Origin of the sequence: Brotonthovivens ammoniilytica (assembly GCF_025566885.1) — a bacterium.
Classification (GTDB): Bacteria; Bacillota; Clostridia; order Lachnospirales; family Lachnospiraceae; genus Brotonthovivens; species Brotonthovivens ammoniilytica.
Genome location: NZ_JAOQJQ010000006.1, coordinates 113,529 through 167,114 on the forward strand (window position 1 = coordinate 113,529; position 53,586 = coordinate 167,114).

Genomic DNA, 53,586 nt, shown 5'->3' on the forward strand with positions numbered 1-53,586 from the left:
GCGCTTTAAAGTTAATATCATATTCCTGGCCGGCCTTTTTATGACCGGTGATAATATGAACCGATGAACAGTAATCCCGGTGGGTTACTGGAATACCGTTATAGGCGGGCACTGCAATGGAGGAAGTCACACCGGGAACTACTTCAAAGGGAATCTGATGCTCCTTTAAAAGCTCCAGCTCTTCACCGCCTCTTCCAAATAAAAACGGGTCTCCTCCTTTTAAACGCACTACCCGATATCCTTTTTGGGCCTCTTTCAGTAAAATCCGGTTAATCTGATCCTGGGGAACCAGATGATGTCCGGCCCGCTTTCCAACGTTAATGGTTTTCACGCCCTTTGGCACCATGGCCAGCACGCCGTCTCCCACCAGGCTGTCATAAACTACCACTTCCGCCTGCTCCAGTATTTTTTTCCCTTTTAATGTAAATAATCCAATATCTCCGGGGCCTGCACCTACAAGCCATACTTTCCCACTTTTCATCCGTCTACTTCCTTCTTTAATTCTGCCGCCAGCATCCGTCCCAGGTCTTCGGCATTAGCCCGCTTCCCTTCTGCTGATTTTTTTCTGTAAATCTGTTTCTCTTCACTATAATAAAGTCCCGTCAGATGCACACTCTCACCTTCTGCCCTTGCAAAAGCCGCCACCGGGGAAGAACATCCGCCGTTCAGATAGGCAACAAAGGCCCGCTCAGCCAAAGCCTCCACCGCAGCATCTGCATCCTGGTAGTCTTTCAGATAAGAATAGTCTTCTCCGCATCTGCCCTGAACCGCAAGGATTCCCTGACCGGCCGCAGGCAGTATTTCCTCCGGTGAAAAGTATCTTGAAATACGTGATTCTAATCCCAGTCGTTTTAATCCCGCAGCCGCCAGAATTGTTGCGCCATATAACCCGTCATCCAGCTTTTTTAAACGCGTCTGCACATTTCCCCTGATACTCTCAAAAGATGCCTTTGGATAAAGTTCTTTTAGCTGAAGAATTCTTCTGAAACTGGAACATCCAATAGGTTTGGAAAAATCAATTTCGGTTTTTCCCGCTGGCAGTATCAGCGCATCCCTGGGATCTTCCCGTTTTGAGAAGGCTATTATAGGAAGCTCCTCTGAAATCTCCATGGGCATATCTTTCAGAGAATGCACCGACAAATCACTTCTTCTCTCCATCAGTGCCCTATCTAGTTCTTTTACAAACAGTCCCTTTCCTCCCACTTTATCAAGTGTCCGGTCCAGAATCATATCCCCGGTTGTCTTCATTGTCAGCAGTGAGATTTCCGTTTCCGGAAGATTTTTTTTAAGATATGACCGCACCATTTCACTTTGAATCACTGCCAGTCTGCTCTCCCGGCTTCCGATAACAATTTTTTTCATAACTTTTCTATCCTTTCCCGCAGCTGCCGGGCCCGGCCATGGCTGCTTCCCCCGGCATTCACACCTATTACGTCAGCTCCCCGTTTCACGATTCCCGGGAAATAAAAATCACACTGAATTTTATCTGATGCATTATTAACAATAGCTCCCTCATCGTGTCCGTCCTGACAGATCTTTGCATTCAATTCCCGATTATCTGTAGCGGCCAGCACCATATACATCCCTTTACAGCAGTCCGGCTCATAGGGTTTACATAATATATTTATTTGTGACCTGCCAGAAAGCTCCCGGACAGTTTCTGAAATCTCCGGCGCCACCACTGTTATATCCGCCCCAAACTGAGCCAGCACAGCAATTCTCCGGGCGGCTATGTTTCCGGCCCCTGCCACCAGTATTTTTTTCTTCCACAAATCTATAAATAACGGAAAATAGCCGGTTTCCTCCGGTCTTTCATTACTCGTCATATACTTCTTCCAGTCCTTCCAGACAGTCCAGAAACTCTTCCTTATCCAGCGAATCCCTGAGACCGAAAATCAACTTCATAATCACCTTGCCAGCCGCTGTATCAATGCTGTTCTTCAGCGCTTTTTTTTGTTCCTCTTCCAGCGGAAGCCTCCCCAGAACTTTGTGAATCCGAAGATACAAATCTTCCACGGCGCTGGCTTTCACCTCCTGAATCCTTGGAATCATATCTCTTCCCTGAAGCCAGGAGTAAAACTCTTCCATTTCTTTATCCAGAATCCTTCGGGCCTCATTTACAGACTGCCGGACTTTATCACTCATATCGTTAAGCTTAAAATCATCAATATCATACAGCCGTACCCACTCTAGTCCCCCAGCTTTCGGATCAATATCCCGGGGCACCGCCAGATCAATAAGAATCAGCTTTTTTCCTTTGGGCCTTATCTCCACCTGCTCTAACAATTCTCTGGTAAGCGTAAAATTTGGACTGGCTGTGGCACTGACCACCAGATCACATTCCGGCAGAAACTCCATCCGTTCTCCGTAATTAATTCTAGAACACCCCAGAGGAATATTCACCATTCCGCTGCGGTACTGTCTTACAGTTACCGTTACGTCTGCTCCGGTCTGCTGCAAAGACTGGGCTGCCAGCTTTCCCATTTCGCCATTTCCAATCACCATACAGGTGGAACGGTCAAAGAGAAATCCCCGCTTTTTCAGCATCAAAATCGCCTGGTCCATAGCAGTCTCATTGGCTCTGGAAAAAACTACTTTGGTTTTCACTTCCTTGGCCGCCGTGACAGCCTTCCGAAATAATACTTCCAGTACTCCATCTGTTGTAAAATTCTCTCTGGCCCAGGACAGAGCGTCCTTCACCTGAGAAATAATCTGATCTTCCGCCAGAATCTGGGATTTCAGCCCGCAGGTCAGCCAGAACAAATGCTCGGCAGCTTCGTGTCCCTGCCGGTATATAAATGCAGATTCATACGCTTCTTTCTCAACCTGTTTCTGCCGGCAGAGCAGCTCCAGCAGATCTTCGTCAAAGGTCTCCTCTGTGCTGAGCCACAGTTCCATCCGGTTGCAGGTGGATATAATAATACAGCCCATAATCCCCGGCTGTTCCTTTAAATTCAGCATCATTTCTGCACTGCTTTTCTTCGTAAATGAGAACAATGCTCTGGTATCAACATCCGCCGTTGTATGGTCAATACCAATCATCTGAATACCCATTTTTTCTCCTCCGTTATTTCCGTTTCTCGCTAAGGAATATCATACCGGAGTTTCTTTATTTGTACAACCTATTTCCTTTGGCTGTTCTTTTAGGAAAACACCTCCAAAGCTCTTGAAAATAAGAGAATTTTTCTCAATTGTGATTTTTTTTATCTTTTTGGCGAATTTTATAGAATTTGCGGGAAAAAAATTGACGCTTCAAAACTCTGCCGTTAGAATGTATATCATTGAATGAATACGATTCCTGCGTTTTTTTTACCCCAGGAGAAAGGAAAAATTATGACACTCAGACAAAAAAGAATCGTTATGACTGCCACAGCCCTGGCCTTTATTTTTGGAATTGCGCCGGCAGCCAGCGCTATGCACATTATGGAAGGATATCTTCCTGCTAAATTCTGCATTTTATGGGGAATTATCTGTATCCCATTTCTAATTGCCGGCTTTTTTTCTATAAGAAAAACGCTGACCGAGAACCGCAGGACGCTGACCCTGCTTGCAATGGCCGGAGCTTTCGTATTTGTAATTTCATCCCTTAAGATTCCGTCGGTGACGGGAAGCTGTTCTCACATGACCGGAACCGGACTTGGAGCAATTTTATTCGGCCCTTCTGCAGTCAGCATTCTTGGCATTATCGTACTGCTCTTCCAGGCAATTCTGCTGGCACACGGCGGACTTACTACACTGGGAGCAAATACATTTTCCATGGCAATTGCAGGCCCCTTCCTTTCTTACGGAATTTTTATCCTCTGTCAGAAATGTAAAGTAAACCGCAGACTGTCCGTTTTTTTGGCGGCCTGTCTTGGTGATTTATTTACATACTGCATTACCGCCTTCCAGCTGGCAGCGGCATATCCGTCAGAAAGCGGCGGCATAGGCGCATCTGCGGTGAAATTTCTGGGGGTTTTCGCCCCTACCCAGATTCCCCTGGCAATTATTGAAGGACTGATTACACTGCTGATTATCATGGCCCTTGAAAACTATGCAAAGCCTGAACTAAAAGCTCTCGGTTATTTAAAGGAGGCGAAATAATGAATAAATCCAAGCACAATAAAACACTTGCTATTGTCCTTATTATTGCAATTATTCTCATCGCCCTGATTCCTCTTTTCGCATTAAAAGGAGCTGAATTTGGCGGTTCTGATGACGCCGGCAGCCAGATGGTAAACGAAATCACCGGCGAGGAATATGAACCCTGGTTTACCCCGGTGCTGGAACAGGCCTTAAACGGAGAGCTTCCAGGAGAGGTGGAAAGTCTCTTTTTCTGCGTACAAACCGGCATCGGCGTTGGCATTGCCGCCTTTGTTATGGGACGCCTGGTAGAGCGCAAAAAATGGATGAAAGAAGACCAGGAAGAAAAAGCTGACTCTGATCCTAAGTCAAAGCAGCTTCCGCCTGCAAAACAACCGTAAATATATCATGGGGGACGGGCTTATAATGTCCGCCCCCCCGTAAATGTAAATAAGGAGAAGTCATTTTGCTTCTGATTGATAAATTATGTTACTATTCCAAACTCAGATATATCAACGCCGGTGAAAAGTTTCTTTATTCCATCATTACCATCGCCGCCTGTATCATCAGCCGTTCTCTGATTATCGCACTGCTGGTATTTACCGTAAATACAGTTTTAACAGTGGCCATTGCCGGTATTTCAAAAAAACGGTACCGAAATCTGATGCTGATTCCGGTTGCTTTTCTCATCTTAAGTACACTGGCAGTTATTGTAAACCTTTCCCGTACACCAATGGATGCCTTTGCCATCCCTGTGGGAAATTTTTATATTACAGGAAGCTTCTCTTCTGTTTTCTTCGGCATACAGCTGATGGCAACTGCCCTGGCCGCAGTATCCAGTCTCTACTTTTTATCACTGAATACTCCCATGCCGGATATCCTGATGGTGCTTTCAAAGCTTCACTGTCCGGCTATGATCAGTGAACTGATGCTTCTGATCTACCGTTTTATTTTTGTATTGCTAGAAGCCGCGGTAAGCATTATGATATCCCAGAAATCCAGGCTGGGATACAAAGACTATAAAACCTCGCTGAAATCTTTTGGCTCCATGATCTCTGTTCTTTTTATCAGAGCCATGAAAAGATCCAACGCTTTGTATGACGCCATGGAATCCCGCTGCTACGACGGCGCCATCCATGTCCTGAATGAAACTTCTAAACCAAATAAGAAAGAAATCACAGCAATTGTTTTCTTCACTGCAGTTCTTGCTGTGCTCACCATATTAAAAAAATCGGAACTGATCTGGTAGCTTTTCAGACTTTCAAATCAGTCTCCCTAAGAAAGGTTATATATGAACGATATTATTTTAAAAGCCGACAATCTTTATTTTTCTTATGATGATGAACAAAGCCACTCTCTAAACGGACTATCACTGGAAATCAAAAAAGGAAAAAAAATTGCCTTTATGGGAGCCAACGGTTCCGGTAAATCTACATTTTTCCTCTGCTGCAACGGAATCCATAAGCCTTCCCGGGGAACTCTTTATTTTAATGGAAAACCTGTAGATTATTCCCGGCAGGGACTTTTGGATTTAAGAAGCAAAGTAGGAATCGTATTTCAGGATCCCGATCATCAGTTATTCTCTGCCAGCGTCTATCAGGAAATTTCCTTTGGTATTTTAAATCTGGGGGTTTCTGCTGAAGAAGCCCAAGAGGAGGTAGAACAGGTCATTGAACAGTTGGAGATTACCCCATTTCGGCACAAGCCAACTCACGCATTAAGCGGGGGACAAAAAAAGCAGGTGTCCATCGCAGACATTCTGGTGATGCATCCGGATATCATTATTCTAGATGAACCTGCCGCTGCCTTAGACCCCAGACATACATCTATGGTCAATCACATTGTAAACCAGATGACCAGCCAGGGCATTACCGTAATGATGGCAACCCATGACGTTAATTATGCCATGGAGTGGGCTGATGAAATTGTTTTGTTAAAAGACGGAAAGCTTCTGATGCAGGGCTCCCCGGAAGACGTGTTTTCCAATAAATCCGCCCTGGCATCCACCAATCTTGAACAGCCCGCCTGCCTGCAGCTGTTTGACAGCCTGAGCAGTAAGGGTATCCTGAAAATGTCTCTGCCGGTTCCAAAAAATCTGTCTCAGCTAGAACACTACATTCAGCAGCTTTCTGCACCTGCTTTTGTCAGCTCCAGACCTCAGAGCAGGCAACCCCGGCAGGCAATTCTTGTTGTAAGCTTTGGGACCAGCTACCATGAAACCCGTAAAAAAACCATTGATGCCATCGAACAGGCTATCGGTTCAGCCTTCCCTGAGCACCGCATTTACCGGGCATGGACAAGCAAAATGATTATGAAAAAGCTCCTGAAACGGGACGGTATTAAAATTTTTAATGTAAAAGAGGCAATGGCCCAAATGGCAGCTGATGGTATCACAGATGTCATTATTCAGCCAACCCACGTTATTAACGGTATTGAAAATGAACTTATGATTGAGGACGCTCTCTCCTGTAAGGATAATTTCCACTCCATCCGTTTTGGACCCCCGCTGCTCACCAGCAGCGAAGACAACGATGCCCTGATTTCTATTATCCACAATGCTTTTTCAGACCTGGCAGACGACGAAGCACTTGTTTTAATGGGACACGGCACCACTCATTATGCAAACTCTATTTATGCTGCTATGGACTATACATTCAAGGATAAAGGATATCCTAATATTTTTCTGGGAACAGTGGAAGCATATCCTTCCATGGAAACACTGCTGCGTATGGTAAAGGAGCAGCATCCGAAAAAAATAATTCTGACTCCATTTATGATTGTTGCCGGCGATCATGCAGCCAATGATATGGCCGGTGATGACCCGGATTCCTGGAAATGCCAGTTTATACAGGCAGGCTTTGAAGTGGAATGTGTACTGAAAGGACTTGGTGAATATCCGGAAATCCACAATCTTTTTATCCGCCACATTAAACAGGCCATGCAGCAGGAGCCAACCCCATAAATTCAAGTCTCGCTCTCGCGAGGCTTGGTGCGGGATTGGGGTCAGCTTTGCTGACAATATTCTATTCCAAATTGCTGCACATCTGATATATCTGCTCTGATTACAAAAAACCGCAGATCTGCTTCTTAGCAGATGCCTGCGGCTTTTTTGTCGTTTCATTTCTTATTTTCATTTGTGATACTGTCCATTCAAGTCCCGCTCTTACAGACAGAAACGTTTTAGTTCCTTGCTGAGCCCGGAAATTGTAAACTGATGAGCTTCATTTAAAATATAGATGCCAAGATCTTTGGCCCGTTCTCTCACAAAGCTGAAATTCTGAAGATGTTTTTTCCCATAGTCCGTTAAAACCAGAATCTTTCTTGCATAGCCGAATCCATAATGATTGGCCACCACATATAATTTGTACAGCTCATCTACAGACACTGCCCCATTTTTACAGGAAACAAAATAAGGAACCAGATGGTGCATCATAATCACATCAATTTCATTGACGGTATTGGTCTGATTGTCATCCAGATGGGGATTTCCGTCCCAGTCCAGATATACGCTGGCCTTAAGATCCTGAAAATACTTTGTTCCCTCTTCCTCATCCTCCATTTCTTTTGCCGCAAGATATACTGCCAGCTCCAAAACCGTGCCGGATTTTGTAAGACACTTATGGATATCTGCATTTTTATACGAAAATATATATTGATCCTTTGCGGCCTGAAAGTCTAAAATATATCCTCCCTGCCGCAGCCTTCCAAACAGTTCCGTCTCAAAGCATTCCCCGTTTAATTTACTTTCATCTTCCTTTGAAAGACAAATTTTCAAAGATTGCTCCTCACACTGTCCATATTTCTGAATAATTTCAAGATTAGAAATCAACGTATTCCAGCCTGTGCAGTCCTGTCTGCACAGGTTCCAAAGCTGATGTACATCACGAACAAACTCCGGTGTCCATGAAATTTCCTCAGCGCTGCTTTTGGCAATCCCTGAAGAAAGAATGGTTCCTCCATAAATCTTTACCAGCTCCGGCACAGTCAGTTTCGGCAGCACGCCGTCCCAGGCATGATTCTCCACTTCATCCATATCTACGTAATTTCCGCTGTTTAAATTAATGCGGTGCAGCTGCACCCGTTCCTTAAACCGCTCATAAACCATACCAAGAGCCACCATCACGGATTCCTCTCCACCGGTCAGGTTAAATTCACACTGTTCATTCTGATCCAGAATTTCACAGAGAATATCAACCATGGACAGCAGATTATTGGGATTCAATGTACGGCTCTCCACCTGGGTTTTCATACCTCTGTCCGATAGCACCTCCCGGCAGTTATCGGCAAACTTTTTCATCTTTTTCCCTTTAGAGCCCAGGAAGATCACTTTTTCAGGACGCAGGTACAAAATCCCGGCTATATTTTCTAACGCTCTCTCATCATAAAATTCTACCAAAGTCATAATTATCTGCTCTTTTGTTCTACCCTTCATTATAAATTTCGAACATGGTATTATAGGTGTCATCGTCTTTCATCTGCTCTTCCAGAGCCAGATCCGAAAAATCTACCAGCAGATTATGAAAATGTTTCTGCTTATCTCTTTTTGGCGCATAATCCCAGTTCTGTAGATAATGATAACGCATCCAGCGCAGATGTTCAATCTCACGCATTTTGTTTTTTTCTTCATCCGAAAGATTTCTGTAAATTTCTTTCAGAAAATCGCCCTTTTTCACTCCTTTTGGATACGTATAGCCCTCCATCAGAATCTGTTCCTTCACACACATATGATCCGCCTGTGCAACGTTGGAATACTTGGTAAAATAGTTCATGCTGTTCCAGTCCTGTAAAAAATGAGGACATGAAATACATGCATTTAAAGTTTTCTGACAGCTTCCTGCTTCCTTTTCCCGGCATCCTCCATATTCGGCCGGAGCATTTCTGATATAAGTAGCGTGGCACATTTTAGCCCGTATCAGAGTACTTTCCCCAAGAATCATTTCCGGTTCACACATCTGCTCATCCGTGCCATATGGAACAATCTGCATTTTTTCAATATCCCACAATGTTTTCAAAATCTGCTCATTAAATACCTTTATATATATTTTATTCATTATGAAATATTTGTGCAGTTCATTTAAAATCAGCAGATTGCGCTCTTCCTCATCATAGGCCAGTATAATCCGGTCCGCCGCCTGAATCAAAGCTTCATCTTCATACCAGAGCTCTTCATGAAAGATAACAGAATCTCTTCCCTCCACCCGGTTTTCTTTATCATTTCCCACATTAACAAAGCGAGATAATTTATGATGAAGATGCTGATATTCTTTGCTGTTCCCAAAAATATGGTACTGCAGATCGGATGTAATATCTCTGACATTCATCAGCAGTCCCTGATTTAAAATTTCCTGTCCGTAATTTCCAAATCCAATAATAACAATTATTTTTTCATCTTTTTGAAGCAGATTTTCCTTCCAGTATGCACGGCCGCAGTTTTCCGCCAGATTACAGATCTGAAGCCCTTGTTCTTTATAGGAGCCCCGGGCAATACGCTCCGTACACAAATATAATATTTTATCAGGATTCCCAAACAGATCTTTTTCATGAACATGAAGATACTGAAACATTTCATAATCCGTATCAAAAATCAGAATCTGCCTGGGTGCCCGAAAAGAAAGAGGACTTTCAGAAACTACCGCATGTTTTCCGATTTTCTGTCCCACCACCGGAATATATCGGCTGTCCCCGTGAATGGCTGCCGCATCTTTTTTGCGGACCTTTCTGCGGACCTGCATATTTTTAAACACCGCAGACAGCACCGTAAACAAAACTGCCACTGTCATACAGGGCGCCGCCCACCTTGCAATATTAATCAATAGATTTACATCTTCTTTATCTACATTCAGCTGCAATCCATACAGACACAAAGCATCATAAAAACCACTGATCACGCTTCCCCCATATAATAATGAAAAACCAATTCCTCCAATTACAAAAGGCGAAGCAATGATTCCAAACTTTACTGTTTGACGCAGTCTGCGTTTCCTTTTTTCTGTCATAGCATCACACTTCAGATCTTCCATCTGATCCTTTCCATTTGTCCGGTTCCTTTAAAATAATCCGCTGGTCAATCACTCTTGCCTTCATATATTCCCCGAAGATTTCCCCGTCTATAATATCAATCAGCGCCCCATAGACACCGCTGTATGCCCTGCACTCTCTGCACTCCATAACATGCCTCTTGCATTCTGCCTCTTTTTCTGTTAAAAGTTCACCCGCCAGTTCCTTTCTGGCCAGCTCTTCCAGCATTGTTTTTTCCGGATGTTCCATCATCATGCTCTGTCTCCTTTTTTTCTGCTCTTTACTTTATTTGCCGCAGCTTTAAAATCCGCATACTCCATCAGAATCTCTGTCATAGTCGGATCCTTTAGAATGCTGGAAGCTATTTTATCAATAATTGCTTTGTTCACACGAATACACCACTGGCTTGCAGCTTTTGTATGAAATTCTTCTGTAATTACAATATCAGAAACAGGAATTACTTCTTCGTCTTCACAAACATAAGCCTTGTTCAGATTTTTCAGATACCGCTCTCCCCATTCATACTGATGCTCTCTGTCACTGCTGTTAAACTCTTCTTTAAACTCCTCTGACAGCTGGCCCACATTATGATCCTTCATATACTGAAACGCCCAGTCCACAGCATTGTTTTTATTCTCATCGCCAATAATATGAGACAAAATCTTAGCGTATCCAAGACAGAGCAGCATATAAGGCTCCCGTTTAAAATCAAAAAATTCCATCATATACATATGAATCACCTGGCTGATAATCTGAAACTGTTCCTTCTTCCAAAAATAATCAAATGGATTCCCCTGGGGATCAGATACTGTCTTTAAAGGCTGGCCCCCCTCTTCCATGCCCTCCAGGGACTGAGAATGCACCAGTTCCTCAGCCTTTTTCGTCCCATAACGGACAGCAAGACGCCGGTATATTCCCACACAATATCTTAAAACATCCTCAGGGGCAATGCGCTCGTCAGACTGCCAGAAACCCTCTGAAAGTTTTCTGCACACTGTCACACAGCCCTCCGCCATAATTTCCTGTTCCAGCTCCGTATCATAAATATTATAATCTTTCAGCTGTGACTTAACTGCCGCCCCTGCATAGCGCTCAATCAGTTCCAGCAGCAGTCCGCAGGCATCCATATCGTTTTTCTGCATCAGCGGATATAATTCTGCCGCCTTTTTTGAATCCTGTTCCCAACTCATACCTTATACTCCTTTATCCTGAACTCACTTTTGTGGTATGTCTCTATATGATATCAAAGTCCAAATATCTTCATATTGTCCTGGACTTTTTTCAAAAGCTGATCCGGCATTTCCGATATATGCTCCAGCAGAAACTGTACATACATCCCATATTCCTGCCATTTTCCCCCCTGCCGCAAAAGCTCTGCACTTTCCGAAAAATACTCCTCCGTCCAAAGACAGGACGGCACTGCTTTTAAAAATTCCTCCCAGACAGAACAGATACGTAAAACTGCTGTTTCTTCATCAAGCAGTCCCATATGAAGCAGCCGCACGCTGTTCCACACTTTATGAAAGACCCTAAGCCGATCTTTCTGCCCGGCCGCTTTCTTCCTGTACAGTCCGCACAGATAATCCCAGCCATAAGCAGGCTTTCGGCCTCCGGCAGTCTTCCGGAGCAGACAATAACGCCGGCGCACCGCAAGCAGCACCTCTTCGTCAACTTCATTCAGGACAGTATAGCACTTTCCTGCCAGTTCCATCCCCTGTTCAAGAATCCTTCTGTGGTTCAGCCGGGCTGCCAGCCCTAATAGCTCCAGGAAACATTCCTGCCAGTCAAATGCATCTGCCGGTGATTCCAGCTGTTTTTCTATCTTTTTTATGCAGCTGTAAACTTTTTGTTCATCCATTCTGCTCATAATTCATCAATATCCCTATCAGCTTCTCCATCTGATTCACAGATTTTTCCATCAGATCTTCTTCCCCGGAAGTCTTAAGATCTTTCTGGGCCTTTTTTGGTTTCTGACTATCACTGTAAAACAGCGGGCCCCGCTGTCCCTGTCTTAACTGACGGATTAAATGATCAAGAGAAAACAGCGCAGTCTCTTCTCTGTCTGTTACCGGAAGCGCCGGAGCCTCACAGAAGGGAAATTTATATTCTGAAATATCAGCCATCTGTGTCAGTATCGGATAATTTCTTCCTGCTAAGATCAGAGCCTCCCCCTTTTTTTTGCTTAAATGAAGCAGCTGAGAAGGGGAAATTAAAGGCCGGACACTGCCGTTTATGGTATATACATTACCGCACAGATTGCTGATTTCTGTTAAATGCTCAAACTCTTTGGAATTTAGATAAATCCAGTTCTCACAGTTGCTTGTAATGGTTCTGGCATTTTCACCATACAGCTTATTCAGCTGATACATACTCTGAATTACAAGAAAGAACCGGATATTTCTGCTTCTTGCCGCCGTTATCATAGCCTCCATATCCGGAATGGCGGGAATATTAGCAAATTCATCAAGAACAAAATTCAAGCGTCTTAAAAGTCCCATGGCCGGCTGTTTCTGCGCCTCTATAATCATCGTCTCATAACACTGCTTAATAAACAGTGTAGCCAGAAAATGAAAGGTGTTTTTTTCATCCGGAATCATAATGTAGACAGCCGTCTTTTCTCTGCTAATATCCTGAATCCGAAAATCACTGTCAGCCATCATGGAAATCAGATTTTTCTGCAATATAAAAATGCGCACCATAGCATGAAGAGAACTCATGATGCTGTCCTTTGTTTTTTCGGATGAAATCAGTACTCCCTCCAGATTCATACCGGCTACAGAGTCTGGATTGATAGAATCAAACAATTCATACAACCGGTTTTCCTCAATGGGTTTTCCATATTCCCCGCACAGTTTTACAAAGCTTCCCATATTAATCTCTTCCGGCCGTCCCGTCTCAAACAGGATCAAAAGCAGTGCCAGCGCCAGAGAAGATGCCTGCAAAATCCAGTAAATATCGACGGTTTTGCGCATGGAATCTGCACAGATGCTGTTTATAAGATCATTCAGCATTCCAACAGCCTCATCCTTTTTTCCGTCACAATACAGTTCATATGGCAGCTTTAACGGATTCCATCTGTCAGAATGCAGAAAATCCCGAAAATTAACAGCTACTACCCGAAATCCGTTTGCCTGGGCAGTCCCGGCAGTCTGCTGATACAGCTCTCCCTTTGGGTCCGTCACTACAAAAGACTCTCCGGCACTGGCCATCAAATGAATCATGGGCATCACAAACAAACGGCTTTTTTTAGAGCCTGTAGCGCCTAAAAGCAGCGTATGATTATCCTGGTGGTCTACATATGCTGTTCTGCCGTCGCTAAGCAGCGGAATACCGGCAGCCTCATAAGGTGTTTTTTCTATCTGGATTCTGACCGTATCCGCCATAATTTCCTCCGGCTCCGCCCACCGGCTCTCCTGATAAGGCATATGATAACGGTCATATCGGTAAGTATCTTTAATCTCTTTCATTCTGTTTCCTCCCCCCGCTGGCAAACAGGTTTCATATAATGACAAATAAAGGAGTCACCGCTGCCGGATTCCTGAAGCATTTCAGCCGTGATCTGTTTTTCTTCCAGGATCTTGCTGCTGTACAAATCATAAATCATTTCCTGGGCCATAAGGTTTATGGTATTATAACCGTCAAAATAGGGATTTGATTTCATTACTTCAATGGCATCTGTCAGTATTTTTCCCGCTTCTTTGCTGATGGAAATCCCATAAGACATACAGCGCCTTTCCAGATGCTGATACAAAACGCCGGTCTTTGGCAGAGCAATATGAATGGTTTTATACCTTAAATAATATGCAATCTGTCTGCATGCACGTTCTTCCGCTTTCACATCTGCATCCGCAATCAGCACAATCAGCCAGTCTTTTGTATTCTCAGACAAAAATTCCAGAAAGCGGTTCATATGGGGCTCTTTCATATGGGAAAGCCAGGGAGTAATATGTACAGCTAAAATCCCCCGGTAGTACTGGCGGTATCCGGCCTCATAAGAAAGACATTCAATCAAGCGTGTCAGCTCGCTAAAAGGCCCAGAAGGTTCACAATACCCCAGTTCAAATTCAATTACCTTTTTATTGCCGGAAAAATCCATAATCTGCCGTGCTTCCAGATACTGTGCAAGCAGACGCAGAACATATGATTTTCCTGTTCCGGCTCCAGAAATCCAGAAATAATCAGGAAGCAATATTTCCTGTTCCAGTGGAAAATGTCCAATATTATCCGCCAGCACTTCCCACTTTCTGACCTCCTGCTTTAACTCCTCCATTCCATTCAATTCCATAATCTGCTGATAATAGCGGTCCTTCTGTTCCATCCCCGTTCTCCTTTGTGTTCATCCCTCTATCTATTTATTATAGCAAAGTAAAACAGGCAGGCAACAGTTTCCTGTTGTTCCCGCCTGTTTTCTTTTTCCTGTTTTTATTGTTTTTTGTCTTTTCAAGTCTCGCCCCGGTCACTGCCCGCGTCCATCCTTCTTCCATACAGATATTCTTTTGTCATATGCGCCAGATAAGCGTATGCCACCAGAAGGAGCATCATAACCATCTCAACAAAGATAATATAGACAGGAAACCGTTGGTTGAAAATCCATAAAATCAGATGCAGCACGGCAAATGCCAGTCCCATCATCACACACTTCAGACCGTAATTGCGCATTTCCATCCTGCTGGCTTTCTGATAAGAATCATTCAAAAGCAACGCACAATTTCCTCCCATCAGTGCAAGCCCCAGACCGTAAAATAATAATCCGTGGGGATAACAAAACGTTGCAAAAACCGCAGCCACCATGATTACCGCAAAAATCACTTTACAAAGGGATTCCTTTCTGCCCCGGTAAAACTGTACGACTTTTTGATATACATTATAAATATAAAGCATACAGGCTTCCGTCATCAGCAAAGGTACAAACGTAAAGATTCCACCGTAAACATTTATTTCCTGCCATATATTCTGCCATGGATTCCAGGCAAAATGTATCATACCGTCCACTGCCGCTGCCAGCAGTGCAAACACAATATAAATAACTGTATAATATTTTGACTTCTGTACTTTTCTGCAGTGATTTCTCTTTTCTTCTATGTAGTTCTTTTTATTGGTGTCCAGATATTCCGCCATATAAATATCCAGTGCACTCTTAACATTTCTGTCCATATTAGAGTGACTGTAATTTAAAAAGGCCTGGGCCACAAAATCATGAGCAATCTCATATTCCTGATCGGAACGCTCAATATTTCTCCGGATCAGCTGCAGCTCCTCCATCTTTTCAATCATACGATTCACGGCTTTATGTCCATCTTTTGAAAACTGGTTTTCAAACAGTCCAAACTCAAGATCACGGCGTTTCATTACAACATGATTCAGCCGTGCCTGACTAAGCAGATATAAAATTCTGGATGCATTGAAATAGTCACCAGCCGCTGTAAGCTGTACATCAAAGTAATGATTTAACAGCTCGTAATCCTCCATTGCAAACACTTCCTTTAAAGCATCCTCGGACTGTTCTTTGACTTTTTTTTCATACTCTGCCATATGATACGAAATCTGCTGCTGAATCAACGGTTCCTGACGGTGCTTTTCATAGAAATCTCTTCCTGCCGCTCCAAATAAAAGCTCACATTTATTCTGAAGAACCGTGGCATTTTCTTCCGTTCCGTTACAGCGGACTTTCACTTCATTCTGATTTTCACAGTAATAAATGGTATTTCCCACCGGATCTAAAGCTGTATGCTCAGACCGCGTCCCCGGGTGCTCTAAGTGTACATGATAATTCTCTTTTATAAGCTCCTGCTGCCAGGTTACCGTCCGGCTAAACTGCGACGTGTTTAACACATGATAATTTTTCCTGTCATCTCTGATCATACTGGTAAGGCCGTTCAAAATGCCGGTCTGATCTTTGGAATCGTTATCTCTGGCGCCCTGTTTCATATTGTTAATATCAAACTCTTTCATAAAATCTGCCAGATACTCTTCTCTCATGGACAGAATCATGGCCATATTCTTTTTACTAAGAGAGGAAAGCAGCTCACGGACTTCCTCTTTTCTTGATTCCTCCAGGAAGAAAAAGCGTTCAAACTGATCAAATATAAAAACTAGTTTCTGTTTTCCCGCCTGCGCCAGCAGCTCCTGATCTAAATTGTTTCCAAAGCGCTGGGTCAGCGCAGTCTTCAGATTTGTATAGTTACCGGAAAAATCATAGATCTGATATCTGTCTTTATATTCCCGCTTAAAAAAGGAAAGTATTGTTGATTTGCCGCATCCGCTTTTACCGGTAAGGCAGATTGCCTGCTTTACACTGTTCTGCTGGAAAATCAGTGTTTCAAGCATCTGGTTTAAGTAACGCACTTCTTCTTCCCTGGAAAGAATATCTGTACTGTTTAACGATTCCTTTCCGGACAGATCATATAATCCCAGAAACTCAAAACCTTCCTGCCGCAGATACGGAACCACCCTGCTGTTATCTGAGGTGCTTTTAAACAGAGCCAGCCCCAGGGCTGCCGCTATCACAAGAATATCCAGAACAATTTTTACCGGCAGCGGGAAAGACTGTATTGGAATCTGTATCACCGCATCTATCATTACAGCGCAGACAAGAGCCGCCAGTATATAAAACGTACGGTTTTTCAGACCGTAAATATTATAGCCGGTTTTCTTTTTGATCTGAACATTTTTCATTTCTGTCCGTTTCATTCTCATCTTCCGCCTTTCTTATATCAATGTATCTTTACACCGTCTTAAATCATCTGCCGCTTCACTGATTCCATATTTCAAGGCCCGTTCATAACAGCTGATGGCATTTCTAAGATCCCGCATCCCAAACTCATACCGGCGGCCAAGGGCATACATTGCCATGGGCAGCGCCTGATCTCCGTATGCCACCTGGGAATAAAGATTCATAGCCTGCTGTGGATCCCGCGCTTCAATCATACTGGCGTAATTGTAAATTGCTGCCGGATATCCTGCGTCAGCGGCTTCCCGATACAATTCCTCCGCCCGCAAAAGGTCCTGATCTGTCCCCAGTCCGTTTCTTAACATCCAGGCCTGTGCATTTACAGCCGGAAGATATTTCTGCTCTGCCGCCTGTTCATAATATGTATACGCCTGCTCAAGCCGGCGCTTTTCTTCGCTTTCATTGCCAAGCTTATACAGCGCCGGTGCATACCCTTTACCGGCTGCCTCTTCATAGTACCGGAGGGCCTGCGCTTTTAACTCCAGTTTAAAATCTGCGGCGGATAAACCCCCTTCTGTTGAAAATCCGTATTCTCTCACCAGTGTTAAATCCAGCGAACATCTCTCATAAATATCCCCCAGATTGCAGGCCGCCGCAAGACTGCCATGCTCCCAGGCCGCCTTATAATACTCAAAAGCCCTTTTCATATTGGGTACCAGCGTCACCGACCCTTTTTCATACATAATGCCCAGTTCATTCATAGCTTTTGCAGAGCCCTTTTTGGCACTTGCTTTTAATTCTTCAATCTTTTTTTCTTCCCTGTCCGCATTTTTATCCGGCGTACATTTTAACCGCTGTTTTGCAATTTTTTCTACAACGGCATCGAAATATTCCATATTCGCGGAAACTCCGTTTTTATTCACAAGAGGCTTTAAGGATTCCGGCAGATGATCCGGGAACTCAAAATTCCGCATCATAATAGGCACTATATTTTTGCCGCATAAAAGTGCATGCTCAATTTCCCGTCGCACCCAGTCATCTTCATCATTCAGACACCGGTCAAGACCGCCTGGGGGAAGCACCAGCAAAACATCTTCACATTCTGAGATTACCTCAAGAAGTTTTTCGTTGAAGTCTCCGGAACGAAGAGACTCCACATCATAAAATACACGGTAGCCCATACGGACAAACCGCTCATGCAGCAATGCTGCCAAACTCTCACCGCCATCCCTGCGGTAGCTGATAAATATCTGATACTGCATATGTTGTCCTTTCTGCTGCAGAGAGCTAAACCAGGTCTCCTCCCAGACTGCCTGCCATCACCGAGGATAACTTCCTGCCCTCCCACAACGCCATAGATAGTTTCATATACGCAGCTATCGGTGAAATCTCCGGCAGTACGCAAATTCCCAGGCCGCTAAGAGGTTTGACACTCTCATACGTGTCCCCTGCTCTGGCTCCTGTCAGATAAACCGGTATCCCTTTTTTCCCTGCTTCTTCTGCAAAGTTCCGGAGCTGACAGGATTTTGTATTTATGGTTCCTGAATGATAGCTGCCAAGAAGAACAGCTTTTATATTTTCATTAATTGCAGGATAAACCATTCCCACATAAGGCCAAATCCATAAAACCCCGGACAACTCATCCTTCCATTTCCAGTCAAGGCAAGGTATTTCGTCTTCCTTTTCCCAATATCCCGGATTCTTAATAAAGCGCTCCGTTTTGGCTTTGGTACTTAAAAGCCCGCCAGCTTCAAACCGGCAGTTTTCAAATCTGCCATAGGGAACCTTACCGATACTGTAGAGTGCATCTTCATAGGGCTCATGGGGTAAAAGCCTGGTTCCTCTGTGAATTGCAGGCTCCTTGCCTTCATTTTTATAAGATACAAATACGCCCCTTCCTGCCTGACTGCGAATAAACTGTACCCCATAGTAAAAATTCTGCAGTCCATTGGCTTTTGGGTTTTCCAGAATATAATTGCTGGACACAAGCACAACAGGAACGGATGCATTTCCCAGCGCATATCCAAGGGCGCTGGCCGTATATTGCAGTGTATCTGTTCCATGAGTTACAATAATCCCGTCATATCCTTTTTGGATTCCCCTGCGGATGCAGGCAAGCAGTTCCCGGATATGGCGGCCATCCAGATTTTCACTGAGTGTCCGGTAAGGCTCTGCTGTTTCAAACCGGGTTTCATCCCCGGACATTTTGCGGTACAGCTCTAACAGCTTGTATGGTTTTGTTTCATCCGGTGAAAAATATCCGTCCGCTGCGGCGGAGCTTCCAATGGTTCCTCCGGTAAATATAACTAAAATTTTCATAAATGCCTCCGAATACATTTTTTCTTAGGATTTATCCAAAACACTGCTAAATATACATTATTTTCACAGGACGGAAACGAAAAATCAGTTCCGGTCTTTGCTGAGCATATACAAAAGCGCATTGCAGATACACGCCGCAATGTTACTGCCGCCTTTCCTGCCTTTTGCAATAATATACGGCACATCAGTCTCCATAATCAGTTCCTTGGACTGTACTACATTTACAAAACCAACCGGAACACCGATAATCAGCCGGGGCCGGATTTTTTCTTCCTGAATCAATTCGTACAGACGTACTAAAGCAGTAGGCGCATTTCCAACGGCAAATATCAGTTCTTTATCAAGTGCCGCAGCCTTTTCCATGCAGACGGCCGCCCTTGTAATTCCACGGCTTTTTGCCTCCTGGGCCACGTCCTCATCAGACATAAAGTTATAAACTTCACCGCCAAATTTTGCCAGCACTTTTTTATTAATACCGGATTTTGCCATCTGAGTATCCGTTACAATGCAGGCACCGTTTTGAATAGCCTTAAGAGCCAGCTGCACCGCTTCCGGGGAAAAACAAAGGGAGTCCGCATATTCAAAATCCGCACTTGTATGAATACACCGCTTGATAATCAGCTCCTGAGACGGAGCAAAGGTGCGCTCTCCCAGCTCTTCTGTAATAATCTCAAAGCTCCTCTTTTCAATGTCCTGTGGTTTAATATTTTCCAATTCTACTTTCATTTTACAATCCTGTTCCGAAAACGGCAGATAAGGTCCGCTTTCTGTAGTATGCTTTAATTTATAACTTTTCCTCACACTTTTTCAAACTTTTTTTGCCTGCAGCTTTTTATTTCTAAAATGCAGACCAATTCTTTAGATTCCCTGTTCTAAAATCTCATATATTTTTTCCATATCAAGATGCTTCCGGAGCTCTTCTGCCAGTATATTATACTGAGATTCCTTAAATTCTCCAAAATCAATCCCTGTAATCTGCGCCGTATCAATTCCTTTTTTCTTTCCCAGAGCCTGGACAATCTTTTTCGCTGCGCCATCTTTATCAAATACGCCATGGACATAAGTCCCGTATACATTTCCCAGGGCAGCCCCATCTGTTTTTTCTCCATAACCAGAATGATGATTTACAGCTTCCGCATAATTTTCCAGGGAAACTGCAGCTTTCGTCTGCTTTTTGGGCATACTGCTTCCCATATGGATTTCATATCCTTCCAGAGGTGTTCCGGAAAGATCAGCAAGGTCTCCCGGAAGATCTAAAAATGCCCCCCTAACCCTTGTTCTTGTTTTTTCCTGTTCAAATACGGTATCCATGGGCAAAAGTCCAAGTCCCTTCATACTTCCCTTTGCTTCTATGCCATGGGGGTCACTAAGTGTCTCCCCCAGCATCTGATATCCTCCGCATACGCCAAAGATCACTTTTCCCAGAGCAGCCTGCTTTAAAATTGCCGCCTCCATACCGCTTTCCCGAAGCCATTTCAGGTCATCCATGGTATTTTTTGTACCAGGCAGAAAGATCAGGTCCGGATTTTTCAAATCCGATACATGCTGTACATAGCGCAAAGATACACCGGGCATACTTTCGAATGGATTAAAATCTGTGAAATTCGAAATTCTTGGCAACCGTATCACAGCAAGATCAATCTGGCCCACCTCCTGATTTCTGTCAAAACGCTGGGTCAGGCTGTCTTCATCTTCTACTTCAATATTCATATACGGCGCCACCCCTACAACCGGAATTTTACTTCTTTCTTCCAGCATATGGATACCAGGATCCAGGATAGTTTTATCTCCCCGGAACTTATTTATAATAAGCCCCTTAACCATCCTGCGCTCGTCTTCTTCCAAAAGTGTCGTTGTCCCGATCAGCTGTGCAAACACACCGCCTCTGTCAATATCTCCCACCAGCAGTACCGGTGCATTGGCCATTTTGGCCATTCCCATGTTTACAATATCTTCCTGTTTTAAATTGATTTCTGCAGGACTGCCGGCTCCTTCTATTACAATAATATCATACTCTTCATCCAGCCTGCTATAAGCCTTCATAATTTCCGGAACAAGGCTTTTCTTTTTTGCAAAATATTCTCTGGCGCTCATATTTCCTATCACTTCACCATTGACAATTACCTGGGAGCCGGTATCATTGGTAGGCTTTAACAAAATCGGATTCATTAGAACGGAAGGCTTAATCTTGCAGCATTCCGCCTGCATCACCTGAGCTCTTCCCATCTCAAGCCCTTCTTCTGTAATAAAAGAATTTAAGGCCATATTCTGGGACTTAAAAGGCGCAACCTTATAGCCGTCCTGCCAGAATATTCTGCATAATCCCGCCGCCAGCAGGCTTTTTCCTGCATTTGACATTGTTCCCTGTATCATAATCGCTTTTGCCATGTTTCCCCCATTTCCCGAAAGAGCTTATCTGCATCTCTTCGCTTTTGTACGTGCATCTGCACACATTCTGCACCCGTACCGATTTATATTATTATTTTAAATACCACAATCCGCCGCTTCCTTCAGCACCTGTCTCATGCAGGAAACCAGTTTCTCATTTTCCCTGTGTGTCCGCACAGCAATCCTGTAATACCCTCCGGAAAGCCCCGGATAATTACTGCAGTCACGAAGCATAATTTTCTGCTCCAGCATACGCCTTCCAAGTCCTTTCGGCCCCCGGAAAAACAGATAATTTGCTCTGGAATCATAAACACGCAGTCCAAGTTTACATAATTCTCCTTTTAAATAGTTCCTCTCTGTTTGTACAAGCTTTCTGGCCAGATTTACATAATTTTCTTCCATTAAGGCCGCCACACCAGCCTCCTGAGCCGGAATCGAAATATTCCAGGGCTGCATCACAGAGTGCATATCCCAAAGAAACTGCTGATTGCTGCAAAGTCCGTATCCAAGCCTCAGCCCTGCCATGGCATACCGTTTTGTAAAGGCTTTTAAGATAAACAAGTTCTCAAACTCCGTAAGATGCGCCTTTTTTTCAGCCTTTTTCGGACACTCCAAAAAGTCCACAAAGCATTCATCCAGTACCAGAAAAACTCCACATTTTCTGCAGGCTTTTAAAATCTCATCCAGCAGCACCAGATCTATTAAAACTCCGGTTGGATTGTTTGGATTACATAAAAAAAGAATATCCTGTTCTGGGGTAATCTGTTCCAGAATTTTTTCGGTAACAGCAAACCCTTCTTCTTCTTTTAAATAAAAATATTCGATCTGGCATCCTGTGCTTTTTAAGGCCTGCTCATACTCTGCAAACGTGGGCACTGCCAGCAGCGCCTTTTTTGGCTTCTTCGCCCATGCAACAGCAAAAATCAATTCCGCGGCCCCGTTCCCACAGATAATAAATTCCCTGGGAAGCTGCTCATAGACAGAAAGAGCTGTCACCAGCTCCTCTTTTTTCACATCCGGATAATGTTCTATTTTATGCAAACCTTTTTCCGCCGCCTTTATCACTGATTCAGGAGTTCCCAAAGGGTTGATATTGGCAGAAAAATCCAGAATATCCGGATAACGATAAACATCTCCACCATGTATATGTTGATTCATTTTACTTCCTCCTGATACTTTATGTAAACTTAATAAATATCCCCAGCACCAACAGACGAACAGCCGCAAACACTGCCGCACTTAAAATTGCCGTTCCGTACATCAGCTTATGGGACCGCCGGATATCCTCTGCTTCCACCGGACGGATATCGTCCCCGATGAAGGGCTTTTTATGCAGCGTTCCAAAGTACCAGGCATCTCCTGCCAGCTGAATATTCAAAGCACCAGCCATCACGGATTCCGTCTGAGCAGAATTGGGGCTTTTATGATTTCTTCTGTCTCTTTTATAAATTCTGGCAGCCCCCCGCCCATCAAATCCGGTTAAATAGGCTGATATAATCATCAACCCAGCTGCCAGCCGGGCCGGAATATAGTTGGCTGCATCATCCATTCTGGCGGCAAAGGTGCCAAAGTAGCGATACGTATCATTTTTATAGCCAATCATGGAATCCAGAGTATTTATGGCTTTATAGGCGAACCCAAACACCGCTCCGCCTATCATCATATAAAACAGTGGTGCGATAATTCCGTCCGCCGTATTTTCTGCCACAGTTTCCACCGCAGCTTTAGAAACTCCTGCTCTGTCAAGATTTTGAGTATCCCTTCCTACAATCATGGCAACTGCCCTCTGGGAAGATTGAAGGGTTCCCCTCTCCAGCTCTGTGTACACTTTCCCGCTCTCTGTTTTTAAAGACTTTGTGGCTAACAGCTGCCAGCAGAAAATAGTTTCCACTGCGAATCCCGCCCAAAAAGACAGCCGGTAAAGCAATATTAAAATCACTGCCGGAACTGCCGCAGAACATATTACCACACAAATGGCAAGCAGGATTCCCGCCGCCCGCTCTCCGGCTTTTGTGCCGGGAAAGATTTTCCGGAGCAGCTTCTCTCCCGCTGCGATGCCGTTTCCAATAATACAGACCGGATGGTAAATAAATCTTGGATCCCCCAGCAGCAAATCTATGAAAAAGCCTAATAAAACGGCTAATGTCATCCAAATCATAAGTTATTCCTTTTTTTAAATTTATCGCAGGCCAATACAAACGCCTCCGCAGTTTTAGAATTTCCGTAAAAATAAAGATGTGGAAATCCCGCCAGCAGATTCTCCGTACTGTGTATGCATTCCCATTTCCGGCTGCTCTGGGGTTTTCTGGCAGTAAACGCCTGCCCGCAGCCGTCAGAATCAAAGTAGTGGAATTCATGCGCCGGCACAGGTCCTGTCTCTTTTCCAAATACCGTACCGCCTTCCAGCGTAATATATCCAAAACGGCCAAGTTTTTTTGTCCGGTATGCCCTTGCGGGTATTACCCCTGCCATAGGCCAGGACCTTTCCTCCATATCTTCCATCTGTTCCTGCAGGTACATAAATCCGCCGCATTCCGCCATACAGGGCATTCCCTGTAAAACAGCTTCCCGGACAGAATCCCGCATAGTTTGATTTTTGCTGAGCTTTTCCGCATACAATTCCGGGTATCCTCCGTGAAACATCAGACCGTGAATATTTTCCGGAATTTTTTTATCATGCAGCGGTGAAAACCATACCAGTTCAGCTCCCATTTTTTCCAGCAGTTCCAGATTATCCTTGTAGAAAAAGCAGAATGCCTCATCTTTAGCCACTCCAATCCGGACATACCTGCATAACTTTTCTGCACGTTTTACAAACTCAGGTTTTTCTGTATACAGCTTTGGCGCCTCCCCGGCAATCTCTGAAAGTACCTCCCACTCAATAGATGTATCCAGCACATCCGCCAGACGGTACAGCTGATCTCTAAGTCCGGTAATCTCGCCAGGAAGCACAAGCCCCAGATGTCTGCTCTCTAGAACACAGTCAGAAAGCTCCGGCACGTATCCTGCCACCTTCACAGGAAGCTGTGATTCGATCAGCTCTTTCATTCTTGGATACAGCATCGGAGACATACGGTTTAAAATCACGCCCCTGATATGACTATTTTTCTTATATTCCAGAAATCCTTTGATATAGGGCACTAATGATACGCTCATTCCTTTACTGTTGACAATCAGAACTGCCGGCGTATCCGTGGCATCCGCCACCTCCCAGGCACTAGCCCTTACAGTGGTCCCTGCTACACCGTCATAATATCCCATAACACCTTCTAACACTGCCAGATCACACTCTTTACTGTTTTGCTCCAACAGCCAGCACACGACACTTTTGTCTGCAAAAAACGTATCCAGATTTCTGCTTTTTGTTCCCAGAACACGGCTGTGGAACATGGGATCTATATAATCCGGCCCGCACTTAAAAGACGCAATGGATACGCCCTTGCGTTTCAGAGCCTGCATAATCCCGCAGGTCAGCAGCGTCTTTCCACTTCCGCTGGCTCCTGCTGTCAGCAAAAAACGTCCCTTCATCTAATTCTCCTTATTTCTCAAACGCTCCTGCATCCCCGGCTGCTGAAACAATCGTCACCGGGTTTAAGCCCATCATCAGATGGTAACTGCCTGCCTTTTTTGACCGGGCCGCACTCAAAGATGTAATCTCCACATCCTGAAAGGGCAGCTCCTTGATACAGGAAAGCATTTCTCCCACTGTCTCCAGAGTAATCGCATTCATCACAATCCGGACAGAGGGATTTTTCTTTAACAACAGCTCTAAAATCTCCCTGAGATTTCCGGATGAACCGCCAATAAATGCATGTGTTGGAGGTTCCAGATCTATAAGAGCTTCCGGCGCTGTTCCTTCAATAACTTCGAGATTATCTGTCCGAAATTTCCGCTTATTCTGGCGGATCAGTTCCACCCCTTCCGGATTCTTTTCAATGGCGTATACTTTTCCACAAACCGCCTGCATCGCCATCTCCACGGCAACAGAACCTGTTCCTGCTCCCACATCATATACAACGGAACGGGCGGTAAGGCGCAGTCTTGAAAGAGAAACACTCCGGACCTCTTCTTTGGTCATGGGAACACTGCCCCGCAAAAACTCATCATCTGAAATTCCATGAGTTACTACATGCTCTCTTTCTTTCTGCGCTTCTAACAGCATCACGCACAGGCCGTCTGTGTGGATATCCGCAAGCTCCCTTGCCGAACCCCGGATAATCTTTTCATTTTCATAAGAAAGATTTTCTCCCACCGATACCTGTGTGTCTCCCATTCCATACTCTGTGAGTTTTCTGCAGATCTGGCCGCAGATTTTTTCACTTCCTGCCAGTGCAAAAATGCGGGGATGCTCTTTTAATAAGCCAATGATATTACAGCTTCTTCCATGAAGACTTACCGGCAGAATATCTTCCCAGGTTGTTTTCAGCCTTCCGGCAAAATAAATCATAGAAGAAATCCCGCAGATTACTTCCGTATCCCCGTCAATCAGCTGAAGAAGCTTTTTGGCCCCGCTGTAAAATCCGGTATCTCCTGAGAGCAGTACAGCTACACGCTGATATGACGGATGCTTTACAATATAATCCCGTATCTCTTCCGGTTTATAGGAAACAAATTTGTCCTGTCCCTCTGTTCCAAATCCATCCAGCATTCTTGCGGCACCGATCAGCAATTCCGCACTGCTGACTGCATCTTTCGCTTCTTTTGTCATAGTCGCCTCTGCGCCCATTCCAATGCCCACCAGCGTTACTTTTGTCCCCTTCGCATCCGGCTGTTCCTTTACAGCCAGGCCGAATTTTTCTCCCAGAATGTGCAGACACTCAGACAAAGAGATTCCTTCTGTCTGTGGGGGCCTTCCGATTACAACCAGACCACAGCCGCACTCTTCCGCTGCTTTTACCTTTTCTGCAAATCCGCCGCTGCTTCCGGATTCTTTTGTTACCATCCATCGTGCCTTAATCTGATGCAGCATCGCCTTGTTTAAATCTTTTGAAAATGGCCCCTGCATACAGATCAGATGCTGCCCCTCAAATCCCAGGGCTGCACATTCGGCTGCCACTGCTGGAAGAGACAAAACTCTGGCAAAAATGCGCTCTTTATATCCCGGCAGACCGGTAAATAAATGCAGCTCTTTGCTGCCGGTAGTCACCAGTACATTTCCCTGCGTCCCCCCAAGGAATTCAACGGCTGATGCTGTATCCTTCACAAAAACCGTCTGGTTTTCTGCCCCCAGACCGGATACATCCGCGCTGTCCCTGAGTACTCTAAGATATTGTTTCCCGGATTGTTCACATGCTTTTCTGATATTGTCCGTCACAGCCTGAGCATAAGGGTGAGTGGCATCTATTACAATACCGTCTTTGGAAAGCTGCTCCATCTGTACCGCCATCTCCTCCGATGTCAGACGCTCTGCGGACACATGGCAGCAGGGACCTTTGGGAAGCAGACTGCCGCCGTATTCTGTTGCCGCAAATACCCGGCACATAATTCCGGCCTCATTCAAATACTCCGCTGCCATCCGCCCTTCCCTGGTGCCTGCAAAAATAAATACCTTATACATTCCGATATCCTCTTGGGGTTACCATTTTGCCCTCCAGCTCCCTTGTCTGGGAATTACCGATAAATACTGTGGTAAACATATCAACCGCTGTGTCCCTCAGTTCTTCCAAAGACATAACCCGGCAGCTTTCCCCGTCTCTTCCAATATTGGAGACGATACCGCAGACTGTCTTGCCGCTTTTATAAGTCAGCATAAGATCACAGGCTTTTTTTAAATAGTCCGCTCTTTTTTTACTGGATGGATTATACAGTACAATGGAAAAATCCCCTTTCGCTGCCATCAGAAGCCTCTGTTCAATTTTCTCCCATGGTGTTAAAAGATCACTGAGGCTGATCAGGCAGAAATCATGGATTAACGGTGCTCCTAAAACTGCGGCACCGCCGGTTGCGGCGGTGACCCCCGGAATAATTTCGAGCTCAACTTCTGGATAGCGAACCCCGATTTCATACATCAGTCCGGCCATTCCATAGACTCCGGCATCACCGCTGCAGATCATTGATACCGTTTTCCCTTTTTGTGCCTCCTCAAAAGCCATAACACATCGGTCTGCTTCTTTTGTCATAGGCGTTGTCAAAAACTCTTTTTCCAAAAAATGTTCCCGGACCAGATCTACATATACCGTATATCCGATAATTACATCACTCTGTTCTAATGCATGGATGGCACGAAGTGTCATCTGCTCATATTCTCCGGGTCCGATTCCTATTACATATAATTTATTCAAAGCTTATCCTCCAGTCTCTGACGGCACAGGCAGCTGTGACGCCGCATTTTCCCTGTTTTTTCATAATTAATCTTCCATTGCCCGCTCCCAGCACCGCGCTGCGCTCACAGACATTATCCACTCCGGTAACAGATTCTACAAAAGGAGAGGACTGAAAATCCCCCGATACGCCTTTTAATTCATCAGCGCTGTAACACCAAAAGGGAATCTGCTGCCTGCAGGTAAACTCTGCCAGCCCCGGCTCTTCTTTTTTCAGATCAATGGAAACCGCTGCACAAACAGACTCTTTAAATATCCCCCAGGTATTTAACCACTCTTCAATCATCTCTTCGATGGCGTAAAGAGTGGTACCTTTCCTGCAGCCGATCCCAAGAATCGTCTGCTTTGGTACCAGGTACAGCGTGGCATCCGGCAGTTCTCTGCGCTTTTGAACACCCAGGTGAATCCACAAAGATTCTTTTTTTGCGTATTCAGCAGCTGCCTGTTCGTCCCATTTTAAATAATTCAGACCCCGGGGAAATTTTATCCCTTCCAAATGCCGCTGTGCTTCTTCGTCTGCTGTCACAAAAATGTCTTCGTCTCTCAGCAGTCTGGCCGATACCTCTTTCGCCAGGCTCATATCCGAGATCCAAAGATGATTCTGTTTTGCGAACACATCTACTGCAAACCGCTCTTTTACATCCGTTGCAGTTGTAATTACCGGAACAGCTCCCAGATTTTTTGCCAGCTCCCAAGCTGCCTCATTGGCTCCTCCCAGATGTCCGGATAATAAAGAGATTACAAACTGTTTTCCTTCGTCCACTACCAGCACCGCCGGATCATACCGCTTGCTTTTTACAAATGGAGCAATGGCCCGCACCGCAATTCCGCAGGCTCCTGTAAACACAATCAGCTCCGAGGTTTCAAAAGCCTGCTCTGTCCAATCTGCCAGCGTACCATTTAAAATCTGCACAGAGGCATCTTCACAGTCTGTCATATAACGGCTCTTCACAGAAAGAACAGCTTCATATCCCTTCTCTTCTAAGCTGTTTACCACATCTTTTGCTACGGCCAGCCCTCCTGGCGTAAAACAAATTACAGAAGCTTTCACAGGCTTATCCCTCCTTTATATGACATCCGGCCTTCCCCGGCCGATTTACTCAGATGCTTCCCGAAACTCTGTGGTAAATCCGGGATCATACAGTTTTGAACGGTCATAACGGGTATGGGCCACCACATCACCGATAATCATCAGCGCAGTCTTTGTAATATTGTGCTCCGCCGCTGTTTTTGCCAGTGTATCCACGGTACACACAAAGGTTTTCTCATCCTCCCAGGTTGCTTTATAAACAATGGCTGCTGGCGTATCCGGCTGATATCCGCCTTCTATCAGACGTCTGCTTAGCTCCTCCAGCATACCGGTACTTAAAAATACAACCATAGTAGCCTGATGAGCGGCAAAGCTCTCAATACTTTCCTTCGCCGGTACAGGGGTTCTTCCGGCCATTCTTGTAATGATAACACTCTGAGATACGTCAGGCAGCGTATACTCCAGATTCAGAGCCGATGCCGCTCCGCAAAAAGAGCTCACCCCCGGACAGTAATCGTATGCAATCTGTTTTTCATCCAGTACATCCATCTGTTCCCGGATAGCTCCGTAAAGACTTGGATCCCCGGTGTGAAGGCGAACTGTCATCTTCTGATTCTGTTCCGCAGTTATCATTACCTCCAGCACTTCTTCCAGCGTCATTTTCGCGCTGTTATAAATTTCTGCTCCCGGCTTTGCGTACTCAAGCAGCTGCGGATTTACTAATGAACCTGCATAGATAATAATATCTGCTTCCTCCAGATATTTTTTTCCTCTGACTGTAATCAGGTCCGGCGCCCCGGAACCTGCTCCCACAAAATGTATCATGATTTCTCCTTTACAATAATCAATGAATAATAGCCTGCATCCTCTGGAATCGCATCCGCACCGTAATAAACCTTTTCTCCCGGCATCCCGCAGTTTTCAATCATCACCACTTGTGCATCCTGCTGCTGCAGCACTTTTTTTACCTGCTCTATCTTTTTTCCGGCTTTCATCAAAACCTTAGTTCCCGGAAGTTTAAGGGCCTCCTCTATCTGATAAGAAGCCGGTATCACATGAAGCTGCTGCGCTTTTTCCACAAGGCCGATATTTAACCGGGCCGCAGCCGCGCAAAAGGATGTAATCCCGCTGATAATTTCTGTTTCATATCCTGCCGCCTGCACCTTTTTATGGATATACAGATAGGTAGAATATACCGACGGGTCCCCAAGAGTTAAAAACACCACCTGTTTTCCTTCATCCAAAAACGCTCTGACAGCATTTGCTCCCCTCTCATGATTTTCCTCCAGCTTTACCGGATCCTTTGTCATGGGCATACTTACCGGCAGCAGCACTTTACCGGCCAGCTCCGGATAAATCTGCTCTACAATCTGATATGCCACGGAATCTTTTGGTTCCTCTCCCGGAACAGCTACTACATCACTGTCTCTGACCGCCTCAAGGGCTTTGATGGTCAGCAGCTTTGGGTCCCCTGGTCCTACACCGATTCCTGTTAATTTTCCTCTCATTTTCTGTGTTCCTTTCGCTGTTGTTCTATACACTGTAATAACTCCAGCACATTTTTTGTATCTGCAAGCCGTCCCTCCACATTGGAGAAAATAATGGCTGCGGTCTTTATATCTCCTCTGGTTCTGTGGTCCATATAAAATTGAATCTTTTCCGCCGTGATTTCCATTGTCTCTTTTAGACACCCGGCTGCCTTTAAGATCTGCACAGCTTCTTCTGTGGTAACCGAATCCAGAATATTCTGTATCACTTTCCCTTGGGCCCCTGCCCGGAAAGCCTGGGCTGCCAGCAGCTCTGCCCGGCAGTCTGCATTTCGGGAATGTGTATTCATAATACCGCCGGATACTTTTACAAATTTCCCAATATGGGCGATAAATAAAATTCCCTGTATTCCCAGCTCCGCCGCCATATCCAGCGTTTCTCCCAGATAATTGCTGCACTTCATGGAAAAAGTCAGATCAATATCCATCTCCTGCTGTGAAAACACCTGTCCGTAATTTCCCGGTGTGATGACAAGATACTGAGCACCTGCCTCTGCCAGCATCTTCATCTCCAGCCGGATACTGGCAATGAGAGCATCCTCGCTCATAGGAACTACAATCCCGCTTGTCCCCAGAATGGAAATCCCTCCGGTAATGCCAAGCCTCGGATTAAACGTCCGTTTCGCAATCTGTTCTCCCTCTGGCACAGAAATTATAATATTCAACCCCTTTTGATAATTATATTCCCGGCAGATCTGCCGGACTTCATTTAAAATCATCTTTCCCGGCACCGGATTGATAGCCGCTTCCCCGATTTTTTGCGAAAGCCCCGCCTTTGTTACTCTGCCAACTCCAATCCCGCCGTCTAACGAAATACCTTCCGATTCTTCCGTCAGTGAGACCTGTGCATAAATAAGGATTCCATCCGTAACATCCGGATCATCCCCGCCATCTTTTCTTACTGCGCAGCTGACTCTCCCGGGCCTTTGCTGAATATCCTCAATCAATAGTCTCAGCAAAATTCCCTTGGGGGTCTGTATCGCCGCCTCTTCCACTGTCTCCCCGGAAAGCAGCATCTTTGCCGCCGCCTTGGCAGCAGCTGCTGCACAGGTACCGGTAGTATACCCATACCGGAGTTTTTTTCCGTCTTTTAAAATGAAATACTCTTCAATTCCGGTCTTATGCTTCATATATAAATCCCCCAAAAAAAACCGCTGTCTTCCGACAACGGTTTTCTTTTCCCGATTATATGACACTTCGGTTGCCGCAAAATGTCAACAAAATGTAACACGGTATCTGACTTTTACAGTAACGGACTTGTATGGGAATTTCACCCATTTCCCTGCTTTTACACTCTGTTTTTCATTATAATTTAATTGCAATTTGGTGTCAACGAAGCTGGTTTCTTATTACAAAAAAGCCAAAAAAAGTACCAAAAATGCAAAATATTGGCGCAGCCGCCTAATTTATTGTGTCAGTTCTTCCATAACCTGCTTTACTGTTGTAATCTTGGCTGCCTGAAAGGCATCTGCCCCGCAGAAAATCAAGCCTTCCTCCAGCTCCCCTTTCACGGCATGAATCAGCGCTTCTGTAATACAGTAAGGCGCTTTTGCCGGATTACAGGCTCCCATACAGCGATAGCATCTCTGTACGGGGCGAAGCCCTTTTTTAACCTGGTCCAGAAAATGATTGAAAATTGCACGTCCCGGCATCCCTACCGGGCTTTTAATAATACAGATATCCTCTTTCTGACAGTTTATGTATGCTTCTTTATATAACGGATGTGCATCGCACTCCTTAGTAGTCACAAATTTTGTAGCTGCCTGAATGGCATCTGCCCCAAGCTCCAGATGATGCTTTAAATCAGAAGCAGTATTCACGCCTCCCCCCACAATCACCGGGATATATATCTGATTAGCCTCTCCAAGCTCTCTTATATACTGTATAATTCTGCACTCTTCTGCTTCAAATTCTTCATCGCTGATATCCTCAAGCTGCTCCGGCAGAAATCCCAGATGGCCTCCTGCTTTAGGCCCCTCGATCACCACTGCATCCGGCAGCCTCTGGTAACGCTTCTGCCACATCTTTATCAATACCTGGGCTGATCTTAAAGAAGATACTACAGGGATAATCGCCACATCAAAATCCTTCACATATTCCGGAAGCTTTACCGGCAGTCCCGCTCCCGAAACAATAAAGTCCACGCCGCATTCCGCTGCCTTTCTAACCTGTGCTTCATACTCCTTTGTAACAGTCATAATATTAATGCCGATTACTCCTGTGGGAGCAATTTTTCTTGCAGTCTGAATCTCTTTTTCAATAGCTCTTAAGTTCGCAGCTTCCGCATTTGTATAAAAATCCGGTTCCCGAAATCCTATCTGGGCAGCTGATATGGTCCCCGCACCACCTTCTTTTGCCACATTCCCTGCAAGGGTTCCAAGAGATACTCCAATCCCCATCCCTCCTTGTACTACAGGATATTTTAAAGACTTCTTCCCAATCACTACTTCTTTATATTGACTCATTCACCGTTTCTCCTCATTACGAAAGGCTGCCCTTATGGATGGACAGCCTTTCCAAATCTATAAGTGTTTTTATGAATAGATTATACGAAAGAAGATTTTCTATGTCAATAAATACTATACTTTATCCTGATACTCATATTCAAAAGCCGCCTGATCAGAACCAAAGGCGAAAAGCGTCCTGTCCTCCTCCTGAAACCGGTAAAATGCATGACAGGATGCGCTTTCATGAATCACCCGTGTCATGGCGCCGCCCTTTGGCGCATACAGCGGATGCGACTTTTTCTCCACAAGTCTCGCCGTCAGTGTGTATTTCCCCTGGCGGATTACTATGGTTCCCCAGCCGATTTTCTCCACTTTTGCTCCCAGATACGTTGCCAGCCGATACTCCATTCCCCGCCAGTGAATCACACTGATAATTCCTGTAAATCCAAAAGGCCCCATAGGAATCTTTGCAACAGACAGCATTAGTGAGCCTTCCCGGAAGGTACACTGTGTCCAGGCATATTCTTTTGGAAAAGACCGGCCGCAGTCTCCTTCAATATAACCGCTGCCATTTTCAAACTGATAACTTTTCCCGTTTATTTTAAGCTTTCCATTTACCACATGATTCATACTGCGCACACGGTGTCTGCACTCCATAAAGGGCACCATACAAAAAGGCCCCATAATATCATAGCGAATAGGAGAAAGCTCTCCAAACCGGAGTCTGCCTACAGCATCCAGTTCCTCCGTATGAATATTCAGCCGGATTCCCTTTTCCAGAAAAAGATTATCACCAATTGCCATGGGAAGATCTGTTCTGCTTCCCCGAAGCTCCCGCTCAAAAAAAGGAACATTCCATGCGCCGTCATCTGTTATCAGCTGTATAGAACAGCTTCGCTTTCCATTTGTTATATGAAAGGCCGGTATTACTGCAATGGTATCCTGTCCTGCCTGACACTTAAAATACCATCCGCTGAAATAATTATTCATGTGCAATTCCCTCCTGTGCCGGATTTGATATTAAATTCCCCTGATAGTCAAACCTAGAACCATGACACGGACAATCCCAGCTTTTTTCATCGGGATTCCACTCCAGCTGACATCCCATATGAGGACACCGGATATCCACCGCGTAAACATTTCCTTCTTTGTCTTTGTATACACCGGCCTTTTCTCCGTCCAGCTCTACAATTCCTCCGTGGTCTGCCTCAAGCTCTTTTACAGTCTCATCCGGAATCTGAAAAATCCTTCTTACCAGTCCTTTCACAGCCTGTCCGCCTTCACCGGCCATTTCCGGAATATTTTCCATGGAAAAACGGCCCGGATCAAAAACTTCTGCATAGGGATTCTCCTTTCCAAGTATCAAATCCCTTAAAAGCAGTGCAGATACCATAGAATGTGTCATCCCCCATTTTCCAAACCCGGTGGCTACATACCAGTCCGGTTTCCCTGCCGCATACTGACCGATATAGGGAACATGATCCCCTGTCATACAATCCTGGGCAGACCAGCAGGCCGCCTCCCTGCTTTCAGGAAACCATTCCTTTGCCCTCATCTTCAAAGCATGATACCGGCCGCCCTCTGTATTTTCTCCGGTCCGGTGGTTTTCACCTCCCACAAATAACAGTTGTTTATAATTACGAAAAGAATATGGATGTTCTCCCTGGCCAATGGCCATCCCGTTTATATGGCCCGCCTGTTCAAGCGCAATAACATAAGAACGCTCCTGATGCATTTTTGCAAAATACATTCCAGGAAAATTTATAAATGGAAAGTGGCATGCGAATATAATCTGGTCAGCTCTCACAGAGCCCTCATCCGTTTTAACTACATGATCTTCTACCTCTTTTGCCATGGAGTTTTCATAAATGGTAAGAGACTCTGAAATCTCCTTTATAAATTTCAGAGGATGAAACTGTGCCTGATGTGAAAATCGCACTGCCGCCTGAAATGGCACCGGAAGTTTCAAATCTGTTATCAGCTGAGCTGGAAGCCCCAGATTCTCTGCCGCCAAAGCCTCCTGCTCCATATCTTTCCTGCTTTCAGAATATATATAGGCATCCTGTTCTTCAAAATCACAGCTTATCTTCTGCTCCTCAATGAGACGTTTGTACTCAGCAACAGCCTCTTCATTTGCCTGCCCGTATAATCTGGCCCGTTCCTCTCCCAGACTGTCTGTCAGTTCCCGGTAAATCATGCCGTGCAAAGATGTAATTTTCGCAGTTGTGTTTCTGGTCTGTCCGCTGGCAATACGGGCTGCTTCCAGTACAACAACCTTTTTCCCTGCTTTTTGAAGATAATAAGCCGTAAGAATCCCGGCCATCCCCGCGCCAATTACCGCTATTTCTGTTTGTATATCTCTCTTTAATGACTCCCTCTTACTGATACTGCAAGTCTTAGACCATACTGATTCCATTGTTTTCCTCCATCAACTTTTTTTACATATTCTGCCCGTAATCTGTGTTAATATCCCGGCAAACAGGAATAATATACACATCAGCCATTAAAACAGAGAGGAATTTTCACATGCCGAATCATTTAAAAACTGAAACATCGCCTTATCTGCAACAGCATGCAGACAATCCTGTTCACTGGTTTCCCTGGTGTGAGGAAGCATTTGATAAGGCCAGAGCAGAAGATAAGCCTATTTTTCTAAGTATCGGATATTCTACCTGCCACTGGTGCCACGTTATGGCCCGGGAATCTTTTGAGGATTCCGAGACAGCAGAGCTCTTAAACCGGTACTTTATCTCCATAAAAGTTGACCGTGAAGAGCGGCCGGATATTGACGCCGTCTACATGGCCGCCTGCCAGGCTTTTACCGGCTCCGGCGGATGGCCTCTGACTATTTTTATGACGCCGGACCAGAAACCTTTTTATGCCGGCACCTATTTTCCGAAATTTTCCCGCTATGGAAATGCCGGTCTTTTAGAACTGCTTCCCCATATTGCAAAAATGTGGGAAAAACAGCGCGGCAGGCTTCTTGCAGCCGGTGAACATATGACCTTGCTGCTGCAGGAAACTGCATACTCAAACGGAACCCTTCCCGATGAATATCTGATTTTAAAGGGCGTTTCCATGTTAAAGAGTACCTTTGATCCCCAATGGGGAGGATTTGGCAGGGCCCCGAAATTCCCCGCACCCCATAATCTTATGTTTTTGATGCATTATGCCGTGCTTACAGGAGATGATGATGCCATGCACTGTGCCGTCCATACCCTGGAAAATATGTTTCAGGGCGGAATTTTTGATCATATTGGAGGTGGATTTTCCCGGTATTCTACTGACGATACCTGGCTGATTCCTCACTTTGAAAAAATGCTTTATGACAATGCCCTTCTGATAGATGCATATACCACTGCCTATCATCAAACCGGCAGAGCCTTCTGCCTGCACGTAATTCAAAAAACTGCCGATTATATTTTCAGAGAACTGACAGACCCAAAGGGTGGATTTTACTGTGGACAGGATGCTGACAGCGGCGGAACCGAAGGAAGCTACTACCTCCTTACTCCCGGGGAAATTATTCAGTATCTGGGTACAACATCCGGCCGCCGCTTCTGTGAATGGTTTCACATTACGGAATCCGGCAACTTTGAGGGAAAAAATATTCCAAACCTCATTGGACGGAAAAATTTCCTGAACAAAGAGATGGAACCGCTCTGCAAAGAAATCTATTCTTATCGTCTGGCCCGGCATTGTCTGCATAAGGATGATAAAATCCTTACCTCCTGGAACGCAATGATGATTTCCGCCCTGGCAAAAGCCGGATTCTACTGCGCAAATCCAAAGTATCTGCAGGCGGCAAAAAAAGCCCAGCGTTTTCTTGAACAGCAGTTGTGCAAACCAGACGGCAGGCTGTACATCTGTTACAGAACCCCTCACGAAGGGCTGCTAGACGATTATGCTTTTTATGCCAAAGCACTGCTGGAGCTTTATTTCTATACTTTTGAATTTGAATATCTAAAAAAAGCGGAGCACACTGCCCGGCGGATGATGGAATTGTTCTGGGATAAAAATGACGGCGGCTTTTATCTTTACGCCAATGATTCAAAACCTCTGATTGTCCGGCCCAAAGAAACTTATGACGGAGCAGTCCCTTCCGGAAACTCTGCTGCCGCTCATGTACTTGCCTTACTTGCGGCTGTTACCGGTGAAGAATCCTGGAGCTCAGCCAGAGATAAACAGTTCGTTTTTCTGGCATCTTCCATGGCTGATGCCCCCGCAGCATACTGTTCTTCTCTGGATGCCATGTGTCATGTTTTATATCCTTCCGCAGAATTAATCTGCGTATCTTCAGAACCCAGCATGCCAGATGAGGCAATGGAATTTTTAAGAATGTACACAGGAACTAATCTTACCGTACTATTTAAATCTCCTGAGAATGAAGCGCCCCTGGCCAGGCTTGCACCATTTACTGCAAATTACCCGCTTCCTCCAAAAGGAACCCGTTACTATCTGTGCCAAAATAATACCTGCAGCGCGCCTGCCGAAAATATCGCTGAACTGTTTTCTAAGAATACTACAGATTAAAATACCGGCATCAAAATCCATCACTAAACACGAACGTTAATTATCCTGTTCCAGAGTCTTCCCTAAAAAACTGCCCAATCATTCTCAATTAATAAGAGAGCCTTTCTCCAAATTTGAAGAAAGACTCTCTTGTAAGCACTCACATTATGCGTGAGGTATATTTGTAAATTCGGATATTTCTCTGCTGACAGTACAAAGATCATCCACGGATATATCATGGAGATTCTCATGCCCGGTTATTCTGGCAAAGGTTTTCAGCTCTGAAAGCATTACATTCAAATAATTACCTACCCGTTTCGCTGCAGCTTCCGTTTTAAATCTGGATCGCAGTTCCGAATCCTGAGTCGCTATTCCCACAGGACATTTTCCTGTCCCGCAGATCCGATACTGCTGACAGGCTGCTGCCATCAACGCGGCAGAGGCAACCGCAACTGCATCGGCACCCATTGCCAGCGCCTTTGCCACATCGGAAGATACGCGAAAACCTCCTGTTATAATCAAGGATATATCTGAATGTATGGAATCCAGATATTTTCTCGCCCGGTAAAGCGCAAAAACAGTTGGAACACTTGCAGCATCCCGAACCAGTTTGGGACTTGCCCCTGTAGCGCCTCCTCTTCCATCTATCGTGATAAAATCAGGCTCTGCATATACACAGTATTCCAGATCCTTTTCAATCCTGCCCGCTGCAATTTTTATTCCTATGGGACGCCCTTCTGAAGCAAACCGAAGCTGTTCTACCAGCTCTTTTAAATCCTCTTTACTGTCAACTCCCGGAAATCTTGACGGACTAATAACGTCCTGGCCCAGAGGTTTATTACGGATTTTTGCTATTTCAGGGGTAACTTTATCCCCGGGCAGGTGTCCTCCCATCCCCGGCTTTGTTCCCTGTCCGATTTTAATCTCAATGGCATCGGCATTTCGCAGATTCTCCGGCGTCACGCTATAACGGTTCGGTACATATTCAAAAATATACTTATCCGCAGCCTCCATCTCTTCCGGCAGAATTCCCCCTTCTCCGCTGCACATGGCAGAGCCGGCCATAGCACTGCCCATTGCCAGAGCCGTTTTCGTTTCTTTTGACAATGCTCCAAAAGACATATGAGATATGTATACCGGATTTTCCAGTATCAGCGGCTTTCTTGCATGCTTTCCAACCACAGTATAAGTATTTACCGGCGCATGTTCAGAAAGGGGCATAGGATTTAACTGGGCTCCCAGCACCAAAATATCGTCCCAGTCCGGCATCGGCATCTGTGTCCCCATGGCCTCTATGATGGTACTGCCGCTGACCGCCATCTGATGAATCTCTTTCATATAGCGCACGGAATCATCCCGTCTTACATAAGCTTCCGGATAATCCAATGATGTAACCGTACGGGCTTCTCCTATGACAGGCTCCCCTTTCTCTTCCATTTTCTCAAATACTTTTCGCTCCTGGTGACAGACAGGGCACTGCTTAAGTTCCTCAATCCCCTTCTGCTCTTTTTCTTCATCAAAAATGTAACCGCATACACTGCATTTGTATTTTGCCATAATCATCCTCTCCTGCTTTTACCAGTCCCAAAGGACTGCACAAAATCACAATCTGTTATTATGGAAATCTTACCATACAGAAGCATAAAAGTATATTACAAAAACTTTTCTTTTTCTGCCTGTCCAGCTTTCGCTTCCTTAATTGTTTTCACAACCCTGGCCGGAACACCTGCTGCCACTACATTTTCAGGAATATCTTTTGATACCACAGCACCGGCAGCTATTACCGAATGATCTCCTATCGTAACCCCTGGCAGCACTGTTACATTTGCTCCAATCCATACATTTCTTCCTATGTGAATAGGTGCAGGATACAAAGCCGCCCGCCTGTCAGGTGAAAAGTCATGATTCAATGTTGCAAGTACTACATTATGGCCGATAAAGGCTCCGTCGTCAATTCGGATTCCCCCCTGATCCTGAAACCTGCATCCGGAATTTATAAAAACATGTTTTCCTACCTCTATATTTTTTCCGCAGTCTGTATAAAATGGCGGAAACATGCCAAAAGAATCATCTACTTTCTTACCTGTAAGCCTTGAAAATAATTCCCGTATTTCCTCCGGTGTATGGTATGAAGTATTTAATTCCATGGTAATGCGCATAGCCTCCTGACTGACAGCGTTCATATATGCATACATCTCTGAACCGGGCTGCACCGTTAATCCCTTATTTAAGTTATCCAAATATTCCTTTAAATCCATCTGATTCCCTCTCTGCCTTATTTTATATTCATTAGTTAATATTCATTAATTATAAACTTTATTATAGAGGTTCTGTTTTTTTAGAACAAATAGATAGATTTCATATTATTTTATAGTTTACAAGAATGGTAATTTACAGATAGAATAATAGAAACTGATAAACGATTTCATTTTATTCATACAGGAGGAATTTTATTGGAACTTAGAGTATTACGTTATTTTCTGACTGTTGCCCGCGAGGAAAGCATTACTGCCGCCGCAAAAGCTCTTCATATTACACAGCCAACCCTTTCCAAACAGCTGATGGAACTAGAAGATACACTTGGAAAACAGCTTTTTATCCGGGGCAGCCGGAAAATTTCGCTTACAGAGGAAGGAATGTTTCTGCGCAAACGGGCGCAGGAAATTATAGACCTTGCAGATAAAACAGAAGCGGACTTTAAAAAGTCTGACGAAATTATCAGCGGTAATATTTATATCGGCGGCGGAGAAACGGATGCCATGCGCATAATCGCCCGGGCTGCAAATAACATGCAGAGGGAATACCCAAATGTCCGATATCATCTGTTCAGCGGCAACGCAGAGGATGTAACCGAACGTCTGGACAAAGGACTGCTGGATTTTGGCGTCCTTATTGAACCTGCCAGCATTCAAAAGTACGATTATCTAAAGCTCCCCGCCGCCGATACCTGGGGGCTTCTTATGCCAAAGGACTGCCCTCTGGCTTCCCGCCCCAGCATCCGTCCTGAGGATCTGACAGATCTTCCCCTGCTTTGCTCCCGTCAGACATTGGTACGAAACGAATTATCCGGATGGCTGGGACAGGATTTTGGCAGGCTGAATATTGTCGCAACTTATAATCTTATTTACAATGCCTCTCTAATGGTGGAGGAGGGCCTTGGATATGCGCTCTGCCTTGACAAGCTTTTAAATACCGCAGGGAATAGTAAATTAGCCTTCCGTCCATTTGAACCGGTTTTAAAATCCGGGTTAAATATTGTCTGGCAGAAGCATCAGGTTTTTTCAAAGGCTTCAGCCCTGTTCCTGAAAATGCTTCAGACTGAAATCTCAGAAATACAAAAATCAAATCCTTTTATCTGATTTTTCCATAAAATAGTTCGTCAGCAGGATTCCCTTACGCTGTACAGTTTGTTTTTTCACCACCCGATATCCTCTGGCCTCAAAGAACGGCTTTGCCGTAACCGATGCATGAACAGTCAGCAGCCCTTTAGGGCTGCTCTGCTTTGGATAACATTCCAGCTGCCGGCATATAGCTCCTCCAACGCCCCTCTGCTGATAATCCCTGTGGACAAACAATCTGTTCAGATAACCGTCATTGAGGATATCTCCAAATCCTATGATCTGTCCATCCTCTACTGCTACAATACTGTAATGTTCCTGCAATGACCTGTGCCAGCTTTCTTTATCTTCGTTTCCAGAAGCCCACACATCCAGCTGTTCTCTCGTATAATCCTGTGCATTTACGATATGTACTGTATCATAAAACAGCCTTAAAATCTCTTCTAGATCATTTCTCTGATATTCTCTGAGATGCATATAAATATTTCTCCTTACCTCTAAAAAATACTTCTCCAAACACCGCACCGCCAAGTATCAGTAATGCCCCAAGAATCTGCCGTCCAGACATCTGCTCTTTTAAAATCAAAACAGATAAAATCACCGCGGACAGCGGTTCTAGATATCCAAGAACCGCTACTGTCTGCACAGGAAGACTGCCAATAGATGAAAAATAGAACCAGCACCCAATCCCTGTATTTATAATTCCAAGAACCAAAACCGGCACCCAGTCGTTGGTTTCCATCCGCAAAGCAGTCCCCTGTTTCATACCCGTAAATACTGCTACTGTCAGAAAAGCCGACGCCAGCTGAATCAATGAATTTTCAAGACCGGTAACAGATACTGCCTTTTTATTACATATCACCATAACAGCATACATAAGAGCGGACATTCCACCGCAGATCAATCCCCAGCTGCTGCCTTTGTTTTGAATCATACTTCCATTTACTAAAAATATCCCCAGTAAAACGCAGCAAAACCCAGTCAGCTTGGGCCAGGTCAATGCTTCCCTAAACACCAGCGGCGAACAAATCATAACAATCACAGGACCACAGTAGTAGACCAGTGACGCCATACTGACGCCAATCTGCTGATACGCTTCATATAAAAACATCCAGCTGGCCCCCATAGCTGCACCTGACAGCAATAGAAATAAACAATGCTTTTTATTTTGAAAGAAACTGAATCTGTATTTTGCCAGCAAAAACATTCCCAGCAGAAAAGCAGTACCTGTCAATGTTCTTACAAATACAATCTCATAACTGCCAAGACTGATCTGTTCTGCCACCAGACCATTAGAACCAAACAGCAGCAATGCCGCTATATACTTTGTGTATGCTTTTTTCATCCTTTTTTACTTCTTTCTATATCGAGAATCCGAATTTAAAAATTTTTAAAGTCCCTGTAAAATCAAATTCAGTGTATCACAGAACTTTTTATTTCAAAAGCAGATTTATATCATATCAGCCATAAAAAATCGAGCAGATATGTTCCTGCCACTTTTTTATTAAATTAAAAGTCAACAATACTGCCCTTAATGATAAGTGATCTATTTTTAATATCACTTTTCCTGACATCCAAATATCCTTCACAGCTCTTTCACAAACCAGTCATATTCCCGTCACAAAATATACCTATAATAACCTTTGTAAAATCTTTTTCATAACTTCCTTTTAAAGTCCGGCGGTCCTTCTGCCGGGCTTTTATTTTTAATCCGGATATTTTGCTTCTCCCGGTCTTCCTATTTTTCACAAACTCTTCACAGTACTTCCATAAACCGGTCACAGTTTTTCGCTATGATTTTAACTGTAAACAAAATAAAATCTTTTTCATGTTTTCCCCCGAAAGCCTGGCGGCCTTATCCGCCAGGCTTTCATATGATGTCAGCATGGCTCGTATTTTGGAATAACATCCTGTGGATGTATTATATGTATACTTATCATTACTATTTTTTCAGCAAAAATCAGGGATTGAAGGATTCCTGTTGCTCAGGAAATTCTTATGATTTTTTATAATACGGTTGAATGTTTTATACACGGTTGACAACAGGTTGACACTGTCAACCATAGGACTTGAAGATGATACAATATTTCAGGACCGGAGAAATCCGGTCCTATTTACAATTCAAAAAAACTCCAATAATTGTACACATTCCTGGGCTATTTACTTCAAATATGCTTTCGAACAGTAGCCTGTTTTATTCCCATACTGCACATACAGCCAGGTCGTGCTGCCGTTATTTGTGTAATAGCCATAGCAGTTCACGCTCTTTCCCTTTGGGATGGTTGTAATAATCTCTTTATTTTCTCCGGCTCCTGATCTTAAATTCAGCTTGGCAGTTGTTGTATATTTCCGGCCGTAAGATTTATTGTAGCTCTTGGCCGCTTCCGGCTTGCCGGCTGCTGCCGGCTTTGACCCAGATGGTTTCGATTCTGCTGGTTTCGTCTCTGCTGAGCCGGCACTGACCGTCTTACCGGTAATGCCTGTTACAACAGCCTGGGCAATTCTTTTATATCCCACCTCTTTGTACAGGTTATAATCGTCCTTATCATCCACAAAGCAGATCTCAAGCAAAAGCGCCGGTGCTTTAGTATGATTTAAAATATATAGTCCGGATGTTTTCTTGGTCCCCCGGTCTGTAAATCCAAGGGCTTTCATTTCTTTTCGAATCCGGCTGGCCAGATCTTCCTTACCCTTTCCGGTATCAGTCAGCCAGACTTCAAATCCGCCTATTTTTTTGTCACCCTTTTTATCTTTTCTTCCGGAATTTAAGTGGATGGAAAAATCAAAGTCAACGGTATGTGCATTACACTTCTTTGCAATCTTGGATAATACATTGGCCTGGCTGCTGCCGCTGTCCACCGTACAATCATATACGGTATTCCCGGCTGCCTTTAACAGGCGGATGATCTCCTTTGCAATTAACCGGTTCTCCTTTGATTCATTCAGTAAGCTTACTGCTCCACAGTATTTTTTCCCTGATGCCGCGTGACCGGCATGTACATTATATTTTGCCATAATTATCCTTTCCGCTGCGTTTTCGCAGTAAAAATAAGAATCCTGCCACGGCAGGATTCTCCGCCTGCGGCGGGTTGCGTAAACAACATGATTCCACTCCGCCGCAGTGCGATCATCAGCGGAGCGTTTTTTGCTCTATAGGAATCGGTACTTTTCAGCTTTATCACAACACGGTATTTCCTATAGAGAAAAAAGAGAGCCTGTCTCCAAGCTCTCTAAAAATAGTTGAAAAATTTTGTTTTGTGCCTTATAATGCAATTAGAAAGAACAACCGCCAAAGTGGTTGACCAATAAGAAATTTTGAAATTCCACCCAGTCCGCCAAGACTTTGAGGGTGGTTTTTCTATGCACTAATGACTAATCAAATGAATGAAGGTCAGCAGCGATAAGATGAACATGGCAAACGCCATTAGATCTTTAAAATCAAAATTGTTCATCAGTACCACCTCCCATCTATGTAAAATGGAAGGCCAACACACCCTGTCACGATTGTTCTGTTTTTATCTTAATATCATTTCTCCGGCTTATCAACCGATTCTATTTCATCCTCCGTCAGATCTTCTACCTCTTTAAATTCGTCAGCTTTTGGACAGCTATATGTAAGGGCCTGCGCACTGTCGGATACCCCTTTTGTGGTGGGGTCCGCTACAATACCAAGCACGGCCAGCAGTACAAAGGCAGCATTTACCACTGCCAGAAGCTTTTCCTGCAGATCTGTAATGTCAAGCGTCAAGCCAAATAGTGCCAAAATGACCTGTGCCAGTACCAGCACGGCCGGGATGAGTGCTGCCCAAAATGTTTTGTTTTTTACTCTTACTTTCCAGTTAATCATATGTTTCCTCCTACTAATCTTTAATTGGCAGCTGCCTGATTTCATCCAGCATGTGGGTGACCATGCCATTCCCCCCAAGTGCATGATACGCCCCATACATCTCCAAAAAGTTTTCCAGACCATGCCGGGTTACATATCCCCGGTCTGTCCACTTATCATGATAATCTATCAGCTGCACACGAAGCAGGAGCATGGTTCCCTTGCTATTAGCATCACGGTCCTGCTTCTGTCTTTTTAACAGCCAGACAATATATCCAAGTAAAATCGGCAGAACGATTACGTATGTCTGGGTTATTATTTCTTTCATGCAATTCCTCCCTGGGCAGAGCTACTGCCGCCTGCCTCTCTGTAAGCGGCTTGTTTACTTGTAGATTTGCCCATTGTGATTATTTCTCTATCTGATCACCATAATTGGCCATCCATTCCAGTGCAGCCTCCTGCAGCGGTGTTAAAATGGCATACCGTTCCACCTGTTCGCACCGCTCCAGTTCCTCCGCCTGAAATTTCATAATCTGTACTTCCACTTCCATCTCATTCAGTTCCTTTGCTTCTTCTAAGAAGGACTTTTCATCTGCAACAGTCTGAAAGGTATATTTTTCTTTATCCAGAACAAAATTCCCATTCTCATCTTTTGCGGCATACCGATCTGCAATATCCGCACGCTGCTCTTCGGCTAATTTCAATTCTTTTTCCAGTCTAATAAGATTTCTGGCTATAGCAACAGAAACCTTTCTTGGCAGAGTCAGTTTTCCAATTTCCATTAAGATATTGTGCTTTACTGTGATTTCATTGTAGGTTAATTTCATTTGATTTCTCCTTCTTATTTAAGAATATAAAAGCACCGACAGCTGTCGGTGCCCATTGTCAGGTTTTATCCGGTGATTCTTTTTTCCAGTACACTGATCCTCTGCAGAGCCTTCTGCAGCATCATTGCATAAATGGGACCAAATTCTTCGTATCGAAGGGAATACAGTTCATCAAAGTGCACATCCTGTTCACTGCCAAACTCATCCGCACCGATCACTGTATCTTTGTCGATCAGCAGCCCTGCAAATTCTTCTGTGCTGATTCCTGCACAATCCAGAGCAGCTTTTACCTGACGGGCTCCAAAACCCGCATGTTTTCGATGCCCCCCATTTTTATACGTATAAAGAACCGGTTTTAATGCCATGAAGAACGTCTCATACCGGTCATCCATATCATAAATATATTTCAGATTTTCATCAGAAGTAATGGCCGTGGAGCCTGATGAGCCTAAATATACTCCGCCGCCAGAATGTGCGTACAATCTTACCGTATTTCCTCTGACATTCACGGTATATCCACTGTAGGAACCACTATTTCCATAATACGTTACCTTATCGCCGGATGACAGCATATTGATGCTTGCACTACACATCAAGATAGAATTTTTATTCAGGTCAATATTTCCATTTGCAGAAATATTGGCATTAAAATACGCTGCACCGTTGCAATACAATCTGTAATTTGTCTGATTGGTGGCATAATTAATATTAAGATAAGGTGTGATATTAATATTGTTTGCGCTGGACGCATAAATATGATGCGTTGCAGACTTGGCCTTGTTGTAATAAAAATAAATTCCGGTATTATCACTTTTTCCGGTAAGATAAAGCGTCCCGTTATCTCCTAACTGGCCGCCTTCCACACCATCATCCGGAGCATCTTTGTATCCGGTTCTTAGGACATTGGCTGTCACCGTTCCCAAATGATTGACCTTGAACGGATATTCAAATTTTGTATAATCCAATCCATCTGAATAGCTGCTTTGCTTTACACGCCGGATACTTAAGAAATTTCCCCCTTCGCCATCAACTGGCTGCGGACTTTGAACTGTATATTGATATGCATAAGCAACACCTCCAACTGTCACAGACGTATAGTTTTTATCATTTACACGATTGGAAATTTTACCTTTTGAAATTCTCCAGGTGCCTGCATCTATGTATGAATTATCCGCATTCGCTATCAGTGATTTTCCGGAAATATTCCAGCCGCCAACCAAACCTCCCGTTGCCTGCAGTTTTGTAGATTTCAGCGTTCCATCACCCGCAATAATAAACGGATACACATTACTGCCAGAAGTAGCATCTGTGATATACATTACTCCATATGATAGATTGCTTTGAACACCTCTTAAAGTAACCGTATAATCTCCATTTGTATTAGTTAGTGCACCTGCTGTTCCGGTACCCAGTTTAAATGCACCAATTTGTCCTCCACCCGCTGCATATACATAGCCGTCATATCTTACATAAAATAAATTTGCCCAGCTCCCATACGCGGAACCATCATAAGATCTCTTTCTAATATGGATAGCGGATGAGGATGTACTACTATATTTATTTAATATGGATTCATATTGTGTAGCTGCAGTTCCGGCAGTAATACTCGAGGTACTTACAATTCTGGAACTTTCTATTTTCCACCCGCCAATTGTAGCCTTTAGGGCAGTTAAATCTGATACATTAATCTTATCTGCGGTTACTGTTCCTGCGTATAACTTTCCTCCATCTATATATGTCAAATTGTTGTTATAGCACCATTTTGCAATAATTGTGTTTGCACTGGAATCAGACATTATCCAATAAGTTCCATTGTATGTAAATGTAACGGTATTATTTGCTGCCCAATAATAAGCAGCTGTCATCGCCGCATTATTCACTCTAATTGCTTTTGCACCAGTTCCATTCACATTCAGCGTTGAATTTGCAGCAGTATTTTGATTTGAAAAATATACGCTGACAATTGCTCCTGTATATAAAACAAAGCCTGACAAAATCACCACTTTTGCTGCTGTAGCGGCTGCAGTAGAACAGGTCCCGTAATGATACGTTGCCCTATTATTAGCTGTATTTGCAGCAGTCTGTGCTGCTTTTGCTGTGGTCAATGCCTCATTGCTATAACCCTTTATCGTACTAATTGCATTACTGTCAAGCGCTGAAATAGTTACTGCACCAGTAAGATTAATGTGCTTTGCTTCTATAGCTGCCGTTGTAGAAGAGAGGTTTATTTTACCGATCAGATAATTCCCGGTAATATCCTTTTCTTTTACTGTCTGACTGATTTGAGTTGCATGCTGTGCAATCACACTTTCCGCCTCTTCCAGCCTGGTTTCCGCTGCTGTCAGATCTCCGGATTTTGCATAATAGCTCCCAACTGTTGCAATAATTCCATCTTTTGTAATTTTCTGACTTGTTTCTTTCTTCCAAGTTTCCAAGGACGTGAGTTTTCCGTTTGCGGTAGTTAATTCTTTTTTTGTGGCATAAATCCCAGATACAGACTGTAGAATACTGTTTTTTGCAAGTTCGATATCTGTTGCTACACTTTCTTTATATATTTCATAATCACTTCCCGATACATAACTTTTCAATGCATCTTCCATATTTATCTGTGACTGCTTTACAGCTTCCAGATAACCATCTGATATTTCTCCCCGAACTTTCGTGATCGTCTCATTAACACTCAACTGAATCTTACTGGATTCCTGGGTGATTTTTGATTCTACTTCCTTATAGATTTTTTCTTCCAGCACTAAAGGATCATTTACAATAATCCATGCCGCCCCGTTCCACTGCTTGATCTGAGGCGGTGTCATGGAAGTGTCACACCACAGCATCGTCTTATCTGAAGGTTCCGTATCCGATATAATAGCAGCATCTTTTCCATTAGTTCCCGGCTTCCCCTGTGCTCCTGTCTCTCCCTTGATCTTCGCCCAGGTATAAGCCCCTACCGTAACCGGATCTGCTGACTGATAGTCCACACAGGTTCCAATATATGTTCCAACTGTTTCTCCATTATTGGCGGTGAATGTCTTCCCACCGTCATTGGAATATTTAATATGCAGATAAGACGTCTGTCCGTCTGCTCCGTTCTTTCCCGGTATCCCCTGCTCTCCGTCGGAGCCCTGCAGTCCCTGAAATCTTGCCCAGGTATATTTCTTTGGATCCAAAGAATCTGCTTCTTCAAAGTCCACATATGTTCCAATGTAAATATCAGGCGTTTCTGATATTTGATCTGCGTTTTCCGGATCCGGTACAGAGCTGTATTTTACATGGAAATAGGTTGTTCTTCCGGATTCGCCGTCCTTTCCCGGTGGTCCGGCAACTCCCTGTTCTCCATTCAGCCCGTCTGCACCATCCACAATCATAAGATAATCCAGCCAGTCACCTGCAACATACTGTTTCCCGGTATCTTCGGTATATGTGGCATAACAAATATATCTTACCTGGCCGGTGATATTATGAGATACTTTTAGGATTCCTGCGTCTGCAGCTTCTCCTGCTGTCAGTTCCTCTTCCGCATCCCCGGTCTTTCGTTTCCAGATAAATGATAGATTTTCTGTCTGTATCTTATTTTTAAAGTACACAACGGGTGTAATGATAAGCGGGTCTTTTGTATAATCCGGCTCTATCACTCCAGTGTTATCTGTCCGCTGATAGATTCCGTAATTGCTGCTTAATTCTACTCTCAGCTGTTTTTCAATATTTTCGATTCGTTTATCTGTATTTGCCTGATTGACGACATAATCAGATTCGATTTTTTCTATTTTTTCCGTCAGATCTTCATTCTGATCTGTCAGTGTCAGGATTTTATCCCCGACCTCAATCATAGTATTTTGAGGGTTTAGGAGATCAATTTCAAGCCTCGTCAACCTGTAACGCTGATTTTGACTGTGAGGTTCTGAATATACATTTACATATCTATATATACGAAAAGACTGAATTGTTTCATCCGTATAGTGCAGATCCACAGCCCTTATACTAATACTGCTGGATAACTTTACAGCTGTACCAGCCAGATAATCACAGGCCTTTCGTACCAGATTTCCTACCAGTGTTACATCTTTCCATTCCGTCTCCGAAACAGGCGCATAAATCCAGCCATATTGATCTACTGCACTGCTGCTGTAGATCGTATCTCCTGACTTTACCAGATCCCCATCCAGATTCCCGTCCGGATAGGATTCAATTGTCAGTTTTTCATCCCCGGAAGTATCATCCCCTTCTTCTTTTGGGACTGTCCCGATTGGTATGACTGCGGTATAAGTTGTAGACGCATCGATTCCCCGGCTGAAATCTGTCATGTTCTCTTCTAGTACAATATCCTGTGTATTTGTCAGTTCAAAGTCAGCGAGGTAATCCACATAGTTATTACCCCCCTGATAACGAATACACAAATATCCTCCAAGTCCGGATTCAAATAGTTTGGATTTTAAAATCTCCCACGTATCTGCATAATCTTCTGATGATCTTGTTATATAATTATTAGGTTCGAATACCGTTACTTTTCCAAGCTTCAATTTCTGAAAATCCTGAACCTGTGAATTATGATTCTCCAACAGCCAGGCCAGAAAAAATTCTACTACATTTCCTGTCTCTGCAGCCTTGAGATAATCTGCATCCTCCTGAAAATCTTCCGGAAAAGAAAAAGGCCTGACGATGCTGTCATTTGCATACGCCAGGGCCCCCTCTAATTCTACTGTTTTTTTAGTATAATAATCCATCGAGTCTTCCGTCATCCGTCCACGGAAAATAATAGAATCATTCTGCCAAATTTCAAAAACAGATCTTAATTTCCTCATCTGATCATAATAGGGATTACTTGGATAAATATCAAAGGAAGCTTCTCCAACAGTATTCACTTCTAATCTGCATATCGCATTATTTACCATAAGATCCTCTTCTGCCGGATCGTAAATGGTATATTTATCACATTTGATTCTATACACTACAAATCCCCCTCCCGATAACGAAACGTCACTGTTCCGGTGGTGGTAACTGTCAGATGGTTATCCCCCGGCTGAAGCTTCAAACCTAAAATCCGGTGGGTCCCCTCCCCCACAGAATAAGATACTCCGCCAAACGTAAATCTGGTTTCTGCAGTAGTTGTTATCTGTGGAAATAAGCGCTTTCTTCCATTATGTAAAATAACTTCTTTTTCAGTCCCCGCAGCGCATACGATAACCGTTTCTTTTATTTTCATTTTATATGGCTGCATATCACCGGTAATTATAATCTCATGGGATACATCATCTTCTTTTTCGGTACTCACAGACAGCCTTCCTTCATAATAATACTCCGGATCCGTATCAAGAATTACTCTCATCTTCTGTCCATGCAAAGCTCCGGCTATCTCACTGATCTGCCGGCTCCAGTCCTCGTACTGGCCATACAGCCCAAAAATCATTTCTATGGTTCGATTTCCGTATTTTAGATCCTGAAAAACCTCAGCCATATCAAATATTCCGTCTGCTGCGGGGATATCCACACTGTTCTTTTTCACTTCCGGAAATTGAATACTTATTTTTTCCAGCATCATCCCAAAATCATCATAACTTTTTTTATCCCCAAAGGTTATATTAAGCATCAATGTCCCCTCGCCTTTCCAAGTTTAATTCTGCCAATTTCAAGGTCCATATCCGGCGCCAGAGCTCTCGCCGCTTCTCGTCCGTTGATGTCCGCATGCACAGTAATACTTCCTTTTTCCAGAATAATTCTCTGCTCCATGTCCGTTCCTCCAGCAGCTGCCATACATGGTTCGAATCCAGCATCTTTTACCTGGAATTGAAAGGCTCTGCTCTGCATGGAGGCTACCAGGTCAGAAGTGTCAATTCCCTGAAACAAATCCGTATTACTCTGAAAATTAAGCACTGCATCTGCAGAAAATTCAGGAATCTTTTCTCTGCCCAAATCAAAAAGACTGCTTACATTTAGGCTTCTACTCATATCCTGTATAGTATCTAGTCCCCCCTGCACCATGACAGCTGCTGCTTTATTCACTAATTTTCCACTTCGATCTAATCCAATAGCATAACCTTCACCTGCATTATCACCCTCTGCAATCCACAATTTTGCGGGAGAATTTGATTTCTGTGCTTTTTTGCCACCTGAAATTGCACTCTTTACTAGCTGCCAGCCGCCAGTAAATGCCGCGCTTATCCAGCTGCCAAGTCCTTTCACAAATCCAGAGCCAGCATCATCACCTTCATCTTCCAAATCATCACTGCCGGCACCTTTTTGGGCACTCGATACTAATTTTTCTGACTTCTTTTCTGCATTATCTTTCTGAGCCCCGACACTGTCTCCATAACCTTTGCCCGCTAATCTTCCTTCTTTGGACATTTTGGCAACTGCTTCATTGGCCTTGCTTACCATCAAAGTATTAATTTTCCCAACTGCATCAGAAGGCTTTGTTTTCCCAGAAGATACCCCGTCTTTTAGTTCCTGCGGCACGCTGATACCGGCTTTTTCTGCCTTGGAAAGTAAATCATCATACATGATAAGATCTTTCATATACTGGACAGCTTCTTTTGGTTTCATCTGACCGCTGTTAATCTTTTCACTGATAGATTCTGGAAGGCTAATTCCGGCATCCTTTGCTTCTTTCAGTAAATCATCGTATTCAACAAGATCTTTCATGTGCTGCACAGCTTCTTTTGGTGCAACTTCTCCTGATGCAACCCCTGAGCTTAACCACTCAGGAACCTTCTCTCCTGATAACTTTGATTCATTTAATAGATCGGTAAAGTCTACCAGATTATTCATCTGATTTACTGCTTCACTGGGTGCAATTTCTCCGGTTTTGATACCTTCTGACAGGCTCTCTGGAACACTTATACCGGCAATATTCGCTGAAGACAACATCTGATCAAACTTAACTAAAGACTGCATTTCTTCCACAGATTCCGGCAATGCATATTCACCATTCTTTATTCCATTGCTCACAGCCTCTGGTATTTTTGCTCCAGCTTCTTCAAAAGCCTTTAGCTTCTCCTTAATTTCTGGCAGGTTAAACATTCTTTGGGAACTCTCATATGTCTGATCATATTGGTCGCTTAATTCACTAAGATCATCTGTATAACCTTGTACAGCATCAGCTGATTTTTCTACCTCTTTTGTGTAATACTTCTGGTTCTCCTGTGCCAGCCACAATGCCTGCCTGTCAATATCTGAAATCCAAGGACCTTTTTTACCATGTTCATCTTCTAATTCTTCCATCCTTTCAATTGCTTCGTTAAGATTCTCCTGGTTTTTCCTGTGTTCTTCTTTTGCATTTGCCAGATTGTTTTCAACTTCTACCATCTCTTTGGCTATCTCATCCCCTTGTTCGGCATATGCCTTTGCCATAGCTAAATCTTTGGTCGCATCAATATTATCCCGGATTGCATCTGTCGACATATTAAGCTTATCTTTTTCTTCGTCGTACTTTGCATTCAACTCTGGCATTAACTTATTTAACTGATCGACATACTGGTGCATGAGTTTCTTTTCGCCACTGGACTTATTTTCTTTTTTCGCAAGTTCTTCCAGCTTATCAACCATTTTATCTGCTGCGAGATAGTTGGTTTCTACTGATTCTATTTCTTCCTCTCTGGCTTCTTTATTTTTCTGTAACTGTTCATGGAGCTTCTCGTATTCCTCTACAAGTTTTTCCGTTTCTTCCCAGTTTTTAATAGTTGCTTCTTTGCTTTCTTTAGATTTTTGTATAAATACGGCTGTAGCCGTCACTGCACCACTTATTAAACCTATCAACATTCCCATAGGCGTTAACGAAATTGTGGTATTTAAAATCTTCTGCGCTGCATCCGCAATCATAACGTACGTCTTATACGTCAGCCATGCGGTTCCCAGCCCTGCTACCATGCCGGAGACCAGATCTATGTTATCCATCAGCCATTCCAGACCTTTCATGGCCACTTCCATGACATTTCCAATCAGCCTGGCTCCTGCATCCCAGTCAATCCCATCTATCAGCTCTATAAATGCATCTGCTACCTTTTCTATCATCGGCGCCATGGCATTCAAGGCTTTATTTTTAAGTTCTGTGAACCTTGTATTCAACGGAGTGAGGGTTTCCCCAAGCTCTGCCTGAGTTTCCTTCAGTTCCGCTTCCGCTTTATTGGCGTCCAAAATACTCCCTGACAAACTATCATAAGTTGTTTTTGATTTCCCATAGGTTTTATTTAACAGCTTGGCCACCATATTGGCACGGTCCTGTTTATCAGATGTTGCTCCCAGTGCAGCGCCAAATGCTTCCTCTGCCGGCTTGCCCTCTTTCAGCATTT

Annotated in this window: 45 protein-coding genes, 1 pseudogene and 1 riboswitch (1 of these 47 cut by a window edge); of the genes and pseudogenes, 7 read left to right on the forward strand and 39 right to left on the reverse strand. The window is 44.1% G+C overall.

What is annotated here, in order from left to right; all coding sequences use genetic code 11:
• The 4 genes in view from cobA to hemA are tightly spaced (each overlapping or abutting the next) and all read right to left on the reverse strand, a layout consistent with a single transcriptional unit that may run on beyond the window.
• Window positions 1-481 carry the beginning of a uroporphyrinogen-III C-methyltransferase gene (gene cobA / locus OCV88_RS13520; protein ID WP_158425964.1) on the reverse strand. It extends 1,034 nt beyond the left edge of the window, so 481 of the gene's 1,515 nt are visible here — the first part of the coding sequence; its start codon is at window positions 479-481; its stop codon lies beyond the left edge, outside the window.
• The gene (hemC, locus tag OCV88_RS13525; protein ID WP_158425965.1) at window positions 478-1,362 is read right to left on the reverse strand and encodes a hydroxymethylbilane synthase; all 885 of its coding nucleotides are present in this window, start codon (window positions 1,360-1,362) and stop codon (window positions 478-480) included. Before hemC ends, cobA begins: the two co-directional genes overlap by 4 nt.
• On the reverse strand, window positions 1,359-1,826 hold the full coding sequence (locus OCV88_RS13530) for a precorrin-2 dehydrogenase/sirohydrochlorin ferrochelatase family protein (protein ID WP_158425966.1): 468 nt from the start codon (window positions 1,824-1,826) through the stop codon (window positions 1,359-1,361). The genes hemC and OCV88_RS13530 overlap by 4 nt, the downstream gene beginning before the upstream one ends.
• A complete protein-coding gene (gene hemA, locus OCV88_RS13535; protein ID WP_158425967.1) occupies window positions 1,816-3,054 on the reverse strand; it encodes a glutamyl-tRNA reductase in 1,239 nt (412 codons plus the stop codon). The genes OCV88_RS13530 and hemA overlap by 11 nt, the downstream gene beginning before the upstream one ends.
• Before the next feature lie 279 nt (window positions 3,055-3,333).
• On the opposite strand from hemA, the gene OCV88_RS13540 reads away from it, so the two are divergent.
• From OCV88_RS13540 to OCV88_RS16100, 5 genes and pseudogenes are all read left to right on the forward strand, one after another.
• Window positions 3,334-4,083, forward strand: a complete 750-nt coding sequence (locus OCV88_RS13540) for an energy-coupling factor ABC transporter permease (RefSeq protein WP_158425968.1) — start codon at window positions 3,334-3,336, stop codon at window positions 4,081-4,083.
• Window positions 4,083-4,463, forward strand: coding sequence for an energy-coupling factor ABC transporter substrate-binding protein (locus tag OCV88_RS13545; RefSeq protein ID WP_158425969.1), 381 nt, complete (start codon window positions 4,083-4,085; stop codon window positions 4,461-4,463). The genes OCV88_RS13540 and OCV88_RS13545 overlap by 1 nt, the downstream gene beginning before the upstream one ends.
• 65 nt (window positions 4,464-4,528) lie before the next feature.
• Window positions 4,529-5,311, forward strand: a complete 783-nt coding sequence (gene cbiQ / locus OCV88_RS13550) for a cobalt ECF transporter T component CbiQ (RefSeq protein ID WP_158425970.1) — start codon at window positions 4,529-4,531, stop codon at window positions 5,309-5,311.
• Between the two features lie 42 nt (window positions 5,312-5,353).
• Window positions 5,354-5,953 (forward strand): annotated as a pseudogene (locus OCV88_RS16095) (energy-coupling factor ABC transporter ATP-binding protein); the annotation flags it as partial.
• A gap of 225 nt (window positions 5,954-6,178) precedes the next feature.
• On the forward strand, window positions 6,179-7,024 hold the full coding sequence (locus OCV88_RS16100) for a sirohydrochlorin cobaltochelatase (protein ID WP_262591356.1): 846 nt from the start codon (window positions 6,179-6,181) through the stop codon (window positions 7,022-7,024).
• 201 nt (window positions 7,025-7,225) lie between these two features.
• Here OCV88_RS16100 and OCV88_RS13565 read toward each other — a convergent pair whose 3' ends face one another.
• From OCV88_RS13565 to OCV88_RS13680, 24 genes are all read right to left on the reverse strand, one after another.
• On the reverse strand, window positions 7,226-8,464 hold the full coding sequence (locus tag OCV88_RS13565) for a PDDEXK family nuclease (protein ID WP_262591336.1): 1,239 nt from the start codon (window positions 8,462-8,464) through the stop codon (window positions 7,226-7,228).
• A 19-nt stretch (window positions 8,465-8,483) separates the two neighbouring features.
• A complete protein-coding gene (locus tag OCV88_RS13570) occupies window positions 8,484-10,082 on the reverse strand; it encodes a hypothetical protein (RefSeq protein ID WP_158425973.1) in 1,599 nt (532 codons plus the stop codon).
• Window positions 10,063-10,335 carry a hypothetical protein gene (locus OCV88_RS13575; RefSeq protein WP_158425974.1) on the reverse strand — a complete coding sequence of 91 codons (273 nt, stop codon included), beginning with the start codon at window positions 10,333-10,335 and terminating at the stop codon, window positions 10,063-10,065. The genes OCV88_RS13570 and OCV88_RS13575 overlap by 20 nt, the downstream gene beginning before the upstream one ends.
• Complete coding sequence (locus OCV88_RS13580; protein WP_158425975.1) at window positions 10,332-11,270, reverse strand: hypothetical protein; 939 nt, start codon at window positions 11,268-11,270, stop codon at window positions 10,332-10,334. The genes OCV88_RS13575 and OCV88_RS13580 overlap by 4 nt, the downstream gene beginning before the upstream one ends.
• A gap of 53 nt (window positions 11,271-11,323) precedes the next feature.
• A complete protein-coding gene (locus OCV88_RS13585; protein WP_158425976.1) occupies window positions 11,324-11,947 on the reverse strand; it encodes a hypothetical protein in 624 nt (207 codons plus the stop codon).
• The gene (locus OCV88_RS13590) at window positions 11,931-13,547 is read right to left on the reverse strand and encodes a VirD4-like conjugal transfer protein, CD1115 family (protein ID WP_158425977.1); all 1,617 of its coding nucleotides are present in this window, start codon (window positions 13,545-13,547) and stop codon (window positions 11,931-11,933) included. Before OCV88_RS13590 ends, OCV88_RS13585 begins: the two co-directional genes overlap by 17 nt.
• Window positions 13,544-14,398 (reverse strand): hypothetical protein, encoded by an 855-nt coding sequence (locus OCV88_RS13595; protein ID WP_158425978.1) that lies wholly within the window; start codon window positions 14,396-14,398, stop codon window positions 13,544-13,546. Before OCV88_RS13595 ends, OCV88_RS13590 begins: the two co-directional genes overlap by 4 nt.
• A gap of 122 nt (window positions 14,399-14,520) precedes the next feature.
• Window positions 14,521-16,770 (reverse strand): P-loop NTPase family protein, encoded by a 2,250-nt coding sequence (locus tag OCV88_RS13600; RefSeq protein ID WP_158425979.1) that lies wholly within the window; start codon window positions 16,768-16,770, stop codon window positions 14,521-14,523.
• Window positions 16,771-16,788: 18 nt separating this feature from the next.
• Window positions 16,789-18,012 carry a TIR domain-containing protein gene (locus OCV88_RS13605; protein ID WP_158425980.1) on the reverse strand — a complete coding sequence of 408 codons (1,224 nt, stop codon included), beginning with the start codon at window positions 18,010-18,012 and terminating at the stop codon, window positions 16,789-16,791.
• Between the two features lie 25 nt (window positions 18,013-18,037).
• The gene (locus OCV88_RS13610) at window positions 18,038-19,069 is read right to left on the reverse strand and encodes an asparaginase (RefSeq protein ID WP_262591339.1); all 1,032 of its coding nucleotides are present in this window, start codon (window positions 19,067-19,069) and stop codon (window positions 18,038-18,040) included.
• 84 nt (window positions 19,070-19,153) lie between these two features.
• Window positions 19,154-19,795, reverse strand: coding sequence for a precorrin-8X methylmutase (locus OCV88_RS13615; RefSeq protein WP_158425982.1), 642 nt, complete (start codon window positions 19,793-19,795; stop codon window positions 19,154-19,156).
• 132 nt (window positions 19,796-19,927) lie between these two features.
• On the reverse strand, window positions 19,928-21,457 hold the full coding sequence (locus tag OCV88_RS13620; RefSeq protein WP_158425983.1) for a cobyric acid synthase: 1,530 nt from the start codon (window positions 21,455-21,457) through the stop codon (window positions 19,928-19,930).
• A 96-nt stretch (window positions 21,458-21,553) separates the two neighbouring features.
• On the reverse strand, window positions 21,554-22,615 hold the full coding sequence (locus OCV88_RS13625) for a pyridoxal phosphate-dependent aminotransferase (protein WP_158425984.1): 1,062 nt from the start codon (window positions 22,613-22,615) through the stop codon (window positions 21,554-21,556).
• Between the two features lie 19 nt (window positions 22,616-22,634).
• Entirely contained in the window at window positions 22,635-23,615 is a 981-nt protein-coding gene (gene cbiB, locus OCV88_RS13630; protein ID WP_158425985.1) for an adenosylcobinamide-phosphate synthase CbiB, read from the reverse strand.
• Window positions 23,612-24,985: a cobyrinate a,c-diamide synthase gene (locus OCV88_RS13635; RefSeq protein ID WP_158425986.1), complete on the reverse strand. Its 1,374-nt coding sequence runs from the start codon at window positions 24,983-24,985 to the stop codon at window positions 23,612-23,614. Before OCV88_RS13635 ends, cbiB begins: the two co-directional genes overlap by 4 nt.
• 10 nt (window positions 24,986-24,995) lie before the next feature.
• Window positions 24,996-27,014, reverse strand: a complete 2,019-nt coding sequence (cobK, locus tag OCV88_RS13640; RefSeq protein WP_158425987.1) for a precorrin-6A reductase — start codon at window positions 27,012-27,014, stop codon at window positions 24,996-24,998.
• Window positions 27,007-27,738, reverse strand: coding sequence for a precorrin-3B C(17)-methyltransferase (cobJ, locus tag OCV88_RS13645; protein WP_158425988.1), 732 nt, complete (start codon window positions 27,736-27,738; stop codon window positions 27,007-27,009). Before cobJ ends, cobK begins: the two co-directional genes overlap by 8 nt.
• Complete coding sequence (locus OCV88_RS13650; protein ID WP_158425989.1) at window positions 27,731-28,828, reverse strand: cobalt-precorrin 5A hydrolase; 1,098 nt, start codon at window positions 28,826-28,828, stop codon at window positions 27,731-27,733. The genes cobJ and OCV88_RS13650 overlap by 8 nt, the downstream gene beginning before the upstream one ends.
• 45 nt (window positions 28,829-28,873) lie before the next feature.
• The gene (cobM, locus tag OCV88_RS13655; RefSeq protein ID WP_158425990.1) at window positions 28,874-29,632 is read right to left on the reverse strand and encodes a precorrin-4 C(11)-methyltransferase; all 759 of its coding nucleotides are present in this window, start codon (window positions 29,630-29,632) and stop codon (window positions 28,874-28,876) included.
• Entirely contained in the window at window positions 29,629-30,315 is a 687-nt protein-coding gene (gene cobI, locus OCV88_RS13660) for a precorrin-2 C(20)-methyltransferase (RefSeq protein ID WP_158425991.1), read from the reverse strand. Before cobI ends, cobM begins: the two co-directional genes overlap by 4 nt.
• Window positions 30,312-31,484 carry a cobalt-precorrin-5B (C(1))-methyltransferase CbiD gene (cbiD, locus tag OCV88_RS13665; RefSeq protein WP_158425992.1) on the reverse strand — a complete coding sequence of 391 codons (1,173 nt, stop codon included), beginning with the start codon at window positions 31,482-31,484 and terminating at the stop codon, window positions 30,312-30,314. The genes cobI and cbiD overlap by 4 nt, the downstream gene beginning before the upstream one ends.
• 92 nt (window positions 31,485-31,576) lie before the next feature.
• A riboswitch (adenosylcobalamin-variant (AdoCbl-variant) riboswitch) is annotated at window positions 31,577-31,648 on the reverse strand.
• Between the two features lie 112 nt (window positions 31,649-31,760).
• On the reverse strand, window positions 31,761-32,819 hold the full coding sequence (locus OCV88_RS13670) for an NAD(P)H-dependent flavin oxidoreductase (RefSeq protein WP_158425993.1): 1,059 nt from the start codon (window positions 32,817-32,819) through the stop codon (window positions 31,761-31,763).
• A gap of 114 nt (window positions 32,820-32,933) precedes the next feature.
• Complete coding sequence (locus OCV88_RS13675; protein ID WP_158425994.1) at window positions 32,934-33,791, reverse strand: tocopherol cyclase family protein; 858 nt, start codon at window positions 33,789-33,791, stop codon at window positions 32,934-32,936.
• Window positions 33,784-35,217, reverse strand: coding sequence for an FAD-dependent oxidoreductase (locus OCV88_RS13680; RefSeq protein ID WP_158425995.1), 1,434 nt, complete (start codon window positions 35,215-35,217; stop codon window positions 33,784-33,786). Before OCV88_RS13680 ends, OCV88_RS13675 begins: the two co-directional genes overlap by 8 nt.
• Before the next feature lie 110 nt (window positions 35,218-35,327).
• On the opposite strand from OCV88_RS13680, the gene OCV88_RS13685 reads away from it, so the two are divergent.
• A complete protein-coding gene (locus tag OCV88_RS13685) occupies window positions 35,328-37,334 on the forward strand; it encodes a thioredoxin domain-containing protein (RefSeq protein WP_158425996.1) in 2,007 nt (668 codons plus the stop codon).
• A 144-nt stretch (window positions 37,335-37,478) separates the two neighbouring features.
• Here OCV88_RS13685 and OCV88_RS13690 read toward each other — a convergent pair whose 3' ends face one another.
• Together OCV88_RS13690 and OCV88_RS13695 are read right to left on the reverse strand one after the other, a co-directional pair.
• Window positions 37,479-38,870: a glutamate synthase-related protein gene (locus OCV88_RS13690; protein WP_158425997.1), complete on the reverse strand. Its 1,392-nt coding sequence runs from the start codon at window positions 38,868-38,870 to the stop codon at window positions 37,479-37,481.
• Window positions 38,871-38,965: 95 nt separating this feature from the next.
• Entirely contained in the window at window positions 38,966-39,571 is a 606-nt protein-coding gene (locus OCV88_RS13695) for a sugar O-acetyltransferase (RefSeq protein WP_158425998.1), read from the reverse strand.
• Window positions 39,572-39,766: 195 nt separating this feature from the next.
• Between OCV88_RS13695 and OCV88_RS13700 the strand changes: the two genes are divergently transcribed.
• A complete protein-coding gene (locus OCV88_RS13700; RefSeq protein ID WP_158425999.1) occupies window positions 39,767-40,672 on the forward strand; it encodes a LysR family transcriptional regulator in 906 nt (301 codons plus the stop codon).
• Here the strand turns inward: OCV88_RS13700 and OCV88_RS13705 are convergent.
• From OCV88_RS13705 to OCV88_RS13745, 9 genes are all read right to left on the reverse strand, one after another.
• Window positions 40,655-41,128: a GNAT family N-acetyltransferase gene (locus OCV88_RS13705; RefSeq protein WP_158426000.1), complete on the reverse strand. Its 474-nt coding sequence runs from the start codon at window positions 41,126-41,128 to the stop codon at window positions 40,655-40,657. The genes OCV88_RS13700 and OCV88_RS13705 overlap by 18 nt on opposite strands.
• Window positions 41,100-41,996, reverse strand: a complete 897-nt coding sequence (locus OCV88_RS13710) for a DMT family transporter (RefSeq protein ID WP_158426001.1) — start codon at window positions 41,994-41,996, stop codon at window positions 41,100-41,102. Before OCV88_RS13710 ends, OCV88_RS13705 begins: the two co-directional genes overlap by 29 nt.
• Window positions 41,997-42,811: 815 nt before the next feature.
• Entirely contained in the window at window positions 42,812-43,666 is an 855-nt protein-coding gene (locus OCV88_RS13715) for an N-acetylmuramoyl-L-alanine amidase (protein ID WP_158426002.1), read from the reverse strand.
• A gap of 511 nt (window positions 43,667-44,177) precedes the next feature.
• Window positions 44,178-44,498 carry a phage holin gene (locus tag OCV88_RS13720; protein ID WP_158426003.1) on the reverse strand — a complete coding sequence of 107 codons (321 nt, stop codon included), beginning with the start codon at window positions 44,496-44,498 and terminating at the stop codon, window positions 44,178-44,180.
• Window positions 44,499-44,511: 13 nt separating this feature from the next.
• Entirely contained in the window at window positions 44,512-44,805 is a 294-nt protein-coding gene (locus OCV88_RS13725) for a hypothetical protein (RefSeq protein WP_158426004.1), read from the reverse strand.
• A 79-nt stretch (window positions 44,806-44,884) separates the two neighbouring features.
• Complete coding sequence (locus OCV88_RS13730) at window positions 44,885-45,304, reverse strand: hypothetical protein (protein WP_158426005.1); 420 nt, start codon at window positions 45,302-45,304, stop codon at window positions 44,885-44,887.
• Between the two features lie 65 nt (window positions 45,305-45,369).
• Window positions 45,370-50,250 (reverse strand): phage tail protein, encoded by a 4,881-nt coding sequence (locus OCV88_RS13735; protein ID WP_158426006.1) that lies wholly within the window; start codon window positions 50,248-50,250, stop codon window positions 45,370-45,372.
• Entirely contained in the window at window positions 50,250-50,888 is a 639-nt protein-coding gene (locus OCV88_RS13740; RefSeq protein ID WP_158426007.1) for a phage tail family protein, read from the reverse strand. The genes OCV88_RS13735 and OCV88_RS13740 overlap by 1 nt, the downstream gene beginning before the upstream one ends.
• Window positions 50,888-53,586, reverse strand: a 2,699-nt coding sequence (locus OCV88_RS13745) for a coiled-coil domain-containing protein (protein ID WP_262591348.1), incomplete at its 5' end; no start/stop codon positions are given. The genes OCV88_RS13745 and OCV88_RS13740, both read right to left, overlap by 1 nt.

Coding starts and splice junctions, on each gene's coding strand:
- OCV88_RS13545 (WP_158425969.1), top strand. CDS start 4,083: ATGAATAAATCCAAGCACAATAAAACACTTGCTATTGTCCTTATTATT.
- OCV88_RS13595 (WP_158425978.1), bottom strand. CDS start 14,398: ATGGAACAGAAGGACCGCTATTATCAGCAGATTATGGAATTGAATGGA.
- OCV88_RS13675 (WP_158425994.1), bottom strand. CDS start 33,791: ATGAATAATTATTTCAGCGGATGGTATTTTAAGTGTCAGGCAGGACAG.
- OCV88_RS13690 (WP_158425997.1), bottom strand. CDS start 38,870: ATGGCAAAATACAAATGCAGTGTATGCGGTTACATTTTTGATGAAGAA.
- OCV88_RS13575 (WP_158425974.1), bottom strand. CDS start 10,335: ATGATGATGGAACATCCGGAAAAAACAATGCTGGAAGAGCTGGCCAGA.
- OCV88_RS13620 (WP_158425983.1), bottom strand. CDS start 21,457: ATGGCAAAAGCGATTATGATACAGGGAACAATGTCAAATGCAGGAAAA.
- OCV88_RS13720 (WP_158426003.1), bottom strand. CDS start 44,498: ATGATTAACTGGAAAGTAAGAGTAAAAAACAAAACATTTTGGGCAGCA.
- cobM (WP_158425990.1), bottom strand. CDS start 29,632: ATGATACATTTTGTGGGAGCAGGTTCCGGGGCGCCGGACCTGATTACA.
- OCV88_RS13635 (WP_158425986.1), bottom strand. CDS start 24,985: ATGAAGGGACGTTTTTTGCTGACAGCAGGAGCCAGCGGAAGTGGAAAG.
- cobK (WP_158425987.1), bottom strand. CDS start 27,014: ATGTATAAGGTATTTATTTTTGCAGGCACCAGGGAAGGGCGGATGGCA.
- OCV88_RS13605 (WP_158425980.1), bottom strand. CDS start 18,012: ATGCAGTATCAGATATTTATCAGCTACCGCAGGGATGGCGGTGAGAGT.
- OCV88_RS13600 (WP_158425979.1), bottom strand. CDS start 16,770: ATGAAACGGACAGAAATGAAAAATGTTCAGATCAAAAAGAAAACCGGC.
- OCV88_RS13570 (WP_158425973.1), bottom strand. CDS start 10,082: ATGGAAGATCTGAAGTGTGATGCTATGACAGAAAAAAGGAAACGCAGA.
- OCV88_RS13670 (WP_158425993.1), bottom strand. CDS start 32,819: ATGAGTCAATATAAAGAAGTAGTGATTGGGAAGAAGTCTTTAAAATAT.
- OCV88_RS13615 (WP_158425982.1), bottom strand. CDS start 19,795: ATGAAAGTAGAATTGGAAAATATTAAACCACAGGACATTGAAAAGAGG.
- cbiB (WP_158425985.1), bottom strand. CDS start 23,615: ATGATTTGGATGACATTAGCCGTTTTATTAGGCTTTTTCATAGATTTG.
- OCV88_RS13625 (WP_158425984.1), bottom strand. CDS start 22,615: ATGAATCAACATATACATGGTGGAGATGTTTATCGTTATCCGGATATT.
- OCV88_RS13705 (WP_158426000.1), bottom strand. CDS start 41,128: ATGCATCTCAGAGAATATCAGAGAAATGATCTAGAAGAGATTTTAAGG.
- OCV88_RS13715 (WP_158426002.1), bottom strand. CDS start 43,666: ATGGCAAAATATAATGTACATGCCGGTCACGCGGCATCAGGGAAAAAA.
- OCV88_RS13685 (WP_158425996.1), top strand. CDS start 35,328: ATGCCGAATCATTTAAAAACTGAAACATCGCCTTATCTGCAACAGCAT.
- OCV88_RS13725 (WP_158426004.1), bottom strand. CDS start 44,805: ATGAAAGAAATAATAACCCAGACATACGTAATCGTTCTGCCGATTTTA.
- cbiD (WP_158425992.1), bottom strand. CDS start 31,484: ATGAAGCATAAGACCGGAATTGAAGAGTATTTCATTTTAAAAGACGGA.
- hemA (WP_158425967.1), bottom strand. CDS start 3,054: ATGGGTATTCAGATGATTGGTATTGACCATACAACGGCGGATGTTGAT.
- OCV88_RS13585 (WP_158425976.1), bottom strand. CDS start 11,947: ATGAGCAGAATGGATGAACAAAAAGTTTACAGCTGCATAAAAAAGATA.
- OCV88_RS13730 (WP_158426005.1), bottom strand. CDS start 45,304: ATGAAATTAACCTACAATGAAATCACAGTAAAGCACAATATCTTAATG.
- OCV88_RS13565 (WP_262591336.1), bottom strand. CDS start 8,464: ATGACTTTGGTAGAATTTTATGATGAGAGAGCGTTAGAAAATATAGCC.
- OCV88_RS13740 (WP_158426007.1), bottom strand. CDS start 50,888: ATGCTTAATATAACCTTTGGGGATAAAAAAAGTTATGATGATTTTGGG.
- OCV88_RS13530 (WP_158425966.1), bottom strand. CDS start 1,826: ATGACGAGTAATGAAAGACCGGAGGAAACCGGCTATTTTCCGTTATTT.
- OCV88_RS13680 (WP_158425995.1), bottom strand. CDS start 35,217: ATGGAATCAGTATGGTCTAAGACTTGCAGTATCAGTAAGAGGGAGTCA.
- OCV88_RS13540 (WP_158425968.1), top strand. CDS start 3,334: ATGACACTCAGACAAAAAAGAATCGTTATGACTGCCACAGCCCTGGCC.
- cobI (WP_158425991.1), bottom strand. CDS start 30,315: ATGAGAGGAAAATTAACAGGAATCGGTGTAGGACCAGGGGACCCAAAG.
- OCV88_RS13695 (WP_158425998.1), bottom strand. CDS start 39,571: ATGGATTTAAAGGAATATTTGGATAACTTAAATAAGGGATTAACGGTG.
- OCV88_RS13710 (WP_158426001.1), bottom strand. CDS start 41,996: ATGAAAAAAGCATACACAAAGTATATAGCGGCATTGCTGCTGTTTGGT.
- hemC (WP_158425965.1), bottom strand. CDS start 1,362: ATGAAAAAAATTGTTATCGGAAGCCGGGAGAGCAGACTGGCAGTGATT.
- OCV88_RS13580 (WP_158425975.1), bottom strand. CDS start 11,270: ATGAGTTGGGAACAGGATTCAAAAAAGGCGGCAGAATTATATCCGCTG.
- OCV88_RS13610 (WP_262591339.1), bottom strand. CDS start 19,069: ATGAAAATTTTAGTTATATTTACCGGAGGAACCATTGGAAGCTCCGCC.
- OCV88_RS13590 (WP_158425977.1), bottom strand. CDS start 13,547: ATGAAAGAGATTAAAGATACTTACCGATATGACCGTTATCATATGCCT.